General features: G+C 65.5%; 55 protein-coding genes (2 of these 55 running past the window's edge). 20 read left to right on the forward strand and 35 right to left on the reverse strand.

The features are described from left to right. From V2B31_RS01835 to V2B31_RS01850, 4 genes are all read right to left on the reverse strand, one after another. On the reverse strand, positions 1-226 hold the 5' end (the start) of the coding sequence (locus V2B31_RS01835) for a mannose-1-phosphate guanylyltransferase/mannose-6-phosphate isomerase (RefSeq protein WP_328274736.1). 863 nt of this gene lie to the left of the window's left edge; only the first 226 of its 1,089 coding nucleotides appear in the window; it begins with the start codon at positions 224-226; the stop codon falls past the left edge of the window. A gap of 110 nt (positions 227-336) precedes the next feature. Then, a complete protein-coding gene (locus V2B31_RS01840; RefSeq protein ID WP_328275189.1) occupies positions 337-1,554 on the reverse strand; it encodes a polysaccharide biosynthesis/export family protein in 1,218 nt (405 codons plus the stop codon). Positions 1,555-1,556: 2 nt separating this feature from the next. After that, on the reverse strand, positions 1,557-2,858 hold the full coding sequence (locus V2B31_RS01845; protein ID WP_328274738.1) for a glycosyltransferase family 4 protein: 1,302 nt from the start codon (positions 2,856-2,858) through the stop codon (positions 1,557-1,559). A 17-nt stretch (positions 2,859-2,875) separates the two neighbouring features. Continuing rightward, complete coding sequence (locus V2B31_RS01850) at positions 2,876-4,111, reverse strand: glycosyltransferase family 4 protein (protein WP_328274740.1); 1,236 nt, start codon at positions 4,109-4,111, stop codon at positions 2,876-2,878. A gap of 249 nt (positions 4,112-4,360) precedes the next feature. Between V2B31_RS01850 and V2B31_RS01855 the strand changes: the two genes are divergently transcribed. Together V2B31_RS01855 and V2B31_RS01860 are read left to right on the forward strand one after the other, a co-directional pair. Beyond that, a complete protein-coding gene (locus tag V2B31_RS01855) occupies positions 4,361-5,347 on the forward strand; it encodes a polysaccharide pyruvyl transferase family protein (protein ID WP_328274742.1) in 987 nt (328 codons plus the stop codon). Positions 5,348-5,518: 171 nt separating this feature from the next. Then, entirely contained in the window at positions 5,519-8,227 is a 2,709-nt protein-coding gene (locus tag V2B31_RS01860; protein ID WP_328274744.1) for a glycosyltransferase family 4 protein, read from the forward strand. A 54-nt stretch (positions 8,228-8,281) separates the two neighbouring features. Here V2B31_RS01860 and V2B31_RS01865 read toward each other — a convergent pair whose 3' ends face one another. Next, positions 8,282-9,079: an aminoglycoside phosphotransferase family protein gene (locus V2B31_RS01865; protein ID WP_328274746.1), complete on the reverse strand. Its 798-nt coding sequence runs from the start codon at positions 9,077-9,079 to the stop codon at positions 8,282-8,284. 180 nt (positions 9,080-9,259) lie between these two features. Here V2B31_RS01865 and V2B31_RS01870 point away from each other — a divergent pair, with 180 nt between their 5' ends. Continuing rightward, positions 9,260-10,318 carry a polysaccharide pyruvyl transferase family protein gene (locus tag V2B31_RS01870; RefSeq protein WP_328274748.1) on the forward strand — a complete coding sequence of 353 codons (1,059 nt, stop codon included), beginning with the start codon at positions 9,260-9,262 and terminating at the stop codon, positions 10,316-10,318. After that, positions 10,318-11,550 carry a hypothetical protein gene (locus V2B31_RS01875; protein ID WP_328274750.1) on the forward strand — a complete coding sequence of 411 codons (1,233 nt, stop codon included), beginning with the start codon at positions 10,318-10,320 and terminating at the stop codon, positions 11,548-11,550. Before V2B31_RS01870 ends, V2B31_RS01875 begins: the two co-directional genes overlap by 1 nt. A gap of 30 nt (positions 11,551-11,580) precedes the next feature. Here the strand turns inward: V2B31_RS01875 and V2B31_RS01880 are convergent, their stop codons facing one another. From V2B31_RS01880 to V2B31_RS01915, 8 genes are all read right to left on the reverse strand, one after another. Continuing rightward, complete coding sequence (locus tag V2B31_RS01880) at positions 11,581-12,687, reverse strand: WcbI family polysaccharide biosynthesis putative acetyltransferase (RefSeq protein WP_328274752.1); 1,107 nt, start codon at positions 12,685-12,687, stop codon at positions 11,581-11,583. Between the two features lie 209 nt (positions 12,688-12,896). Next, complete coding sequence (locus tag V2B31_RS01885) at positions 12,897-13,601, reverse strand: ABC transporter ATP-binding protein (RefSeq protein ID WP_328274755.1); 705 nt, start codon at positions 13,599-13,601, stop codon at positions 12,897-12,899. Positions 13,602-13,643: 42 nt separating this feature from the next. Continuing rightward, positions 13,644-14,921: a capsule biosynthesis protein gene (locus V2B31_RS01890; RefSeq protein ID WP_328274757.1), complete on the reverse strand. Its 1,278-nt coding sequence runs from the start codon at positions 14,919-14,921 to the stop codon at positions 13,644-13,646. Continuing rightward, positions 14,914-16,404, reverse strand: coding sequence for a capsular polysaccharide export protein, LipB/KpsS family (locus V2B31_RS01895; RefSeq protein ID WP_328274759.1), 1,491 nt, complete (start codon positions 16,402-16,404; stop codon positions 14,914-14,916). The genes V2B31_RS01890 and V2B31_RS01895 overlap by 8 nt, the downstream gene beginning before the upstream one ends. A 97-nt stretch (positions 16,405-16,501) precedes the next feature. Beyond that, positions 16,502-17,797: a glycosyltransferase family 4 protein gene (locus V2B31_RS01900; RefSeq protein ID WP_328274761.1), complete on the reverse strand. Its 1,296-nt coding sequence runs from the start codon at positions 17,795-17,797 to the stop codon at positions 16,502-16,504. A 42-nt stretch (positions 17,798-17,839) separates the two neighbouring features. Beyond that, positions 17,840-18,280 (reverse strand): HIT family protein, encoded by a 441-nt coding sequence (locus V2B31_RS01905; RefSeq protein ID WP_328274763.1) that lies wholly within the window; start codon positions 18,278-18,280, stop codon positions 17,840-17,842. Between the two features lie 11 nt (positions 18,281-18,291). After that, positions 18,292-18,927 carry a CoA transferase subunit B gene (locus V2B31_RS01910; RefSeq protein WP_328274765.1) on the reverse strand — a complete coding sequence of 212 codons (636 nt, stop codon included), beginning with the start codon at positions 18,925-18,927 and terminating at the stop codon, positions 18,292-18,294. A gap of 69 nt (positions 18,928-18,996) precedes the next feature. Beyond that, on the reverse strand, positions 18,997-19,707 hold the full coding sequence (locus tag V2B31_RS01915) for a CoA transferase subunit A (RefSeq protein WP_328274767.1): 711 nt from the start codon (positions 19,705-19,707) through the stop codon (positions 18,997-18,999). 88 nt (positions 19,708-19,795) lie between these two features. Here V2B31_RS01915 and V2B31_RS01920 point away from each other — a divergent pair, with 88 nt between their 5' ends. Then, positions 19,796-20,683 (forward strand): LysR family transcriptional regulator, encoded by an 888-nt coding sequence (locus V2B31_RS01920; RefSeq protein WP_328274769.1) that lies wholly within the window; start codon positions 19,796-19,798, stop codon positions 20,681-20,683. 56 nt (positions 20,684-20,739) lie between these two features. Next, positions 20,740-21,414 carry a glutathione S-transferase family protein gene (locus tag V2B31_RS01925; RefSeq protein WP_328274771.1) on the forward strand — a complete coding sequence of 225 codons (675 nt, stop codon included), beginning with the start codon at positions 20,740-20,742 and terminating at the stop codon, positions 21,412-21,414. Between the two features lie 12 nt (positions 21,415-21,426). On the opposite strand, the gene V2B31_RS01930 is transcribed toward V2B31_RS01925, so the two are convergent. From V2B31_RS01930 to epsC, 3 genes are read right to left on the reverse strand one after another with little or no spacing between them, the layout of a single operon-like run. Beyond that, on the reverse strand, positions 21,427-21,786 hold the full coding sequence (locus V2B31_RS01930) for a YciI family protein (RefSeq protein ID WP_328274773.1): 360 nt from the start codon (positions 21,784-21,786) through the stop codon (positions 21,427-21,429). Positions 21,787-21,806: 20 nt separating this feature from the next. Continuing rightward, on the reverse strand, positions 21,807-22,154 hold the full coding sequence (locus V2B31_RS01935; RefSeq protein WP_328274775.1) for a DUF2794 domain-containing protein: 348 nt from the start codon (positions 22,152-22,154) through the stop codon (positions 21,807-21,809). Further along, positions 22,154-22,867, reverse strand: coding sequence for a serine O-acetyltransferase EpsC (gene epsC, locus V2B31_RS01940; protein WP_328274777.1), 714 nt, complete (start codon positions 22,865-22,867; stop codon positions 22,154-22,156). Before epsC ends, V2B31_RS01935 begins: the two co-directional genes overlap by 1 nt. A 172-nt stretch (positions 22,868-23,039) precedes the next feature. On the opposite strand from epsC, the gene V2B31_RS01945 reads away from it, so the two are divergent. Together V2B31_RS01945 and V2B31_RS01950 are read left to right on the forward strand one after the other, a co-directional pair. Beyond that, on the forward strand, positions 23,040-23,813 hold the full coding sequence (locus V2B31_RS01945) for a sulfite exporter TauE/SafE family protein (protein WP_328274779.1): 774 nt from the start codon (positions 23,040-23,042) through the stop codon (positions 23,811-23,813). A gap of 39 nt (positions 23,814-23,852) precedes the next feature. Continuing rightward, positions 23,853-24,782: a hydrogen peroxide-inducible genes activator gene (locus V2B31_RS01950; protein ID WP_328274781.1), complete on the forward strand. Its 930-nt coding sequence runs from the start codon at positions 23,853-23,855 to the stop codon at positions 24,780-24,782. A 92-nt stretch (positions 24,783-24,874) separates the two neighbouring features. On the opposite strand, the gene V2B31_RS01955 is transcribed toward V2B31_RS01950, so the two are convergent. From V2B31_RS01955 to pgsA, 3 genes are read right to left on the reverse strand one after another with little or no spacing between them, the layout of a single operon-like run. Continuing rightward, the gene (locus V2B31_RS01955; RefSeq protein ID WP_328274783.1) at positions 24,875-25,324 is read right to left on the reverse strand and encodes a molybdenum cofactor biosynthesis protein MoaE; all 450 of its coding nucleotides are present in this window, start codon (positions 25,322-25,324) and stop codon (positions 24,875-24,877) included. Beyond that, positions 25,321-25,578 (reverse strand): molybdopterin converting factor subunit 1, encoded by a 258-nt coding sequence (moaD, locus tag V2B31_RS01960; RefSeq protein ID WP_328274785.1) that lies wholly within the window; start codon positions 25,576-25,578, stop codon positions 25,321-25,323. Before moaD ends, V2B31_RS01955 begins: the two co-directional genes overlap by 4 nt. Positions 25,579-25,593: 15 nt before the next feature. Further along, complete coding sequence (gene pgsA / locus V2B31_RS01965; RefSeq protein WP_328275191.1) at positions 25,594-26,172, reverse strand: CDP-diacylglycerol--glycerol-3-phosphate 3-phosphatidyltransferase; 579 nt, start codon at positions 26,170-26,172, stop codon at positions 25,594-25,596. Between the two features lie 132 nt (positions 26,173-26,304). Between pgsA and V2B31_RS01970 the strand changes: the two genes are divergently transcribed. Beyond that, on the forward strand, positions 26,305-27,600 hold the full coding sequence (locus V2B31_RS01970; RefSeq protein ID WP_328274787.1) for an MFS transporter: 1,296 nt from the start codon (positions 26,305-26,307) through the stop codon (positions 27,598-27,600). An 18-nt stretch (positions 27,601-27,618) separates the two neighbouring features. Here V2B31_RS01970 and V2B31_RS01975 read toward each other — a convergent pair whose 3' ends face one another. Then, positions 27,619-27,816 carry a hypothetical protein gene (locus V2B31_RS01975; protein WP_328274789.1) on the reverse strand — a complete coding sequence of 66 codons (198 nt, stop codon included), beginning with the start codon at positions 27,814-27,816 and terminating at the stop codon, positions 27,619-27,621. Between the two features lie 108 nt (positions 27,817-27,924). Between V2B31_RS01975 and V2B31_RS01980 the strand changes: the two genes are divergently transcribed. The 9 genes from V2B31_RS01980 (at position 27,925) to V2B31_RS02020 (ending at position 39,606) form a co-directional block, all read left to right on the forward strand. Beyond that, the gene (locus tag V2B31_RS01980; RefSeq protein ID WP_328274791.1) at positions 27,925-29,970 is read left to right on the forward strand and encodes a transglycosylase domain-containing protein; all 2,046 of its coding nucleotides are present in this window, start codon (positions 27,925-27,927) and stop codon (positions 29,968-29,970) included. A 203-nt stretch (positions 29,971-30,173) separates the two neighbouring features. Further along, the gene (locus V2B31_RS01985; protein ID WP_328274793.1) at positions 30,174-31,880 is read left to right on the forward strand and encodes an ATP-binding protein; all 1,707 of its coding nucleotides are present in this window, start codon (positions 30,174-30,176) and stop codon (positions 31,878-31,880) included. Positions 31,881-31,922: 42 nt separating this feature from the next. After that, entirely contained in the window at positions 31,923-32,441 is a 519-nt protein-coding gene (locus tag V2B31_RS01990; protein WP_328274795.1) for a dihydrofolate reductase, read from the forward strand. A gap of 8 nt (positions 32,442-32,449) precedes the next feature. Beyond that, on the forward strand, positions 32,450-33,376 hold the full coding sequence (locus V2B31_RS01995; protein ID WP_328274797.1) for a bifunctional riboflavin kinase/FAD synthetase: 927 nt from the start codon (positions 32,450-32,452) through the stop codon (positions 33,374-33,376). Between the two features lie 145 nt (positions 33,377-33,521). Next, the gene (gene ileS / locus V2B31_RS02000; RefSeq protein ID WP_328274799.1) at positions 33,522-36,527 is read left to right on the forward strand and encodes an isoleucine--tRNA ligase; all 3,006 of its coding nucleotides are present in this window, start codon (positions 33,522-33,524) and stop codon (positions 36,525-36,527) included. A gap of 126 nt (positions 36,528-36,653) precedes the next feature. Further along, entirely contained in the window at positions 36,654-37,166 is a 513-nt protein-coding gene (lspA, locus tag V2B31_RS02005) for a signal peptidase II (RefSeq protein WP_328274802.1), read from the forward strand. Further along, entirely contained in the window at positions 37,166-37,576 is a 411-nt protein-coding gene (locus V2B31_RS02010) for a DUF3035 domain-containing protein (RefSeq protein ID WP_328274804.1), read from the forward strand. The genes lspA and V2B31_RS02010 overlap by 1 nt, the downstream gene beginning before the upstream one ends. Positions 37,577-37,729: 153 nt before the next feature. Continuing rightward, entirely contained in the window at positions 37,730-38,065 is a 336-nt protein-coding gene (locus V2B31_RS02015) for a hypothetical protein (protein ID WP_328274806.1), read from the forward strand. A 158-nt stretch (positions 38,066-38,223) separates the two neighbouring features. Further along, on the forward strand, positions 38,224-39,606 hold the full coding sequence (locus tag V2B31_RS02020) for a ShlB/FhaC/HecB family hemolysin secretion/activation protein (RefSeq protein WP_328274808.1): 1,383 nt from the start codon (positions 38,224-38,226) through the stop codon (positions 39,604-39,606). 3 nt (positions 39,607-39,609) lie between these two features. Here the strand turns inward: V2B31_RS02020 and V2B31_RS02025 are convergent, their stop codons facing one another. The 6 genes from V2B31_RS02025 to V2B31_RS02050 form a co-directional block, all read right to left on the reverse strand. Then, a complete protein-coding gene (locus tag V2B31_RS02025; protein ID WP_328274810.1) occupies positions 39,610-40,641 on the reverse strand; it encodes a polysaccharide pyruvyl transferase family protein in 1,032 nt (343 codons plus the stop codon). Positions 40,642-40,661: 20 nt separating this feature from the next. Continuing rightward, entirely contained in the window at positions 40,662-42,596 is a 1,935-nt protein-coding gene (gene dxs / locus V2B31_RS02030) for a 1-deoxy-D-xylulose-5-phosphate synthase (RefSeq protein ID WP_328274811.1), read from the reverse strand. A 49-nt stretch (positions 42,597-42,645) separates the two neighbouring features. Beyond that, entirely contained in the window at positions 42,646-43,113 is a 468-nt protein-coding gene (locus V2B31_RS02035; protein WP_328274813.1) for a Fur family transcriptional regulator, read from the reverse strand. Positions 43,114-43,189: 76 nt separating this feature from the next. Further along, positions 43,190-43,516 (reverse strand): DUF423 domain-containing protein, encoded by a 327-nt coding sequence (locus V2B31_RS02040; protein WP_328274817.1) that lies wholly within the window; start codon positions 43,514-43,516, stop codon positions 43,190-43,192. Next, complete coding sequence (locus V2B31_RS02045; RefSeq protein ID WP_328274819.1) at positions 43,513-45,312, reverse strand: cation:proton antiporter domain-containing protein; 1,800 nt, start codon at positions 45,310-45,312, stop codon at positions 43,513-43,515. The genes V2B31_RS02040 and V2B31_RS02045 overlap by 4 nt, the downstream gene beginning before the upstream one ends. Then, entirely contained in the window at positions 45,312-45,734 is a 423-nt protein-coding gene (locus V2B31_RS02050) for an iron-sulfur cluster assembly scaffold protein (RefSeq protein WP_328274821.1), read from the reverse strand. The genes V2B31_RS02045 and V2B31_RS02050 overlap by 1 nt, the downstream gene beginning before the upstream one ends. 227 nt (positions 45,735-45,961) lie before the next feature. Here V2B31_RS02050 and V2B31_RS02055 point away from each other — a divergent pair, with 227 nt between their 5' ends. Then, positions 45,962-46,417, forward strand: coding sequence for a YaiI/YqxD family protein (locus tag V2B31_RS02055; RefSeq protein ID WP_328274823.1), 456 nt, complete (start codon positions 45,962-45,964; stop codon positions 46,415-46,417). Position 46,418: 1 nt separating this feature from the next. Further along, positions 46,419-47,591 (forward strand): NAD(P)/FAD-dependent oxidoreductase, encoded by a 1,173-nt coding sequence (locus tag V2B31_RS02060; protein ID WP_328274825.1) that lies wholly within the window; start codon positions 46,419-46,421, stop codon positions 47,589-47,591. A 4-nt stretch (positions 47,592-47,595) separates the two neighbouring features. On the opposite strand, the gene V2B31_RS02065 is transcribed toward V2B31_RS02060, so the two are convergent. The 9 genes from V2B31_RS02065 to V2B31_RS02105 form a co-directional block, all read right to left on the reverse strand. Next, positions 47,596-48,666 carry a 5-(carboxyamino)imidazole ribonucleotide synthase gene (locus V2B31_RS02065; RefSeq protein WP_328274828.1) on the reverse strand — a complete coding sequence of 357 codons (1,071 nt, stop codon included), beginning with the start codon at positions 48,664-48,666 and terminating at the stop codon, positions 47,596-47,598. 7 nt (positions 48,667-48,673) lie between these two features. Beyond that, entirely contained in the window at positions 48,674-49,162 is a 489-nt protein-coding gene (purE, locus tag V2B31_RS02070; RefSeq protein WP_328274832.1) for a 5-(carboxyamino)imidazole ribonucleotide mutase, read from the reverse strand. A 309-nt stretch (positions 49,163-49,471) separates the two neighbouring features. Beyond that, positions 49,472-49,894 (reverse strand): nucleoside-diphosphate kinase, encoded by a 423-nt coding sequence (gene ndk / locus V2B31_RS02075; protein WP_007684133.1) that lies wholly within the window; start codon positions 49,892-49,894, stop codon positions 49,472-49,474. A gap of 164 nt (positions 49,895-50,058) precedes the next feature. Next, entirely contained in the window at positions 50,059-50,283 is a 225-nt protein-coding gene (gene rpmE, locus V2B31_RS02080) for a 50S ribosomal protein L31 (protein WP_196224061.1), read from the reverse strand. Between the two features lie 258 nt (positions 50,284-50,541). After that, complete coding sequence (gene fabZ / locus V2B31_RS02085; protein ID WP_328274842.1) at positions 50,542-50,982, reverse strand: 3-hydroxyacyl-ACP dehydratase FabZ; 441 nt, start codon at positions 50,980-50,982, stop codon at positions 50,542-50,544. Between the two features lie 42 nt (positions 50,983-51,024). Beyond that, the gene (locus V2B31_RS02090; RefSeq protein WP_328274845.1) at positions 51,025-51,678 is read right to left on the reverse strand and encodes an OmpH family outer membrane protein; all 654 of its coding nucleotides are present in this window, start codon (positions 51,676-51,678) and stop codon (positions 51,025-51,027) included. Beyond that, positions 51,678-54,350 (reverse strand): outer membrane protein assembly factor BamA, encoded by a 2,673-nt coding sequence (bamA, locus tag V2B31_RS02095; protein WP_328275193.1) that lies wholly within the window; start codon positions 54,348-54,350, stop codon positions 51,678-51,680. The genes V2B31_RS02090 and bamA overlap by 1 nt, the downstream gene beginning before the upstream one ends. Before the next feature lie 90 nt (positions 54,351-54,440). After that, on the reverse strand, positions 54,441-55,574 hold the full coding sequence (rseP, locus tag V2B31_RS02100) for an RIP metalloprotease RseP (protein ID WP_328274847.1): 1,134 nt from the start codon (positions 55,572-55,574) through the stop codon (positions 54,441-54,443). Then, a protein-coding gene (locus tag V2B31_RS02105) for a 1-deoxy-D-xylulose-5-phosphate reductoisomerase (RefSeq protein ID WP_328274849.1) crosses the window boundary here: on the reverse strand, positions 55,571-56,200 show its 3' portion. The gene runs 528 nt beyond the window's last position; 630 of the gene's 1,158 nt are visible here — the last part of the coding sequence; the start codon falls outside the window, past its right edge — the gene reads right to left on this strand; it ends in the stop codon at positions 55,571-55,573. Before V2B31_RS02105 ends, rseP begins: the two co-directional genes overlap by 4 nt.

The following is a 56,200-nucleotide window of genomic DNA, read 5'->3' on the forward strand; positions in this document are numbered from 1 at the left end:
CGAGCGCTTCGGTGACGAGATGGCCCTGGCTCTCGCCGGACACGATGATCGGCGCGGCGAATTCCGGCCGCTCCACCACGCGCAGGATGGTTTCCTGGATCATCGACTGGTCGGTGACCACCGGCACGAACTGCTTGGGCTTGTGCGGCTGCGACAGGGGCCAGAGGCGCGTGCCGGAGCCGCCGGACAGAATGACTGGATAGATGCGCATCTTATGGTCGCTCATATATTTCCCTGAATCGGCGATCGGCCGATGCTGTTATTTTCCGCGCAGTGGCCGCCCCATTTGTCATTCCGATGACGACGCCCCTAGCCCTTGGACGGCGCCCCGCTGCGTCACCGCGTCACTGCCCGCGCCTGGATGAAGGGCGAGGTCAGCAGGTTGAAGATTTCCACCACCTTGCGCGTCTGGTTCGCCCGCGCATTGGCGACATAGATCACATCCTTGTCGTGCATCATGAACCGCTGCGAGAGGAAATAGCTCGACGGCCGCGTCATATCGAGCCGATAGACCGACGGCTTTTCCGCGTTGGGCGCGGTCGGATCCTGCTGATAGCGGAAGATGAAGATATTGGCGGGATCGGCCTGCTGCGCGTCCGGCCCGCCGGCGCGGGCCACCGCGTCGCTCAGCGACAGCCGCGCCTTCTCGAACTTGATTTCGGATACTTTGCCCGCCGCGCCGAAGACGGTGTAGCTGCGGTCGTGCTGGAGAATCTCGATCCGGTCGCCGCCCAGCAGCTGAAGGTCGGCGGCCGATCCCGGCACCAGCTGCGCCAGATAGGTCTCGCTCGTCATGCCGCCGCGCGTGAAGCGGAGGATGGCAGTGGCCTGGGTTGCCGGCTCCTTGATCCCGCCGGCCGCCGCGACCGCATCCAATATCCGCTCCCGCGCGAGCGACAGGCGCTGCCGGCCCGGGTCCGCCACCAGCCCGCCAACCGTCACGGTGTTGGTCACATTTTCGTTGACCGTCACCAGCGCCTGGGGCGCTTGCGACTTGCCCCGCAAGCCGGCGATGATGGCGCGCCGAACGTCTTCGGTGGTCCGGCCGGCGGCACGGATGCGACCGATATAGGGCAGAGTGATATAGCCGGCCTCATCGACCGTCACGCCCTGCATCGCCTGGTCCTTCACCCCGACGCTGCTGGACTGCCCGCTGCTGCCGCCGCTGCCGCTGCCGATCGTCGATGCGCTGCCGAAGAGCGACACGCCGACCTCGTAGATGTTGATCGACAGCACGTCGCCCGGCCCCAGAAGATCGACCCGGCCCGGCCGCGCGAGCTGCTCCAGCCCGGACGTCGCGGACAGTTCGGCAAGCTCGGGCGCGGGCAGCGTGTCGCTCGACACGTCGATGATGCTGAAGCCGATCTTGTCGGCCTCCGCCTTCTCGCTCTTGAACAACTGCCCTGCCGAAGGGCCGCTGCTCGGAACGCTCGAACAGGCGGTGACGAGCAGCGCCAGCAGTGATGCTGCACCGCAACGCAATAGCCCGCTCCGCGTCGCCGCGCCCGCCCGATCCATCGCGCCCATCATGTCCCTGACCTTCGCCTTTTGCATTTTCACCCGAGCGTTTTTCCGTAGAATTCCGCCAGCCGCCGCTCAAATTCCGCGCCGGAGAAGCGCTCCGATCGCGCGAGACCTAATGCACTCAGCCGGTTCCGCAAAGCGGAATCTCCATCCAGCGCCCGGATCGCCTCGGCCATGGCATCCACGTCATAAGGATCGACATGGACCGCCGCCTCGCCCGTCACTTCGGGCAGCGAACTGACGCTGGAGGTCAGCACTGGCGTCCCCAGGCACATCGCCTCCAGCACCGGCAGACCGAACCCCTCGTAAAGCGACGGGAAGAGCATAGCGCGCGCGCCGCGCACCAGCCGCAGCAATTGCGCGCGCGGCAGATAGTCGATCCGCCGGATGCGGGTCGCGCCTTTGAGCTGAGCGCCATTGCCGCCATTCAGCAGCCGCAGTTCCGGCTCCGCGCGCCAGCCTTCGCGGCCGACGACGATCAGCGGCGTGTCCACCCCCGATTGCAGATAGGCTTCGATCAGCCGCCCGACATTCTTCTTGGGCTCGATCGCGCCTGCGAACAGCAGATAGCCCTTAAGGTCGAGGTCGAACAGCCGCGAGAGCCACAGCCGCAGATCCTCGTCCGCTTCCAGGACCGGCCTGCTGCCGAGATCGGCGGCCTGGTAGAGGTTGGTGATCCGGTCCTCGGGCAGCGCGAACATGTCGATCATGTCGCGCCGGGACGCTTCGGACACGGTGCACACGCCCGACGCATGGTCGAATATCCATTGGAGCAGGCTCTTATAATAGCTCTTATCTTCCAGGCTCGCATAGGGCATCACCAGGGGCACGATATCGTGCAACGTGTAGATGTTCCGTGCGCCGACCAGCTCGACCGGCACCGGATAGGTCCAGTGCATGATCGCCGGCGGGTTGGGTAGAGCGATCCGCATGGGCCGGCCGAAGCGACGGAAATGGCGGACCGACCCTTCGAACAGCCCGGATCGCGAAAACAGCCGCGCCGCCTGCGGCACGCGTTCGGCCATGTCGGCCTTTATCACCTTGCCGCTTACAGGAATTTCGACCGGCCGCCGCACTGTCGGCATCATCGTCGCGCGGATGAGACGACGCTTGAACGTCATCTTGAGCTTCTGCCCCATCTCGCCCAGGCGGGAATAGAAGAGCGTTTCGCGCATATGCGCCGGCGTGTCGGCACGCATCGTGACGCCGTAGATCAGGTCAATCTCGCCACCCAGCCCGGTTATGGCGCGGCACAAGGCGCGACCATAGCTCGCTACCCCCGTGCCTGTCGGCAAGGCGAGATTATAGCCGTCCACCCCGATCCGCAACGTCATCCCTGTCCCGCCCTGCCTTATCGCAGTCCGGCCCCGACATCGCTGTAGATACGGTGCAGCCGCGCATAATAGTTGGAGGATTGATAGGCGACCGCCTTCGCCGCGCCAAGCCTTGCCAGCCGTCCGCACAGTTCGTCATCGGCGTCCAACGCCCCGATGGCACGGCTCATCGCGTTTTCGTCGAGAGCATCGACGAACAGCGCTGCGTCGCCTGCGACTTCGCGCAGCGCCGGCAGATCGGACGCCATCACCGGCGTCCCCAGCGCCATCGCTTCGGCGACGGGAAGGCCGAACCCTTCGGCCAGGGACGGGAAGAGAAGCGCCCGCGCCTCCCGCATCAACGCCGTCAACGCCTCGCGCGACTGTAGCGCGACGAAGGTGATGCCGCCCCCATCGCCGATCGCGCGGCGCACCTCGTCCGATCGCCAGCCATTCTGTCCGACGATCAGCAAGGGCCGCTGGCTGCCGCTGCGACGATAGGCATCCGCCAGCCGCACGAGATTCTTGCGCGGTTCGATCGACCCGCAAAACAGGAAATGCCCGTCGCGCCGGGGCATGAGCGAGGGGCTGGTTGCGTCGAGATCGACCGCCTGATGGCAGGTCGTGACATGATCGGGGCTGCAACCGAACCGCGCGATCACCTGATCGCGCACCACATCGCTGATGGCGATGATCCGGTCGGCCTGCGGCATGATCTTTCGCAGCAGGCGCGCCATCCGCCGCGCCTTGACGGGCGACAGATCGGGCCGCTCCATCGGGATGAGGTCGTGCACCGTGTAGATATTGCGCCACCCTTCCATGTAGAGCGGCAGCGGGTAGGTCCAGTGCATCACGCCCGCCGGGCCGGCGCAGCGCAACGGCAGTAGCCGCCCGCGAAACTTGAAGTGAAGATAGGCCTCTCGATAAAGGTCGCGCCCGAGCAGGCGACCGGCAAAGGCCCCGCCAGCATATATCAGCGGCGCTACCGGCCGCGCGCCGCCGCGCGCTGCCCTGGCGTAGCGCGCCAGCTTGCCGCCGACATGGGTCGCTCCCGCCGCCGGCAGGCTTGCGTCCAGCCGCAGCGGCGGCGCCCCATGGCGGGCAAGCGTCTGCGCCAGCCGCGCAGCATAATGGCCAACCCCGGTGAAATTCGCGTCAAGCAGACGGCCGTCGACACAGACCGGAAAGGGGAGCGGGCCGTCTGCGCCCGCCGCCATCTCCGAATATGTCGCAAATGATCGATCCGGATCGCCCTGCGCCGTCGCGTCTGTCATGCACCGATGCTCATCTTGCGCGCAAGACTAGGCGCGCGGCGCGCATTTGTCACGACCGGCAAAGCCGAGGATCGGATACATTCATTTCCTATTGCACAGCAGCGAAAACGCAAAATCGCCACCCCGATCAAATGGATTGCGGCATGAATCGAACTAATTTATGCGTTCGCGACTGGCCCGCGCCAAAAAAACAAACAATAGTTGAAAGCGATAATGCCCAATAATCCCGAGACCGACCGCCTTCTCCGCATGAACCGTACGCGACTGCGCGTGCCCCTGTCCTGGGTCGCCACCACCCCCGAACAACCCTATACCAATTTCGGTGACGGGCTGAGCGCGGTGATGGTCAGTTCGCTTGCCGGCATGCCCGTCGTTCGCGCCAATTTCGATGAAGCCAGCGAACGTGTCGTCGCGGTGGGCACCATCGGCCATGGTCAGAAAAACGGCATATTGCACTTTTGGGGCACGGGGGTGGACGCGCTGCGCAACCCGGTCACGGGCGACGCGCCTTATTTCAAGCCGCCCAATACCGAATTCAACGTCTATGCGACGCGCGGCCCCCGAAGCGCGGCGACCTTCCGCAGCGCGGGAATCGAGGCGCCCGATATTTTCGGCGATCCGGTCTGGCTGCTTCCCCGCATCTGGCCCCTCGACGATGTTGAAAAGACGCACGACCTCGGCGTGATCCTGCACATTTCGGAATTGACCGAGCAGCGCCCCGGCGTCAGCTACCGCCCCGACTATGTGCGCTACGACATTCCCGAAGAATGGGCCGGCCGGATCAAGATCATCAACACCTATTCCGAAGCCACGCCCGAGGCGATGCGTGACAAGGTCGCGGAAATATTATCCTGCCGCAGAATCGTCTCGACCAGTCTCCATGGGCTGGTCATTTGCGAGACCTATGGCATCCCCTGCGCATGGTTCGCCACTTACGGCGTCGGCGACGGGGAAGGCGCGCAGCTGGAGATCGATGACCCGGATTCGAAGATCGACCACCGCATCGCCGACTTCTATTCGGGGCTAGGGCGGACGACGATCAATGCTTATTTGCAGGATCGTCTGCTCAAGTCGGACTGGAACAGCATCATTCGCTTCGTCGATCGGCGCTGGCGCCCGGTGGAGGGATATGATGGCGATGCTCTGCTTCGCGCTTTCCCGCTCCCGCTGGCGGTCGATCCGACCGCCTCGCGCTGGGACATTGATCCTGCCATCTGGTCCGCTATAGATTTCTGATTGCCCGATCTGCCAGATGGCCTTTATGTCGCACTGCAGCAGAATCGCGCCGCGGTCAGTTTGACATGTCTCACATGGGGGTGAACAGTGATTGGTAGGAAAAGATTTGGCGGTCGCGATTTCGAGACCCAAACCCCCACATCGGAGACGAACGCCGGCCCGGACGACAGCGTGTCGCCCTATGGCTTCCTCGACCAGGAACCGGGAGAGGAGGAGAATGAAGAGGCATTCTCGTCCGCCGCGCCCGAGCTGAAGAGCGACTTCGGGGAAGAAACCGGCTTTTTCGGGGACGACACCGACCTTTTCGACGATGAAGAAGCGGAGGAGGACGGCGAGATCGGTGCGCCCAATATCGCGCAGGCCGAAGAAGTCGGCAGCCGGGGGGCGCGTGGACGCGCATCGCGCAAGAAGCCCGTCATGGACAAGGCCGGCGCCTATGACCTCGTCATCGAGCCCCGCGACGAGGAAAGCGCGCTTTCCGATATGTTCACCCTCTCGGGCTGGATCATCAATCGCGACATCGAGACATGGGATCAGCCCCATGCGCTGGGTATCCGTAATTTCCGCGACGCCGCCGGCAACATCATCCCCAATTTCGAATTTCGCGGCCACCTCGCCTTCCGCCCGGTGCGGCCCGGCCAGGAAGTGCCCTTCTCCATAGCGATATCGCCGGCGGACATGCCGTACAACGCCGTCAGCTGCGACATCGACATGGTCAATGAGGGCGCCTTCTGGTATCATGAACGCGGCGCCGCTCCGATTACGGTTCCGCTCTCCGGCTTTCGCAACACCGGCTCCCGCAACGACGCGGTGGTCGAACTGCTGCGCCTGTCGGCCACCGCTACGCCCGCCGAACGCCGCAAGATTTCGGTCCTGACGCAGGTTCTGCGCAATTACGACTTTCTCTATTATGAAGGGATCGCGCGGCTCGGTCGGCTGATCCGGATGCGGCAGAGCGGCAAGGCCTACCGGCAACCCACGGTGTCCTCCTCCTCAATCGCCATTCTGCAAGGCCGCAGCGGCGATGGTCGCCAGGCCGCCTATTTCGAGAGCTTCGCCGCCAAATTCGGCAGCTTCCGTGGTCGCCTGCCCACCAACCCGCTCGAATATGTCGAATTGTTCAAACGCTTCGTCAAGGATAGCAACAGCTTCTTCCGCGGCAGCGCGCCGCCGCTGCCGCCCTATCTGACCCAGTGGTTGGGCGCGCGCGCGCTGCCGGCGCAGCTTGCCACGTCGCCCGTGGCGCGGTCGATGGTGGCGACGCTGGGCGAGAGCATCCCGATCCACTTCAACCGCCAGCATGATTTCATCAACCTGATGTGGCGGTACATCACCTCGGTGATGATCGACAATAATCTGCCGATCAGCCTGGTGCCGGATTCGATCGTGCGCGAATTCGCCACCTCGCCCGAGTCATGGGACGAGCAGGATCCCTTCCCCAAACCGACCGGCTTCATGACCCGGCTGCTGAACGACGATGCCGGCTATCAGCGGCGTTATGGTGGCAACAATGCCGCCGCGCGCTGCGCTTACGCATTCGACCTGCTGCTGTTGGGCCTCGAAAATGAAGCGCGGCGGCTGTTCGTCGGCCAGGCGATATTGGACTGGATGACTCAGCCGATCGGCCCGACCATCGCGATCTCGCCCTTTGAAATCCTCGTAATGGCGAATCTGGGCCAGCGCGAAACGACCTATTTCACGGGGGCTGACGAGCCATTGGCGGCCGACATAGCGGCATTGCGCGAGAGCTTCGACTGGCTGCCGGCCCCTCAACCGCGGGAAAGCTATCCGGTTCGCGTGATCGGTCGCGCCCGGTCCACATCGGGCCTCGGCACCAACATGCGGATGACGATGGCTGCGCTCGACAGCATCGGCGTCGATGTGGAAACCGTCGATAGCGACCTTGACCTGGTGATCCCTCCCATCACCGACGCAGGACGGCGGTTCGGCCGCCCCGTCGAAATCTACCATCTCAATTGCGACGAAATCCCCGCGCTCGTTTCGCGCTACAGCACGCACAGCCGGCCCAACAGCTATCGGATCGGCTTTGCCCTGTGGGAATCGTCCGTCATGCCGGAACAGCATCGCGGCGGCGCGGTGCTGATGGACGAACTATGGGTTCCCACCACCTATTTGCAGGGCGTGTATCGCAACGCCGGCTTCGGCAACGTCCATGTCGTCGGCAAGGGCATCGACCTTGGCCCGGTCGAGCATGTCGATCGGTCGATCTACGGCATCCACAAGGATGATTTCATCTTCGTCACGTCGTTCGATCTCGACAGCTGGGTGGAGCGCAAGAATCCGGCGGCGGTCGTCGAGGCGTTCAGCCGCGCCTTCGTCAACGATCCCAATGTCCGGCTAGTGGTCAAGACCACCGGCATCTTCGCCCATCCGGGCGACAGGACTGGCCAGATATCGAAGGTGCTGGCGGCGGCGGACGCCGATCCGCGCATCCTGCTCATCAATGAGCGTATGCCCTTCCCCAAATATCTGGGCACCATCCAGATGGCGGACGCGCTCATCAGCGCGCACCGTTCGGAAGGGTTTGGCTATCTTCCCGCCTACGCAATGCTGCTGTCGCGGCCGGTCATCACGACCAACCACAGCGGAACGGAGGATTTCTGCACCGAGGAGACGAGCTTCCCGGTCGAATCCAAGCTGGTGCCGATCGCGCCGGGCGACTTCGTCTATGATGCCGTCGGCGCGGCCTGGGCGGATATCGATGTCGATGCGCTGGCGCGGACCATGCAGAAGGTGCGGCAGGATCCGGCCGAAGCGGAGCGCCGCGCGAAGGCGGGCTATGATCTGGTGTCGGCGCGCTACTCGATGGAGGCGCTGGCCCAGCGCTACCAGGACAGGCTCGACGCGATCGCTGGCTGAGAGCACAGGAAGACCACGCAAAGGCGGCGCGCCCGATCGGGCGCGCCGCCATCGTCATTTGTGCGCCATGAGTCCGGCGATCCAGCGCTCCACCCGCGCCTCGATCGGGCCGAGTTGCCCCCTGTGCCACGCCACCGCAACAGGCAGCCGCCACGGATCGATCGCGGCGCTGCGCAGGCTCGAATGGCGCGCATAGCAAAGGCGATACCAGCGCGCCGTAATCGCGCCCGCAAGGACGCCCCCGCCACCACCGCCGCCAAACCGAAGCAGCATGTCGGTGCGCGCCACATCGGCGGCGGCTGTTCCGACTGCCGCCTGCGCCCAATCGATGATCGTCGTTCCCGCGTCCGACAGCAGCAGGTTGCCCGGATGGAAGTCCCCATGGACGAGGCAGGAGCCCGTCTCGAGTCCATCAATCCGCTGCAACGCAGCCTCGATCGCCGCCGCCCCTGCCCTCGACCGGACGATCCGATGCCGCAGCACGTCGATCTGCCATGGCAGCGCAGCATTGCCGGGCTTTTCATGCACCTGCGCGTGCAGACGCGCCAGTTGCCCGACCAGCGCCCACATCCGTCCGGGCACGCGCCGGATGACCGACAGCATGTCCGCGCCGCTGGCCCGCTGGAAGACGATGCCTGCCCGGTCATCCACGACGACACGGGCCAGCGGCCTTGGGACAGGGAGGCCCTGATCCGCCGCCCAGTCGCCCGCCTGATATTCCAGGGCGACGGGAACATCGTTCACGCCGGCCCGAAACAGCTTCAAGACCCGCGCCTCGTCGATCGCCCATACCTCGGCGCTGGCGCCCTCCCCCGCCTTTGTCCACGTCTCGCGCGCCGGAAGTTCCGCCATAGGCCGCTGATGCGCGCGCCGCCGCCGGACGGCAAGCGGATTCCCGACCCAGCGACCCGGCAACCGCTCTAGCTTTGCCCATTTTTCTCGCTTATGGCTGGCGCGGGGCGATCCCCGCCGAAGACGTGCAGTATTCGCGAACGTGGCGCATGGCGTCAGCAAGGGCATGGAGACAAGGTTTTGAACGAACTGCAGCAGGTCGTCGATCAGGAAGGCGCTATTCCTTTGTCCTGGGCGGGAGCCACCACCGATATGGACTATCTGAACTGGGGTGACGCGCTCAGCCCCGTGATGGTCGCTCTCATGTCGGGTCTGCCGATCCGGCGCGTGCCCACCAAATCCCGCTCGGTGCGGCTGGGCGCGGTCGGCACGATCGGCCATGGCTTCGACGATGGCACCATCTTCTTCTGGGGCACCGGCAGCTCCAAATGGAAGAATCCCGGCGCGCCCGAGGCAGACCGAGTGCCCTTCCAATTCTCGCCCGGCACGAAGGTCACGGTGACGGCAACGCGCGGCCGCTGGTCCAAGAAGCTTCTGGGCGGAGGGCCGGAGACGGCGTTCGGCGACCCGGTGTGGCTGCTCCCCCGCTTCTACCGGCCCGAAGTCGAGAAAACGCACGAACTGGGCGTCATCCTCCATCTGTCCGAACTCGATGGTCGTACCCTGGACGCAGGCGCCGCCGAGCATGTGGTACGCGCCGGCATCCCCGAAGCGTATCGCGGCAAGATCCGCATCATCAACACCCTGACCCGGATCGACGCGGAAGGATTGAAGGACAAGACCGACGAAATCCTCTCGTGCAAGCGTATCGTCTCGACCAGCCTTCACGGCATGGTGGTCGCCGAAAGCTACGGCATCCCCTGCCTCTATTTCGCCCCTCAGGGGACGGAGCCGGGCAGCGGCTTTCGCGTCGAGCCGCTTGGCGCGGAATGGCTCGATCTGCGCATTCGCGATCTTTACACGGGCATTGGCCGCACGCGCCTGCCCATGTATGTCCAGCCCCGGAACCAAGAAAGCGACTGGGCCGCAGTCATGGCGGCGATCGACCGCCACTGGAAGCCGGTCACCATCGATGAGGAAGCATTGATGAACGCCTTCCCCGTCAAGGGCACGCCAGTCGTCGCCCGGCCGGGCGAGACGATCTGGCAGCATCCGGCGATTACCGGCATCCAGTTCCAGCACGACGTCGCCGCCCTGCGCCGCGAAGACAGCGAGCGGACCAAAGCGAAGGCGGCGTGATGTCTGCCAACAAGATCATAGCGCAGCAATTGCTTGCCCCCAACCGGTCCGGGAGCAAGGTCAAGATAGCGACGCAGCAGCACAGCCGCTCGATCCTGTTCCAGAATGGATCGAGCCTGATCGAATATATCCGTAGTTCTGCCGAGCAGAGTTCGCGCCTGGCAATTACATTTGCGCCGCCATGGCTGTCCGACGTGAACGGGTTCGGCTATCTGGAGCAGCAGCTCACCGTCGCCGGGTTCGACGTGGTGGCGATCAAGCAGGTCGCGAGCATCGGCTATACGGACCTGAATTCGATCACCCTCGCAAAGATCAGTGACGCTTTACCGGCCTATGCCAGCCGGATCGTGTTGGGATCGGAAGACGCAGCTACGGCGGCGCTTCGCCTCTTCGCGCCGTTCGAGCGCATCAGGATCGTCGCTTTGTCCCCCAACATGGCGCTTGACTGCACTTTGTCGGGGCCAGTGCAAGCCGATATCAGCCTGCTATATGATCCTGCCGATGCGGCGGAGGTGGCTAATCATCATGCTGCTTCCGCGAGATTCCCGCGAGCAAGGACGTTCCGCCTGCCTCATGCCGGCATCCCCACCCGCTTTTCGCTCGAAGAAAGCGGCACGATCCTGGCCTTGATGGCGGCGCTCGCAGAGAATCAGGAATTTGATGCCAATCTTCACTATCGGCAGAACCGGAAACAGTCCCCCACGGCGTTGTACACATTGGGAAATGCTGCGCTTCGGGCTCGGCATTTCCGGACTGCTGAGGCGTTGCTGAAGCGGTCCTATGATCTGGAGAATCGCATTCCGACGGGGATCACCTACTGCCAGGCGGTAAGCGAAGGCGGCAATCCCAAGGCAGCCGCGACCTTTATGGCGACCGTCGTCAATCGCGACCACGCCAACCCCCATGGCTGGGCGGCCCAAGCCTGGTTTGAAGAGATTTCCAACCAGCGCGAGGAAGCCCTTCTGTCGATCCGGCGCGCTATCGAACTGCTTCCCAATTTCGACGCCTTCTACGTTTCCGAACGTCGATTGCTGAGCCATCTTTACGAGAATATGAAGCTCAAGCAGCAAATGACCTCGGCCGCGCTGGACAAGGCGCGTGCGGAACTGGCGCTGCAGCACGGCCATGGCAATTCCAGCTTCAGCTGGGAACGGGCTGCATGGCTGGCGGGCGGCGCAGCGTTGATCCTTGCGGTCGTCGCTGCCGCGGCCGTGATGTTCCGCCTCGTCTGAGCCGAACACCGACCGCGCTGCCGGCCCCTGTCAGATCTTCAGAGTCGCCTGATGGTTGGCCGGCGCCATGTCCCAGAACACGTCGCGGTCGGCCGCGCCATAAATTTTATAGCAGCGCCACACAAATTCCTCGCGTGTCATCACATGCGATGCGCGCCAGTAACGCTGGTCGTCCATGAACGCGCAGCGATGCCGCTCGGCGATCTCGCGATATACCGGCCAGATCACATCGCCTGACAGCGCATTATAGCCGAACAGCGGCGTGCCGAAAGTCTTCAGCCCGAAGTGCTCGCACACCGCGAAGGCCAGTTGCGTGAACATCGTCTGACGCGGGTGGTTCATGGTATGGAAGCAGGGCTCCCTGAGCATAGCCGATTCCAGAAAATCGGCGCAGCGTATGTCGGTGTCTACCTCACGCGCGCGCATTTCCGCTAGCGACTTTTCCGCCTGATCCCAGAAGCCGAGTTCGCCAAAGACATCCTCGTTGAATTCTTGAAGGCAGCGTTCGACCGAATAGCCCTTGAAGAAGGACCGCAAGATGATCTTGGAGTGATAATCGCCGAAGGGAGATTGCACACGATCCTGCCGCAACCCCCAATAGGTCATATCGGGGTGCAGGCCGTCAAAATAGAGCAGCGAATAAGTGACGACATCGTTCGGGCGCCGCGCCAGCAACGCCTGCGTGCCGATGCTGCCCCAATCCTCGCCCAGCCGCGGCGCGACGATCAGGTCCGCGCCGTCTATGGCTTCCTCGAAATAATCGGGATCCTGGGGATAGAGCATCACTTCCACGCCGAAAACAGATGCGTCCGTGGTAGCGCTCAAGGCGCGGGCAAGATTCGGGCCTTGGCAGTTGCCCAGCACCAGGATGCGCTTGGCCCCCGGCCGATACATGGTGAACTTGGCGGCCATCGGCGCGGTGATCGGCCATCTGCGGCGCAACGCTTCGCCATAGAAACGGTCGCGCAAATCCTGGGGCGTTTCGCAATCCGCGAGGAGATCCGGCGAGATGTTCGCATCCTTCAACTCATGCCCAAGATAATAGCGCGACGCCCAGATGATATCGTGGATGGTGAAGGACGGCTCGGCAGTTTCGTCTTCCAAGGAATTTTGTTCTTCGTTCATCACATTCATCATCCATCAGCCATATGTACCCATGCGGCGGCACGCCTCCGTATCCGAAGCGGCCAGCACATCGCGTCGCTGGAATTGATCGACCAACCACCCCGCAAACCAATCCGCACGCCTCACCCTGTCATGGTTTTGACACCTTCCTGAGATGCCCATAGTCCATGCCGGATGGTTCGTCATCCGGAAAACGGGGCTTTACGTCGGCAGGAAAGCCGTCAGGCTTGTTCAGAGTCGCTCATGCCAGCGACCGCGCGATCATGCCGTGAGGCATGTTGATAATAGAGGTGGACGTTGATCGCTTCGTCGATGGTGTCGTAAAATGTCAGCGAACCGTTGAAGAGCACGGCGCCATATTCGCAATAAGCGCGCAGGGTTTCAGGCGCATGGCTGGTCATGATGAGCGTGGATTCAGCCCGCCTTTCCTGCAAAGCGCTTTCCGATTTCACCCTGAACCGCTCGTCGCCTGCCGCCGTGATTTCGTCGATCAGATAGCATTCAAACCGGATCGCCAGCGATATGGCGAACGCCAGCCGGGCGACCATGCCCGCCGAATAGGTATTGATCGGCTGCCGGAAATACGGCCCGAGTTCCGCGAAATCCTGAACGAACTCCTGAAGCTCCTTGACATCCTTCCCATAAATCCGGGCGATGAAGCGCGTATTGTCCGCGCCGCTCAGGCTCGATTGGAAGGCGCTGGTATAGCCGAGCGGCCACGAGGTGGACATGGTGCGTGTCACCCGCCCCGTCGTCGGCGATTCCGCGCCAGCCATCAACCGCATCAGCGTGGACTTGCCCGCGCCGTTGGCGCCGCAAATACCAAGGCTGATCCCCTTGGGGATGGTGAAATTCAGGTCGAACAGGACGAGATTGTGCAGCCCGCGTCCCTCATAGACCTTGCTGACATTTTCGAACCGAATCATCGCCGGCAACCTAGAGCAGCGGTGTTCGTTTGCAAGCAGTGGTCAGGCGGCGTCATGATGCGCCCTCAACCGTGAGGGATCAGGCACCAGCGGCACGACCGACGCAATCGGCCGCAAAGCCAGCAACCGATCCGCCGCGTTCCGAACCAGCATCTCCAGCCCCTCGTCGGACAGCAGCCCGCCCCGGATCAGGCATTTGTCCACCAGCACCCGGCGGAACGCGGAATAAAGCGCCATGTCCGGCGGCGTCGGCGCGGACCAGAAGCGGTCGAGGCCGCCCGTGTCCACGATGCCTGCAACCTTGTAGACGGCGTGCCCCAGCACCTGCACCGCCTTGCCGCTGTTGAGCGCCAGCGTGCCGACCGTGCTGTTGACCGTCACGACGCCCAGCGACTTCGCCACCACCTCGGCAATGTCCCAGTCGGCAAGGTAGATGACCCGATCCTCCACCCCATAATGCCGGGCGAGCCGCCGCGTCAGCCTTTCCCAGGCGACCAGCCCCGGATCGAGCGGGTGCCGCTTTACGACCAGAGCGACCTCGCGCGGCGCGTGGCGCGCGAAGCTCTTGATGACGAAGCGCAGCGCAGCGCGCATATTGCCGAAGGGCGAATGGACGCGAATCTGATAGTCGGAATTGAGCTGGAGCGGCAGCGCGAAAAAGGGCCGCCCCGCGAGCCGGTCCCATTCGGCGAGCGCAAAGCGCAAATCCCGCTGCCGCCGCACCAGCTTCCACATCCAGGCAACCGATTCCATGATGAAACTGTGCGGCCGATGGGTGCGATAGAAAGGGAAAAGCGGCCGCATCAGCGCAGAGGCGAGGCCGTTGCGCATCGTGTTGCGGGCGCGGGCGCGAAAGGTGGAGGGCACCGGCGGCAGCGGCTCGTCCTGATCCGGCAGGCCCGCTGCCTGCTCCCAGTAAAATTGCGGGTTCAACGGCAGCGTGGAATTGCCGTTCACGCCGTCATCCTGCAACGTCAGGAAATCGGGCCTGATATAGCCTTCCTCCATCACATGCACATGCAGGTCGCGCAGCCGCGCCATGCCGTGCGCCGACGTGTGGTAGGGCCGGCAGTCGCCATAGAGGATGAGGTCGGTGACGCCATGGTTGACGATGAAATCGTCGAAGAAGAGCGGCCAGTTGCGGAAGCTGCCGCGATAGTCGGTCGCGCCTTCCCCCGGCCAGTCGAGCTTGTCGCCGCCATTGATGTTGATCCGCAGCGCCCGGTGCCCACGCGCCCGCAGGGCATCAGCCAGCATCGCGAAATAGGGACCATGCGGTCCCTGAAGGAACAGGAATGTCTTGGCAGGCGCGTCAGCCATGCAGATACTCGGCGGCCAGGGTCATCAAACGGCGTAGCTTCCCTTGCAGCATCCGCAACCGGATGAGCCATGTCACCGGCGGCGTCGATCCTGCTGCCATGCGGTCCACCATCAGTTCCGGGCCGCAGGGCAGCCGCGTCACCGGATCGATATAGCGAGGATAGAGAATGAGCGCGCCCGCTACAAGCTGATCCAGGGTTAATGCACGGCCACGCCGTCCGGTCGTCGCAGCCAGGTCTCGGGTCAACCCCCAGTCGGCATAGAAAGGCATGCCATGGACGGTCACCGGCCGATCGCGCATCAGCGCCTCGAAGCCGGTGAGCGAGGACAGGACATGCACCTCGTCCACCGCCTGCACCAGCGCCATCAGCGGCGATCCGCTGTCGATCGCGTCGGCATGGGCCAGCACCGTCGCGTCGGGCAGATGCCCCTTGCGGTGGCCCGCCTGCACGTCGGGATGCGGGCGATAGACGATCCAGGCGTCCGGCTCGGCCCGCCGCACGCGCGTCAGGAAATCGAGGTTGCCGGCGACGCCCGCGCCGCCCATCAGCACCGACAGATCATCCTCGACTTGGCCCACTGCAAGCACAGTGCGCCGCCCCTGCGGCAGACCGATCATCCGCCCGGCCTCGCGCCCATATTTGGTGACCCCCGTGGCGCAGAGGCGCGCCCGCAACCGGCGCGCCCGCTCGACCAGTTCCGCCGGGAAGTCCGCTGTCGCGAGCAACGTTTCCAGGTCGCTCGGGCTGCGCGCGTCATAATAGATGCCGCTGCGGTCCACCACCACCGAACCCGGCGGATGGAGCGCTGCCCCCAGCCCCTGGGAGCGGATGAAGCCGTCCTCGACCCGCGTGATCGGCACGCCCCGCTCGGCGGCTTCCTGTGTCAGATCGGCGGGCACGCGCGAGGGCCAGATGGCGAGCGCGCCGGCCGATTGCGCTGCCTGCCGCAGGCCACGCGCCGCTGGACCAAAGGGCGGGCTCCGCCGCCCGTCCCACAGGAAATGGCGCATCGCCTCCCGCTTCCAGAAGGCCATGCCGCTTGCCGCCGCAATGCCGCGATTCCCGTCCAGATGTCGCCGCCACTCGGCCAGCTGCGCCACCGCCTGCGCCGCATCGACCGGCGCGCTAGTGAAGCAATCGCGATAGCGCGCCACCGCGAGCCGTGCGCGCAGCCCGTCGCGCAACAATGCGGGATCGATCGGCGCATCGTCAGGGCCGATGACCGGCACGCCCATGAGCGCCGCCACCCACGCCAGTTCCTCGTCAGCCCCAGCCCGCACGCTTGGCGCGCCGGCCGCAATCGTCCACGGATCGGTCTCAGCCCAGAAAGCGCCCCCCACCCGCTCGCGCGCGATCCGGTCGATCAGCGCGTCGTCGACAGCGGCGGGGTCGGCCCCGTCCTCCAGCGGCAGGCTGATCGCCGCGACCGCCGGGGCGATACCGGGAAAGGGCGGAGACCGCAGGAAAGGCAGCGGGGCCATGGTCAACCCGCCGCCCCGACCTTTTCGCGCTGGACATCACCAGCCATTGTCACGTCCTCCGCTGCCCCTTTTCCCTTGTGGCGATCGTGCAGGCAGGTCAAGGAACAGACGCTGTCACTTCTTCAATCAAATCGGTGACGATATCGAAATAATCGCGCCAAGTCGGCGCGCGCCAGCCGGCGATCCGCCGGATCTGCGCTGCCCGCTCCGGCCCATCGGGCCGGCTATAGGCTTCGATCAGTCGCATCCAGCCAAGCCCGTCGAGCGGATCGAGATAATCGGGCGCATCGCCGCCGACCTCTCGATGGGCGGAAATGTCGCTGCAAATCACCGGCACGCCCGCCGCCAGCGCCTCCACCACGGGCATCCCGAAACCCTCGGCGAAGGAGGGCATCAGCATCGCGCGCGCATGGGCGACCAGCGCCTGCATCCGGTTGTCGGATACTTCGCCTGCCTCAATCACATGGCCGCGCAGCGCCTCCGCCCGGTCGAGCATGTCGATGACATTCTCATTCTCCCAGCCGCGCCGCCCGATCAGCACCAGCACCGGCGCGGCATCGCCCAGCCGCTCGACCAGCCGCCGCCACAGATTGAGCAACAGCAGATGGTTCTTCCGCGGTTCGATGGTCGAAATATAGACGAAATAGGGGCGTTCGGGGATGTCCTCCCCCTTTGTGCCGAAAATGTCGGGCGCGTCCGCTCCGAAATGCGCGACCCGGACCGCCCGGCCCTCCAGCCCGCGCCGCAAATGCGGCGCCAGCGCGTCGATCGTGGTCTGGCTGTTGCCGATGATCCCCTGCGCGAAACTGTCGATCGTCCGCACCCGCTGGCGATGCTCCGCCGCGCCTTGCGGCCGCGCATATTCAGGGTGGCTCAAGGGGATGACGTCGTGCACCAGCGTCACGAACCGCGCGCCCTCCGCCCGCAATATCGCGCCGACCTGCTCATGATTGTCGAGATGGTGGGGCGACACCTGAAGATAGACGCGCGGCCGCGTCGCGCGCGGAACCGGGCGCGGGCGCGTGGCGAACATATGGCGGATCACCGCCGCCTTTCCCTCCCCCGCCTGGGTCGTCTGTGCGCTGCGCCATTTGGCGGCGGTGAAGGCCAGGAACTGGCGGACGGCGGCAGTGCTCAGCCGCCCATAATAGCCGCCTGCCGGATGCACCGCCGCGAAGCAGAGCCGGTCGGGCATCCGCTCCAGCAGTTCGCGGGCATAGATATATTCGACCCGGTCGATCCCGGTCGGAGCGGGATGGAAGCTGCGCGACAGCAGCCTCGACACGTCCAATATGACTTCGCTTTCGCCCCGGTCGCCCTGAAATTGCGGGCTTGCGCGCTTGGTTTTCAGCGCCAGCCGCGCGCCGGGTGCTTGGAAGGGACGCAAAGCCATTTCAACCCCTGTCCCACAGCCCGGCGGCAAAGGAAAGGGGCATCAGAAATGCGCGCGTATCTCGTCGGCCAGCGCCTGGAGCGCGGCGGCATCGGCCATGCCGCCCTGCCCATGCGCGACGAACCCCTTGGGGTCACCCTCCCAGCGCGGAAGGATATGGACATGCAGATGGAAGATCGTCTGCCCGGCCGGTGCGCCATTATACTGCGCGATCTGGATGCCGTCGGGGTTCAGCGCCCGCCGGATCGCGGTGGCGACCTTCCTGGTCGTCGCCATCACCTGCGCCAGCGCCTCGTCCTCGATCTCCAGCAGGTTGCGCGCCTTCGACCATTTGGAAATGACGAGCGCATGCCCCCGCGTCTGCGGCATGATGTCGAGGAAGGAGAGCGTGTGGGCATCCTCATAGAGCCGGGTCGAGGGAATCTTGCCAGCCAGAATGAGGGCGAAGACATTGCCCTCGTCATATGTGCCGTCGAGGCTCATGCACCGCCCTTTTAGCTCAGATAATGGGCGGTCGTCTTAGCAGCCACTTCGTCGGCCGTCACGCCCGGAGCGGTCTCGATCAGCCGGAACGGGCTGGCATGGTCGGGTCGCTGGAACACGGCGATGTCGGTGACGATCATGTCGACCACATTCTTGCCCGTCAGCGGCAGGGTGCAGGCCGGGATGAACTTGGGGCTGCCATCCTTGGCATTATGCTCCATCACGACGATGATCTTCTTGACGCCGGCGACCAGGTCCATCGCGCCGCCCATGCCCTTGATCATCTTGCCGGGGATCATCCAGTTGGCGATGTCGCCATTTTCCGCCACTTCCATCGCGCCCAGCACGGTGAGGTCGATATGCCCGCCGCGGATCATCGCGAAGCTGTCGGCCGAGCTGAAATAGGCCGATTGCGGCAGTTCGCTGATCGTCTGCTTGCCCGCGTTGATAAGGTCGGGGTCTTCCTCCCCCTCATAGGGGAAAGGCCCGATGCCCAGCATCCCGTTCTCCGACTGGAGCGTCACCTCGACCCCAGCGGGGATATGGTTCGCCACCAGCGTCGGGATGCCGATGCCGAGGTTCACATAGAAGCCATCCTGCAATTCCTTCGCCGCCCGCGCGGCCATCTCGTCACGAGTCCAGGGCATGTCACTTCTCTCCTTGCGCGGGCGCCGCCCGGCTTTTGTCCGTCGGAAACAGATCGTTGAAGCCGCGCTTCACGCCGCTTCCCGCTGCCTCACGGTGCGGAACTCGATCTTCTTCTCATAAGGCGCGCCGACGATCATCCGCTGCACATAGACGCCCGGCAGATGGATCGCATCGGGATCGAGCGTGCCCACCGGCACTACTTCCTCCACCTCGACCACGCAGATCTTGCCGCAGGTCGCGGCCGGCACGTTGAAGTTCCGCGCGGTCTTGCGGAAGACGATATTGCCGCTCTCGTCCGCCTTCCACGCCTTGACCAGGCTCAGGTCCGCGAAGATGCCCCGCTCCAATATATAATCCTGCCCGTCGAACGTCTTGACTTCCTTGCCCTCTGCCACCTGCGTGCCGACTCCGGTCTTGGTGTAGAAGCCTGGGATCCCCGCCCCGCCGGCCCGCATCCTCTCGGCCAGCGTCCCTTGCGGACAAAACTCTACTTCCAGCTCGCCCGCCAGATATTGTCGCTCGAACTCTTTGTTTTCGCCGACATAGGAGGAGATCATCTTGCGCACCTGCCGGGTCCGCAGCAGCTTGCCGATGCCTTCATTGTCGATACCGGCATTGTTGGAGGCGAAGGTCAGATCCTTGACCCCGCTGTCGCGCACCGCGTCGAGCAGCCGCTCAGGGATGCCGCACAGGCCAAAGCCGCCTGCCGCGATCAGCATCCCGTCCTTCAATATGCCATCGAGCGCCGCCTGCGCATCGGGGTAGAGCTTGTTCGCCATCCGCGTCTCTCCTTCTTGGCCCCACGCTAAAGCCGAAATAGGATCAGGAATAGCGATTGTTTTTTATCATTTATGATAAGCATCTCCTATGAAACGCATCGCCCTCTATCATTTCGAAACGCTGACCTGGATCGCCCGGCTCGGCACCTTCCAGGCGGCGGCCGAGCGGCTCAACACCACGCAGCCCGCCATTTCCGCCCGCGTCCGCGAAGTCGAGGATCAACTGGGCGTCAGCCTGTTCCGCCGCGAAGGCCGCCGCATGGTGCTGACGGCGCGGGGTCGCCTGCTGATCGAGGCGTGCGAGCCGCTCTGGACCGGCCTTGAGCAGACATTGCTCGAAGTCAGCGACTTTGCAGGCGCGAGCGGCATGATCCGCATCGGATCGGGCGAGATCGCCGCCGCCAGCTGCCTCCCCGCCTTCATCCAGGCGGTCGAGCGCGACCTGCCCGGCGTATCGATGGAGGTGGAGCTGGACCTCACCGCCCGGATGCTCCAGCAATTGCTCGGCGGCGCGCGCGACCTCGTCTTTCTCGCCGGCCCGGTCGCCAGTCCCAATATCCGCACCCAGCCGATCGGTTCGGTCAGCCTCGCGTGGGTCGCGGGGCGGCGAGTGGCGGCGGCCGGCGGCTTCGCGCACCCCCTTCCGGTCTGGTCGTTGCCCGACCCCTCACCCATCCATGCCGCGATGCGCGACGATCTGGCGCGGCAAGGCGTCGCCCCGCGATCGATCAACAGCTGCAACAATGTGCGGACGTTGATCGGCATCGTCGCGGATGGCGGCGGCGCCGCGCTGCTGCCCGAAACCATGGTCCGCGCGGCGATCGCCTCGGGGCGCCTCGTCGAAATCCTGCCCCGCCCGGAACGGGTGCTCCATTTCGAGGCCGCGATCCGCGCCCGCGAGCAGGAGCCGCTGGTGCTCGAACTGTTCCGCCGCACCGCCGACCTCCAGATCGATCCAGGACAGTCACCCGACTGAATTTTGCCCGCCGCGCCTCTCGACTTGCCCCGGCGGCCCCGTTTACAAGGCGCGCCATGATGAAGCTTTTTATCGGCAACAAGGCCTATTCCAGCTGGTCGCTGCGCGGCTGGCTGGCGTGCAAGCTCTCGGGCTTGCCCTTCGAGGAGGTCGTCGTCCCCCTTTATGATGAGGCATGGGAGAAACGGCGCGAGGGCGACGAGTTCGCCCCGTCCTCGGGCAAGGTGCCGATCCTGTGGGATGGCGACGATATCGTCGTGTGGGACAGCCTCGCCATCGTCGAATATCTCCATGAGAAAAGCGGCGGCAGCCTTTTCTGGCCCGCCGATCCGGCAGCGCGCGCCATGGCCCGGTCGATGGCGGCGGAGATGCACAGCAGCTTCGCCGCGCTTCGCCGCGAGCATAGCATGAACATCCGGCAAATCTTCCCGGCCGTCCCGCCGTCCGAAGCGGCGGCGCAGGATATCGGACGGATCATGGTGCTCTGGGCGCAGGCCCGCGCCCGCTACGGCAGCGGCGGCGAATTTCTGTTCGGGGAGTTCGGCGCGGCCGACATCATGTTCGCGCCGGTCGTCACCCGCTTCATCACCTATCAGCTTCCCGTTGCTCGCTTCGCCGAAGCCTATATGCGCGCGATCATCGCCCATCCCTGGATGCAGGAATGGATCGGCGGCGCGCAGGCGGAGGATTGGGTGATCGACCGTTTCGAGGGACCGCCGCAGACGGTCTGAAACGCCGCCGGCTCAGCCAAAATCGTAAAAGGGCCGTATCTCGATCTCGCTTGGCCCCGGCATCGGATTGGGACAGCGCTTCGCCCAGGCGACCGCCTCTGCCATGTCCCTGACCTCCCATATCCAGAAGCCCGCGACCAGCTCGTTCGGGTGGTCGAACGGCCCGTCGATCACGCTGCGCGCCTCACCATCAAACGCGATCCGTTTGCCCGCCGACGATGGCTGGAGCCCGTCCGCCATCACGAAGATGCCGGCGTCCCGCAGGGCGTCATTATAGCGGCCCATCGCCGCCATCATCGCTTCGCTTTCGGGCGACGGCGCAAAGCCGGCTTCGCTGTCTCTCGTCGCCTTCACCAGCACCATCACGCGCATGACCCGGCTCCCTTGCCGCCCTAATCCTCGACGATCCGCAGCAGCTTGCGCTCGACCGGGGCGAGCACTCCCTGCAATTCCTGTCCGCGCTTCAGCACCTGTCCGCTCTCGCCGACCAGCGCCCACATGCCCTGGCGGTGGCGCAGCGCCGGGCGCTTCTCGATCCGATATTCCGGCCGCTCGGCCGACCGGCGGAAGGCGCTGAAAATCGCGGCCTCCCGCCCTATGTCCATCGCATAGTCGCGCCAGTGCCCAGCCGACACCATCCGGCCATAGAGGTCCATGATCTTCTGCAATTCCAGCCGGTCGAAGCCGACCTGGCCGGCGCCAGCCGCCGCCGAATGCGGAAACGGCGTCACATTGGTCATCAGGCCCGGCCGCGCTCCTGAACCAGAGCGAGTTCAGGCTGCGCCGGCATCTGCTCGCGTTCGGCCAGCAGCGCCGCCAGCCGCCGCTGCAATTGCTCGACCTCGGCCTGCAACTGTTCGATCTTGTGCTTTTCGGGATCGAAGCAATCGGTGCATGGCGTGCCATAGGGCATGAAGTCGCGCTGATAGGCGGTCACATCGACCAGCATCGGCCGCGCCGGGATGCCGACCATCGTCGCGCCCTCCGCCACATCCTTGGTCACCACGGCATTCGCGCCGACCCGCGCGCGCGCGCCGACCTCGATCGGCCCCAGCACCTGCGCGCCCGACCCGACGATCACCCCGTCGCGCAGGGTCGGATGCCGCTTGCCCGCAATGCCATTGGCCGGATCGGTCCCGCCCAAAGTCACATTCTGATAAAGCGTCACATCGTCACCGATCTCGGCGGTCTCGCCGATCACGGTAAAACCATGGTCGATGAAGAAGCGCTTGCCGATCTTCGCGCCCGGATGAATGTCGTTGCCGGTCAGGAAGCGCGAGACATGATTGACTGCCCGCGCGAGGAAGAACAACTGCGCGCGATATAGCCGATGCGCCACGCGATGAAAAGCGAGTGACCAGACGCCAGGGTAAAGCAGGACTTCCGCGCGCGACCGCGGCGCCGGATCGCGCGCCTTGATCGAATCCAGATAGGCAATGAGGCTGCGCACCATCCCGACGTCCCTGACCAACGGATATTCTCTTGTGTGCGCCCGCATATAGTGGGAACGCTCCGCATTTTCCAGACGGCGGGCTAATTGCGCTTCGCGGGGCGAAACAGAAACTTGCTTGGCGACCTCAGTTATTCCAATCATGGCGCTAGACAATGCACATGAAGGGTATCGCATGATCGACACGCTCGTCGCCCATTTCGGCGACATCTGGCCCTTCATCCTGATCGGTTTCGGCGCGCAGATGATCGATGGCGCGCTCGGCATGGCCTATGGCGTGATCTCCAGCACGCTGCTGCTGACGATGGGCGTTCCCCCCAGTCGCGCTTCGGCCAGCGTCCATCTGGCCGAAACCTGCACGACCGGCGTCTCGGCCATCAGCCATATCCTGCACCGCAATGTCGACTGGCGGCTGTTCGCCAAGCTCATCATCCCCGGCGTCATCGGCGGCGTCACTGGCGCTTACCTCTTGTCCAACATCGACAGCAGCGTCCTCAAACCCTTCATCCTCACCTATCTCGCGCTGATCGGCATTTACCTCATCTGGCGCGGCTTTCATCTGCCGCCCAAGCAGCGCGATCCCAAATGGGTCGCGCCGCTCGGCCTGGTCGGCGGTTTCATGGACGCGACCGGCGGCGGCGGCTGGGGACCGATCGTCACCTCCAACCTGCTGCTCCAGGGGTCGAGCCCGCGCCACACCATTGGCACGGTCAACACGGTCGAATTCGTGCTGACCAGCGCCGTCAGCCTGACCTTCCTCATTCATCTTGGGTGGCAGAATTTCACCACCTACACGATCGGGCTGCTGATCGGCGGCGTGATCGCCGCGCCGCTCGGGGCGATGCTCGCGCGGCATGTCGCACCGCGCATCCTCTTCTCAGCGGTGGGCGTGATCCTGACCGTGACCTCCGTCTTCGGCGTCGCCAAATATCTTGGATATATTGGCTAAGGCGCTTATATTCGGCTTTCTGATCGAGGAAGCCGATAAATGTCCAGCTATTTGCCGACGCTCAAGCAGCTCCAATATCTGGTGGCGCTAAAGGAGCAGGGCCATTTCGGCAAGGCGGCGGATAGCTGTTTCGTCACACAGTCGACTCTGTCCGCCGGCATCCGCGAACTGGAATCGCTGATCGGCGTCACTCTGGTCGAGCGCACCCGGCGCGTCGTCCGCTTCACCGCTCTCGGCGACCGAATCGTGGAAAAGGCGCATCGCGTCCTGCGCGAGGCGGAGGAACTCGCCGCCATCGCCGAAGCCTCCAACAAGCCGCTGACCGGCGAGTTGCGGATGAGCGTGATCCCGACCATCGCCCCCTTCCTCCTGCCCCGCTTGCTCCCCCGGCTGCGCGCCGAGCGGCCCGAACTCAAACTCTATCTGCGTGAGGAAACCAGCCAGGCCGCCATCGAATCGCTGCGCCACGGCCATGTCGACTGCGTGCTGCTGGCTTTGCCCTTCCCCATGGGCGAACTGGACAGCGAAATCCTGTTCCAGGACCGGCTCTACGTCGCCTTCCCCCGCGACGAACCCAGCAACCCGCCCGACTGGATCGAACCCGGCATGATCGACGAAAGCAAGCTGCTCCTGCTGGAGGACGGCCATTGCCTCAAGGATCATGCGCTCGCCGCCTGCAACCGCCCCGATCTGCGCGCCAGCACGACGATGATGGGCACCTCGCTCCACACGCTCGTGCAGATGGTCGACAATGGCCTTGGGGTCACCATGATCCCCGAAATGGCGATCGCCGGCGGCATATTGGAACATACCAGCATTACCGCCCGCCCGGTCGAATCCGACCGCGCCTCCCGCGAGATCGCCCTCGTCTGGCGCCGCAACAGCCCGCGCGAAAAGGAATTCCGCCTGCTCGCCGGCATCTTGCGCGACGCGGCGGAAACCAGTTGCCGATTGCCCGAAGCGGCCTAACTGCCCTTCCCCTTGATGGGAGAGGGATGCGCAGACTTGGCAGCGCGCTGCCTAGTCGAAGCTGGGTGAGGGTGAAAGCGACCTCGCGAAAATCAGCAAACGTCGCCCCAGCCCCGCGCCCTCGCCTCATCCTCGGCCCGCGCCTCGACCCAGGCTGTCGCGCCGTCCCCGAAATATTCCTTCTTCCAGAAGGGCGCTTGCGATTTCAGCCAGTCGATCAGGAAAGCGCAGCTTTCCAGCGCCGCCGTGCGATGGCGCGACGCTGTGCCGACGAACACGATCCGCGCGCCCGGCTCCAGCCGTCCGAAGCGGTGGATCACGCTGACACCCAGCAGCGGCCAGCGACCCCACGCCTCCTCGACGATCCGCTCGACCTGCGCCTGCGTCATCGCCGGATATTGCTCCAGCTCCAGCGCGATGAGCCCGCCTTCGCCCCTCACCACGCCGGTGAAGCTCGCCACCCCGCCGCCGCCCAGCGCCTCCAGCGCCGCCAGTTCGGCCGCGACATCGAAATCCTCCGCCTGGATCGAAACCCGCCTCATCCGCCCGTCACCGGCGGAAAGATCGCGACTTCGCGCGCGTTGCCGATCGCCGTGTCGAGCGGCACGAAATGCTGGTCGATCGCCGCGCGCAGCCGCGCCGGATCGCCCAGCGCTTCGGCATAGCCCCCGCCCCGCGCCGCCAGCATGGCGATCAAGTCCGCGACTGTCGCGCCCGCCGCCGGTCGCTCGACCTGCTCCTCGTCGCGGCCAACGCCTTCGCGGACCCAGGCGAAATAGACGACCGTCAGCCCCATCCCGTTCAAACCCCGTCAGTCCATATGCTTGATGCCGACGCGCAGATAATCCCAGCCGGTCACCAGCGTCAGGATCGCTGCCGCCCAGAGCGTCACAATCCCTACCATCTGCACGAAGGGAAATTGCGGCACCGCGCCGGCCAGGATCAGCGCGCCGAGCGCGATCAGCTGGAACGTCGTCTTCCACTTGGCCAGCCGCGACACCGGCACCGACACCTGCAATCCGGCCAGAAACTCGCGCAGCCCCGATACCGCGATCTCGCGCAGCAGGATAATCATCGCAGCGATCACATGCGGCCCGGCAATGTCGCGCGTCGCCGCCAGCATCAGGATCACCGCGCCGACCATTATCTTGTCGGCAATGGGATCAAGGAACACGCCGAGCTTCGACACCGTCCCCTGCGCCCGCGCCAGATAGCCGTCGAAATAATCGGTCACGCCCATCAGGCAGTAGAGGCCGAACGCCAGCGCATAGCCGGTGGTCCAGCGCGCCCCCTGCCCCCCGCTCGCCATCTCCTCTGGCCACAGCAACGCGACCAACAGCGGCACCGTCAGGATGCGCGAAAGCGTCAGCACATTGGGCAGCGTCAGCATGGCCGGCAAGTGCCACAGTCGGGCACGCGGCACAAGCAAGCCCTGCATGCGGTGCGCTTGGCATTGGACAGCAACCGCCCCAGGCGCTAGACCGCGCCACGATCGGCAACGGGAAAGAAGATCCCCCTTCACATGCAAGCCTCTCTCAGGCTCTTGAACAAGCGCCGTTTTCTGCCCTTGTTCATCACCCAGCTGCTGGGCGCGTTCAACGACAATCTGTTCAAGAATGCGATGGTCCTGTTCGTCGTCTATCAGGTCTATAATGACGAAAAGTCGGAAACCTGGTTCTCGGCGCTGGCGACCGGCCTCTTCATCCTGCCCTTCTTCCTGCTATCCGCTCTGTCGGGGCAGCTGGCAGACCAGCGCGACAAAGCGGTCATCATCCGCTGGGTGAAAGCCGCCGAAATCGCGATCATGGCCGTGGGCGCGCTCGGCCTTGCCCTCATCTGGAGCGGTATCGCCGTCCACACGCTGGCGATCCCGCTGCTGCTTGCCGCGCTGTTCGCCATGGGCATCCATTCCACCTTCTTCGGCCCGATCAAATATGCGATCCTGCCCCAGCATCTGCATGACGATGAAGTGCTGGGCGGCACCGGCCTCGTGGAAGCCGGCACCTATATCGCGATCCTCGCCGGCACCATCCTCGCCGGGTTGATCCCGATAGAGGCGGCGGCGGTCTGCATCATCGTCACCGCGTTGATCGGCTATGCCGCCGGGCGAAAAGTGCCGCCCGCCCCTTCGCTGCTGGAAGCCCAGCCGATCGACTTCCACATCATCCGCTCCTCGATCGCGCTGGTGCGCGGCACGATGCACATCCGCCGGCTGTTCCTCGCGATCATGTCGATCAGCCTGTTCTGGGCGGTCGGCTCGATCCTCTTCATCCAGTTTCCGCCCTTGGTGAAAAATGTGCTGACCGCCGACAAGCCAGTCGCGAGCCTTTTCCTTGCCATCTTCTCGATCGGCATCGCCATCGGGTCGATCGCGATCAATCGCCTGCTTCAGGGGCATGTCTCGGCCAAATATGCGCCCGCCTCGGTGATCGGCATGGGCCTGTGCATCGTCGCCTTCCACATCGTCTGCGATCTCTGGACCCCGGCGCCCAATGGGCAGATGCTCTCGCTCGCCGGCTTCCTCGCGCATCCGCTCGCCTGGCCGCTCTCGCTCTGCCTGCTCGGCGTCGCGACCTTCGGCGGCATGTTCGTCGTGCCGCTCTACGCCTTCCTCACCACCACGGTCGAGAAATGCGAGGCGGCGCGCACCGTCGCCGCCAACAATATCGTGAATTCCGGCGCGATGGTGGCAGGATCGCTTTGCGCGATCGGGCTCAGCCTCGCGGGCATGTCGGTGGTGATGCAGTTACTGCTGGTCGCTTTCCTGTCGCTCCCCTGCGCGGCGCTCGCGTGGAAGCTGCACAAGGCGTGCGACTGAGCCGTGACGGCGCGCCGATCAGAAGATGAAGCTGTAGAAGGCCGTGAAGAAAGCGCAGAAGCTCAGCGCAAACAGCTTCCAGTCGCTGTCGTCGTCGCGCACCCGGCGCGTCCGCTCCGCCTTCTCGTCGGCAATACGCAGCACATGCGCGGGCAGCCGCTGCCGGAAAGGATGGCGGGCCGATTCGGTCGTAAGGACGAGGGGACGGGTTCGCATAGCAATGCGTTAACGCAAAATTTACCATGCGGACCACTGCCGAAACTGGTTAAAATTCCGCTGTCCCGCACCGGGACAGGCTTGACTGTATCATATGAATAATACAGCATGATCGAACCGATGAGCGACTCCGCCCCCGCCGATCCCGCCGCCCTGCCGCCGCGCGACTTCGGCGCAGGCCCGCCCAGCGCCTTCGCCCCGCCCACCCCCTGGCGCAGGCGCATGCAGATTTTCGGCTGGATCGTCGCTGCGGGTCTCGCCCTGCTGATGATCCTCATCGCCTGGCTGGCGGTGACGGCCCCGCTCTCCCGGTCCTTGAAGCCCATCGCGCCGCCCAGCATCAGCCTCATGTCAGCGGACGGGCATCTGATCGCCCGGCGCGGGGCTGTGATCGACCGGCCCGTCACCATGGCCGAACTGCCCGCCCATGTTCCGCAAGCCTTCATGGCGATCGAGGATCGCCGCTTCCCGAGCCACTGGGGCGTCGATCCGCGCGGCATCGCGCGCGCCATGTGGCACAATCTCTGGTCCGATGGCGCGTCGCAGGGCGGCAGCACCATCACCCAGCAGCTGGCGAAAGGCGTGTTCCTCTCCAGCGACCGCACCTTCGGCCGCAAGGCGCGCGAGGCGCTGATCGCGGTCTGGCTGGAGGTCTGGCTGACCAAGGACCAGATCATGGAGCGCTACCTCTCCAACGTCTATTTCGGCGACAATGTCTACGGCCTGCGCGCCGCCGCTCGCCATTATTTCAACCGCTCGCCCGATCGCCTCACCATTCCGCAGGCGGCGATGCTGGCGGGGCTGCTCAAAGCGCCCTCCCGCCTTGCGCCCACCACCAACCTCAAGGGCGCGCGCGCCCGCGCCGCCTTGGTCACCCAGGCGATGGTGGATTCAGGCTATATCAGCCAGGCGGAGCGCAACGCTCTGCCGCCAGCTCGGCTCAACGTGCATGAGGAGGCTGATCCCACCAGCGGCACCTATTTCGCCGACTGGGTGCTGCCCCAAGCGCGCGACCGGGCCGGCGCGGTCTATGGCGAGCAGAATATCGATACCACGCTCGACTGGCGCATCCAGCGCCTGGCCGAAGCCGCGATCCGCCGCGCACCACTCGGGAGCGCGCAGGCCGCGCTGGTGGCGATGAAGCCCGACGGCAGCATCGTTGCCATGGTCGGCGGCAAGAGTTACGCGAAGAGCAGCTTCAACCGCGCAGTCCAGGCCAAGCGCCAGCCTGGCTCCACCTTCAAACTGTTCGTCTATCTCGCCGCCTTCCGCGCCGGCATGACCCCCGACGACATGGTGGACGACACGCCGATCACGACCGTCACCTATCGGCCCGCCAACCATGGCGGCAAATATCGCGGCCGCATCACCCTGCGCCAGGCGTTCGCCGCGTCGAGCAACGTCGCCGCCGTGCGCCTGACCCAGAAGGTCGGGGTCGACGCTGTCATCAAGGTCGCCCGCGACCTCGGCGTCACCGCGCCGCTGACCGAGGATCTCAGCCTCGCGCTCGGCACGTCGGAAATCCCGCTCATTGAACTGGCCGAAGCCTATGCGGCGGTCGCGGCGGGCGCTTATCCCGTCGTCGCCCATGGCCTGCCGCCCGAGGAACAGGGCTGGTTCGAGCGGCTGATGCAGCGGCAGCGCCGCTTTGGCGAGGACCAGTTGGAAATGATCCGCGATCTCCTCTCCTCCGCCGCCAATCGCGGCACCGGCAGCGCGGCGGCGCTGCGCACCAGCACTTTCGGCAAGACCGGCACGACGCAGGACAGCCGAGACGCGATCTTCGTCGGCTATGCCGGCGGCCTCGTCACCGCCGTGTGGATCGGCAATGACGACAATGCCCCGCTGCCCGGCGGCGCGGCCGGCGGCGGCGTGCCCGCGCGCATCTGGCGCAATTTCATGAGCGGCGCGATCAACGAGCCGGTCGAGGATACGTCCGATGCCGAGCAGGATCCCGATCTGGTCAACGCCATCGCCAATGTCGCGGTCGAAACCGGCATCGGCAATGTCGGCGTCGATGTCGATGAGGACGGGCTGACCGTCAATATCGGCCCCAACCAGATTCGCGTTCCCGTCGATGGGGCACCGGCCTCAGACGCGCCGCCGCCGCGAGTCGCGCCGACCCTGCCCGAGGAAGAAGAGTCCGAACCCTGACCTCCCGATATGGTTAACGACGTCTCGTCCGCGCCGCCGGCAACTGCCGCAATGGGCGCATCGACAAGGTTAACGGCGGCCATCCGGGCTAATCTGGATCAATTTCTCAGTCCCGGCGATCAAGCCGTTGGCTGGAAAGGATTTTACCTGGCTTGCCGATCGATGATATGGATAGCGCAGTTCCCATAGGGCAGGGCCGCGCCATGGATGATCGATCGGACACTGAAACGCGCTCCGAGAAGGCGCTCGCCGCCCGCTGGAGCCTGACCGCAGAAGCCATGGAGGCGCTCGCCGGCGCGCGCTCGCTCGACGCTGTCACCTCGGTCCTGCGCGCCTTCGCCCGCCGCGCCGTGGGGGCGGACGGCATCGCGATCGTCCTGCGCGACGAGGACAAATGCCATTATGTCGCCGAGGATGCGATGGCCCCGCTGTGGGCCGGGCAGCGCTTCCCGATGCAGCGCTGCGTGTCCGGCTGGGCGATGCAGAACCAGCAGACCGCCGTTATCCCAGACGTGTTCCTCGACCCGCGCGTGCCGGTGGACGCCTACCGCGAAACCTTCGTCCGCAGCATGATAATGGTGCCGATCGGCCGAACCGACCCGATCGCGGCGGTCGGGGCCTATTGGTCCGAAACCGGCGCACCGACCGACAACCAGATCGCGCTACTGGAAGCGCTGGCCCGCGCCGCCTCCACCGCGCTCGAAAATGGCCGCCTCTTCGCCGCGCTGGAGGGGTTGAACGCTGAGCTGGAGCAGCGCGTGCGCGACCGGACCCGCGATCTCGAACGCTCGCAGGACACGCTGCGCCAGGTCCAGAAGATGGAGATGCTGGGCCAGCTGACCGGCCATGTCGCGCATGATTTCAACAATCTGCTCACCCCCATCATGGGCGGCCTCGACCGCATATTGTCGGGGCAGCTTTCGCCCGACCAGCTCGCCCGCACCGCCGGCGTGGGGATGCAGGCGGCCGAAACCGCGCAAACGCTGGTGCAGCGCCTGCTCGCTTTCGCCCGCCGCCAGCCGCTGGTGCCCACTGCCGTTCACCTGCCCGATCTGCTGGCGGGCATGACGGCGCTGCTCGAAAGCACGCTCGGACCGCGTATCACGATCGGCATGGACGTGCCGGCGCATCTTCCGCCGGTCCATGCCGACGGGCATCAGCTTGAGCTCGCGATCCTCAACCTCGTCGTCAACAGCCGCGACGCCATGCCCGACGGTGGCAGCCTCCACATCCACGCCGACCTGCACGAGGACGGCCTGCCCGCCCCGCTTGGCCCCCGCCCCTATGTCTGCCTGACGATCGCCGACACCGGCATCGGCATGAGCCCGTCGGTCAAGGCGTCGGCGATGGAGCCCTTCTTCACCACCAAACCGACCGGCCATGGCACCGGCCTTGGCCTCTCCATGGCGCATGGCCTTGCCGCCCAGCTCGGCGGCGCGCTGGAGATCGACAGCGACGTGGGCATGGGCACGCGGGTCCAGTTCTGGCTGCCGGTCGAGCGCGCGAAACCGCGCGCGGAGGAGGCCGACCCGCTTCATCTGCCCCCCGGCCGCTCGAAAGGCAGCATCCTGCTGGTCGACGACAATGCGCTGGTGCGCGCCAGCACGCGCGGGATGCTGGAGGATATGGGCTATGACGTGGTCGATATCGACCAGGCAGAACTCGCCATCGGCATGATCGAGGCGGGGCACCGGCCCGACATCGTCATCACCGATCATGTCATGCCCGGCATGACCGGCGCGGAGCTGGCGCTGCGGCTGCGGTCGGAACATCCCGCCATCGCCCTGCTCATCATCTCGGGCTATCAGGGCATAGACCTGATCGCGCCCGACGTGGTCCGCCTCTCCAAACCCTTCCGCCGCGCCCATCTCCAGGCGAGCATCGGCGCCGCCCGCGCCCAGGTGGCGTAAAGCCCGCTTGGCGGGAGTGCACAGGGCCGCTACGAACCCGGCGTGACATATCCCACCGACATCGTCCTCGTCCTCGCACGCGCCGATAATGGCGTGATCGGCAAGGATGGCGACCTGCCTTGGCGCTTGCCCGCCGACCTCAAACATTTCAAGGCGCTGACCGCCGGCCATCCGATGCTGATGGGGCGGCGGACCTTCGACAGCCTGCCCGGCCTGCTGCCCGGCCGCCGCCATATCGTGCTGACCCGCGATCCCGACTGGGCCGCGCCGGGGGCGGAAGCCGTGCATGATATCGATCAGGCGCTCGCCCTTGCCGCCGCGCCGACGCTGATGGTGATCGGCGGCGCGGAAATCTACCGCCTGTTCCTGCCGCTCGCTACCCGCATCGAACTCACCGAAGTCCATATCGAGGCCGATGGCGACGCCGCCATCGCCTACCCTGATCCCGCGCTATGGCGCGAGACCGCGCGCGCCGATTATCCCGCCACGGACGGCCGCCCTGCCTACAGCTTCGTCACCTTTGGGCGAGCGGATTGCCACACCCCTGACCTCCCCCTATAGGCGCGCGCATGGAGCGGCTTTCCAGCAGCGCCCCCGTCCCCGCCGCTCTGCGCGGGAGCGTCATGGCGCTCGGCAATTTCGACGGCTTTCACGCCGGCCACCAGGCGGTGGTCGGCCGCGCCATTGAGCGCGCGCGGGCCGAGGGCCGTCCCGCGATCGTCGCCACTTTCGATCCGCACCCGATGCGGCTGTTCCGGCCCGACACCCCGCCCTTCCGCCTCACCACGCTCGACCAGCGCGAAGCCCTGTTCGCGCGCGCCGGTGCGGACGCGATGCTGGTGTTCGATTTCACCGCCGCTCTCGCCGCCCTCTCGCCGCGGGCCTATGTCGATCTGCTGACCAGCCAACTCGGCGTCGCGGCGGTGGTCACAGGGGAGGATTTCACCTTCGGCAAGGACCGCAGCGGCACGGTGGAGAGCTTCGCCGCGCTCGGCCTGCCTGCGCAAGCCGTCGCGCCCGTGTCCGACGAAGCGGGCATCATCTCCTCCAGCCGCATCCGCACAGCGCTGAAGGCCGGCGATTGCGACACCGCCGCCCGCCTGCTCACCCGCCCCTTTGCGATCCGCGGCATGGTGCAGCATGGCGACAAGCTCGGCCGCACCATCGGCTTCCCCACCGCCAATATCGACATGGGCGCCTATCTCCGCCCCGCCTACGGCATCTATGCGGTGCGCGGGCTGCTCGCTGATGGCCGGGTGCTGGACGGCGCGGCCAACCTTGGCATCCGCCCCAGCTTCGATCCGCCCAAGGAATTGCTGGAGCCGCATTTCTTCGATTTCGCCGAGAGCCTCTACGACCAGAGCATCGAGGTCCAACTCATCCGTTACCTCCACGCCGAGCGCAAATATGACGGCCTCGACGCGCTGATCGCCGGCATCGCGCAGGACTGCGCCGACGCACGGCAAATCCTTGCGGGAACGCCCACGCTCGCGTAGGGCGACGCTTCACCATTTCCCGTTCGTGTCGAGCGAAGTCGAGACACACGGCCGAGCGAAGTCGAGGCTTCGCACAGCCCTCCTTCGTCGGGCCGGCCCTTCGACTTCGCTCAGGGCGAACGGCGTTTCGACTGACCGGACCCGCATGACCGACGCACCCGACTATAAAACCACCGTCTTCCTGCCCCAGACCGACTTCCCGATGAAGGCTGGCCTTGCGCAAAAGGAACCGGCCATCGCGGCGAAGTGGGAGGCGATGGACCTCTACGGGCGTCTGCGCGAAAGGCGCGCCGGCCGCGACCGCTTCATCCTCCATGACGGCCCGCCTTACGCCAACGGCGACATCCATATGGGCCATGCGATGAACAAGGTGCTCAAGGACATCATCGTCCGCTCGCAATCCCTGCTCGGCAAGGATGCGCCCTATGTACCCGGCTGGGACTGCCACGGCCTCCCCATCGAATGGAAGATCGAGGAGGAATATCGCAAGAAGAAGCTGAACAAGGATGAGGTGCCCCCGTCCGAATTCCGTGCCCAGTGCCGCGCCTATGCCGACAAATGGGTCGGCGTGCAGCGCGAGCAGTTCAAGCGGCTCGGCATCATGGGCGATTGGGAAGACCCCTATCTCACCATGAAGTTCGACGCCGAGGCGACGATCGTCGGCGAACTGCTGAAATTTGCCGAGAGCGGCCAGCTCTACCGCGGCGCGAAGCCGGTGATGTGGTCGCCGGTGGAAAAGACCGCGCTGGCCGAGGCCGAGGTGGAGTATGAGGACATCACCTCGACCCAGATCGACGTGGCGTTCGAGATCGTGGAAGCGCCGAACGCGCCCGAACTGGTCGGCGCCCATGCGGTCATCTGGACGACGACGCCCTGGACGATCCCGGTGAACCAGGCGCTCGCTTATGGGCCGGAGATTGAGTATGTTTTGCTTGAGACGTACCGAGGCGATGCCTCGTGGTATGTGCCTGGCAAGCCAATACCGCAGGTCCAAAGCTACAAGTATGTGATCGCTAAAGAACTGGTGGAGCAATTCCACAAGCGCGTAGAATTTGGGCTTCCGTCTTTTCCGCCTGGCGAAATCCTTAAGGTGTTTAAAGGCTCCCAACTCGCCGGAGCCATAGCCCGCCACCCAATCTACAACCTCCTCCGTCATCCCGGCGAAAGCCGGGATCCCGCTTCTTCTTTCAACGCCACCCAAGGCAGCGAGACCCCGCATCAAGTCCGGGGTGACGATTGGGAGCGGCAGCTCGCCTTCTTCGCCAAGCCCCGCCCCTTCCTCCCCGGCGATTTCGTCACGACCGACGCGGGCACCGGCCTCGTCCACATGGCCCCCGACCATGGCGAGGACGACTTTGCGCTGTGCAAGGCGCACGGCATCAACCCCGTCTTCGCGGTCGAGGGCGACGGCAAATATCGCGCCGACTGGGTCTGGCTCGGCGGCCAGGGCAGCGTCATCAATCCCAAATTCGTCAGCAAAGACGGCCCGATCTGCTCGGACCTCCGCGCCGCCGGCGCATTGCTCGCCGCGTCGGACGACTTCCGCCACAGCTACCCACATAGCTGGCGCTCCAAGGCGAAGATCATCTTCCGCGCCACCCCGCAATGGTTCATTCCGATGGACCAGCCCCAGCAGGGCGAAGTCGCGGATAGCGACGGCGGCGTCCTGCCGACGCCGATCATCGCTACCAACGGCCCCACCCTGCGCGAGATCGCCCTCGACGCCATCGCCCACACACGCTGGGTGCCCGAGCGCTCGACCAACCGCATCCGTTCGATGGTGGAGGGCCGCCCCGACTGGGTCATCTCCCGCCAGCGCGCCTGGGGCGTGCCGATCGCCCTCTATGTCCATCGCAAGAGCGGCAACTATCTAGTTGATCCGGCGGTCAACGCCCGCATCGTCGAGGCGTTCGAGGCCGGCGGCGCGGACGCCTGGTTCGGCGCGGACCATCAGGCGCTGCTCGGCCCAGATTACGACCTTGCCGACTATGAAGTCGTCAACGACATCCTCGACGTCTGGTTCGACAGCGGCTCGACCCACAGCTTCGTGGTCGAAGGGCGCTATGGCGAAGGCGTGCGCGCCGACCTCTATATCGAGGGGTCGGACCAGCATCGCGGCTGGTTCCAGTCATCGCTGCTCGAAAGCTGCGGCACGCGCGGCCAGGCACCCTACAAGGCCGTCCTCACCCACGGCTTCGCGCTCGACGGATCGGGCAAGAAAATGTCCAAGAGCCTCGGCAACGTCGTCGATCCGCTCAAGATCATGGCCGAAAGCGGCGCAGACATCTTGCGCGTCTGGGTCGCCAGCACCGACTATTTCGATGACGTCCGCATCGGCAAGGAAGTGCTGGCCGGCGCGTCCGACGCTTACCGCAAATTGCGCAACACATTCCGCTACATGCTCGGCGCTCTGTCCGACTATGATGAAGAGGTGGAAGCCGTCGCCTACGCCGACATGCCCGAGCTGGAGCGCTACATGCTTCACCGCCTCGCCCAACTCGACGCGGAACTGCGCGCCGTGGTGGACAAGAGCGCCGACAGCGAAAGCTGGCTCGAATTTTCCCGCTACACCCGCGCCATCTTCGACTTCGCCAACAGCGACCTCAGCGCCTTCTTCTTCGACATCCGCAAGGATTGCCTCTATTGCGACGCGAAGTCGGACCCCAAGCGCCGCGCCTATCGCACCCTTCTCGACACGCTCTTCCACGCGCTCGTCCGCTATGTCGCGCCGATCATCCCCTTCACCGCCGAGGAAATCTGGCAAAGCCGCTTCCCAAGCGACGAGGACAGCGTCCATTTCCTCGAATGGCCGGAGGTCGACGCGCGCTGGATCGACAATCATCTCGCCGACAAATGGACCGAACTGCGTTACCAGCGCGATCAAGTGAACGAGGCGATCGAGCCCTTCCGCCGCGAAAAGCTGATCCGCTCCAGCCTGGAGGCCGACGTCACCATGGGCGAAGTTTTGCCCAGCGACGGTGTGAACTTCGCCGAAATCGCTATCGTCGCCCGGGTCGAAATGGGCGTCGGCGACGGCATCGTCGTGAAACCGAGCGACTGGCATAAATGCGGCCGCTGCTGGCGCTTGCTCCCCGAAGTCGAGGAAGACGGCGCTCTCTGTAACCGCTGCGACGCGGTGCTGGCGCAATGATCCTGCGTCTCATAGCGCAGTGCTCCGGCGAAAGCCGGAGCCCAGGGTCGGCGGGCGCGACCTTCACCCTAGGCTCCGGCTTTCGCCGGAGCACATCGCACTTCCCCTTCAGGTCGCACCCATAACATGCCCAACCTCAACCACCGCCCGCTCGGCCTCACCGTCGCGATCACTACCCTCGCGCTCGATCAGCTCGTCAAATATAGCGTCACCTACCCGCTCGCGCTCAAAAGCCGGGCGGAGGAAGGGATCGACATCCTCCCCATCTTCCGCCTGCGCTGGCTGGAGAATAGGGGCGTGTCGATGGGCTTCTTCCATGCCGATACCGATGCGATGCGCTGGGCGCTGGTGGGCATGACCTTCTTGATCGCCGGCTTCGTCGCGGTGTGGATGTGGCGGGAAAAGGCGCGGCAGGATGTCGCGGCATTGGGTCTGGTGCTGGGCGGCGCGATCGGCAACATAGTCGACCGGGTGCGGCTCGGCTATGTCGTTGATTATGCGGACCTGCATTTTGGCGAATGGCGGCCCTTCCTGATTTTCAACCTGGCGGACGCGGCCATCACCATCGGCGTGCTGATCCTGCTTGCACGGGCGCTACTGCTGCGCGACAAGGGCGCAAAGACGGAGACTTCTCACTGATGCGTAAACTGATCCTCGCCACCGGCCTGATCGCCTCCCTGTCCGCCTGTGGCGGCGGCGGTGGCCTGTTCAACCGTGACCGGCCCGACGAGTTCGCCGTCTCGCGCGCCGCGCCTTTGGTGATCCCGCCCGATTTCGCGCTCGTCCCCCCCGCCCCCGGCACACCATCGGCGGCGGCGGTCGATTCGCGCGCCGAAGCGATGCAGGCGATGTTCGGCGGCCCGGCCCAGCGCAGCGCGGGCGAGAGCGCCGCGCTGAACGCAGCCGGCCGCGCCAATGCAGCGCCCGGCATCCGCTCCGCGGTCGGCGATCCCGGCACCGAGGTGGTCGACAAGGGGGCCACCACCCGCGACGTCATCGCCGCGCCCGAAGGCGACGGGCAGGAAGCCCGCGCCGCCGTCCCGCAATAAGGGGGCAGCGCCCCGGGGCTCCCCGCACCCGGTCAGCATCTCGTCGCACAAGATAGAGTTAAGGGAATTTTAGGGTTTAATTTCAGGAACTTGACTGGAATGCTCGAATTTCTTCCTGGTGCGGGGTGACCTGACCCAAGGAGGGAATAGAAGATGTACGGTTCTACCAAGATCCTTATTGCCGCCGGTCTGCTGACGGGCCTCGCCGCTGCGCCCGCGCAAGCGCAACTGCTGGGCTCGAGCCCGGTTCGCGTTCAGGTGGGCAACGGCCCCGCGCTCATCGGGTCGAACAGCCCGACCGGCGCGGTCGGCCTGTCGGTGCTGTCCAATCAGGTCGGCACCGACGACGGCACCAGCATCCGCCTGCTCGGCGATGACAAGACCGCCGGAATCTACACCCGGCTCATCAAGTCGAACGGCAGCAACGGCACTCGGCTACTCTATCTGCGGACGCCGCTGGAGCAGGCAACCGCGCCGATCACCAAATAAGAAGGATGGAGCCGGAGGGGTCGAACGATCCCCCGGCTCCGCTCATGACCCGCTGGATGCTTCTCCTCGGGGCGGCCCTCGCCGTTCCAGACGCGCTCGCTCAATCGGCCGCTGATCCCGCCGCTCCGATCGACAGGATCATGATAGTGGGCAGTTCCATGGCCCTTCGGGTCGAAGCCGCCGCCGCCCCCTATCGCGGCCGCCCGACATCCGAGGCGGTGCTGCGCGATCTCGCCGAGCGCCTCGCCTCGATATACGCGCGCAGCGACATCGCTATCTACACCATCTCCGCCGAAAGCGCCGGTCCGGGCATGGTTGAAATCGCCGTGGCGGAGGGGCGGATCGAACGGCTCCAGCTGGAGGGCGACGCTCCCCCTCTCGCCCATGCGCGCGCCCGCCGCATCGCCGCGCCGCTCCTGGCGCAGCAACCGTTGCGCAAAACCGCACTCCGCCGGGCGGTGCGCTTGATCGGCGATCTGACAGGCGTGGCGGCGCAGGCGGATCTGATCGCCGGCGCGGCCCCAGATGCACTGGTGCTGCGGCTACGCTTGACGCGCCGCCCCACCCAGTTCGTCGCGCGCATCGACAATGGTGGCGCATCCGCTTTGGGCCGCACCCATGGCCAGCTCTCCGCCCGCTTCGCCAATCTGCTGACCGGCGGCGATCAGGCGGAACTGCTCTACGATCATGCGCTCGACGGCGATTCGTCCGCTGCGGGGATCAGCTATGCCCTACCCGTCGGGACGAAAGGCCTGGCGCTCGCTCTTTCCGCCAGCAAGGCGCAAGGCAGCTTCTACCAGGCTCTGTTCCGCGTCAGGACGCAGGCGCTGTCGCTCGGCATGAGCTACCCGCTGGTCGCGGGCGAGCAGAGCCTGCTCGTCGCCAGCGCCAGCCTCGACGCGCAGCAGAGCGACACCTTCCTGCTCGATTATCCGCTCATCATCGAGCGCACCCGCATCGCCCGCGCCGGGCTTGGCTGGTCACGCGCGACGGCGCGCACCAGCGCCTTCGCCTCGGCGGCGCTGGCCGTTGCGCTCGACCTGCCCGGCGCGCGCGTCACCGGGGAAATCGCCGATACGCGCTTTGCCAAGCTGCGGGTCAATCTCGGCTATGACCGGATGATCGCCCGCGATGCGGCGCTGCGTGCCCGGCTTGTCGCGCAACTCAGCCGCGACCGACTGACCAGCGCCGAAATGCTGCAGCTGGGCGGGGCGGACTTTGGCCGGGCGTTCGAACCGGGCTGGGTCGGGGGCGACAGCGGCGCGGCCGCCAGCGTCGAACTGGGCTGGGCGCCGCAGCGGCTTCAGGGCCGCCGGCAGGTCGAACTGATCGGCTATCTGGACGGCGGGCAGGTCCATTATCGGGACCGCACGCTCTTCCCCGCGCGCACCTATCGCTTGGCGTCGGCGGGCGCGGGCGCCCGGATCAGCGAAGGGGGGCTCCAGTGCGACCTCATGATGAGCCGCGCTTTGCACGATCCGTTCGCCCAAACCAATCGCCCCTGGCGGCTGACCGTTCGGGTAAGCCTGCGCTTCCCCTGAAGATCAGGCCCGCGTGCGCTCCCCGCCTATCAGCGGCATCCCGGCAATCAGCGGATGGTCGAAGATGGTGCCGCCTTCGGGCGCACTGATCGGGTTGGCGGGCACCGGGCAGGCGTCGATCATCGGCTGCGCGTCGAAGCTGACCGGCTCCCAGCCGGTATCGACCGCGCGCATCACATCGGCCCAGTCGGTCGGCTTCTTGCGGTCCTGCACATAGATGGGCAGGTCCGGCTTGCCGAGGCCGAGATACAGATCGGTGAAGCGCGTATCGATCTGCTTCACATCGTCCACGTCCAGATGGACAGTCGCAAGCCCCGGCTTCGGCCCCCGCACGCCGAAATAGAGGCAGGGTATGCCATAGCTTTCAGCAAAGACCATGCCGTGCAGGCTGGTCGACACGATCCGGCGACAGGAGAGGATATCGTCCAGCCGCTGCTTCAACCCCTCGACCGACTTGGGCGTCACCGTGTTCAGCAGCTTGACCGATCCGGCAAACTCCTCCGGCACGACATAGCGCGCATAATCCTTGGGATGCGCCTCATAATCGCGGTCGGCGAGATCGACGAGGTGGATGAGGACGCCTAGATCCCATTTCTTCTCGACCGGCCCCGGATAGTAATCGGGCAGTATCCAGACCGGATCGCCATAGACCGAGTCCGCCGCGACCGGCGCGCCGTCATTCAGCACCTTGCGCGAAAACGGCCCGCGCGTGGCGCAGATATGGACATCGGTGCCGGGCGGGCGGGTATAGAGTTGCTTGCCGCCGCCCGTTCCCGCCGCATAATGGGAGGAACCGGTGCCCCAAAACCAGACTTCGCCGCCTGAATAGCCCTGTCCGATCGATCCCACCGCCGCCATCCGCAGCCGGTCGGACGCCATCGGCTCATGCTGGATCGGCACGCCGGTCAGCATCGAGACCATGGCGGGGCTGAGCGCGTCGCCCAGGTTCAGATAGTCCGCCCCGCCCGTCCCGGCGGCCCAGCTCAGGGGAATGGCTCCATGTTCTTCGACATGGCGCAGGATGCTGTTGGTCACTCGGCCCCCTTTTGGCAGTCTCAGGCGCGTGCTTCCGCCCCGATGGTTGCGCTATTATGACGCAGCGCCGTCAGAACCGTAGCAACGATCGCGTCGGCGTCCAGCCCTGCAACCGCATATTGTTTTTCGGGCTTGTCCTGGTCCTGAAAAATGTCGGGCAGGCGCATCGTCCGGAGCTTCAGGCCATTGTCGATCAGGCCAAGGTCGCTCGCCAGCGTCAGCACATGCGCGCCCAGACCGCCGACCGCGCCTTCCTCGATCGTGACGGCGACCTCATGCGTGGTCAGCAGCCTGCGGATCAGCGCCTCGTCCAATGGCTTGGCGAAGCGCAGGTCGGCGACGGTGGTCGAAAGCCCCCTCGCCTCCAGCGCCTCGGCCGCCTTCAGCGCCTCTTCCAGCCGGGTGCCAAGCGAGAGAATGGCGACCTGCCGCCCCTCCCGCACGATCCGCCCCTTGCCGATCTCAAGCCGCTCGGGCACATCCGGCATGCCGACGCCGGTGCCGTTGCCGCGCGGGTAGCGCACCGCGATCGGCCCGCTGTCATGCACGGCGCAGGTATGGACCATATGGACCAGCTCCGCCTCGTCCGCCGCCGCCATCACTACCATGTTGGGCAGGGTAGCGAGGTAGGTGACATCGAAGCTGCCGGCATGGGTGGAGCCATCCGCGCCCACCAGCCCCGCGCGGTCGATCGCGAAGCGCACCGGCAGATTCTGGATCGCCACATCATGCACCACCTGGTCATAGGCGCGCTGGAGGAATGTCGAATAAATGGCGCAGAAGGGCCGCATCCCTTGCGCTGCAAGACCTGCCGCAAAGGTGACGGCATGCTGCTCGGCAATCCCCACGTCGAAGGTCCGCTCAGGAAAAGCCTGCTGGAACTTGTCGAGCCCCGTGCCCGAAGGCATGGCGGCGGTGATCGCGCACACCGTGGAATCGCGCCGCGCCTCGGCGATCAGCGCCTGCGCGAAGACATTGGTGTAGCTGGGCGGCCCCGGCGGCGCCTTGTCCTGCGTGCCGGTGATGACATCGAATTTCTGCACGCCATGATATTTGTCCGCCGCCGCTTCGGCGGGGCCATAGCCCTTGCCCTTCTGCGTCACGACATGGACAAGGCACGGCCCTTCGGCGGCGTCGCGCACATTCTCCAGCACGGGGATCAGCTGGTCGAGATTATGCCCGTCGACCGGCCCGACATAATAAAAGCCCAGCTCCTCGAACAGGGTGCCGCCCATCGCCATGCCGCGCGCATATTCGTCGGTCTTCTTCGCCGCCTTGTGCAACGGCCGGGGCAGCTTGCGCGCCAGCCGCTTGGCAAGATCGCGCAGGCCGAGGAATTCGCGGCTCGACACGAGGCGAGCGAGATAGGCGGAAAGTCCGCCCACCGGCGGCGCGATCGACATGTCATTGTCGTTCAGGATCACGATCAGACGGTTGCCCGCGTCGCGCGCGTTGTTCATCGCCTCATAGGCCATGCCGGCCGACATCGCCCCGTCGCCGATCACGGCGATCGCCTTGCCCGGCCTGTCCTGCATCTTGTTGGCGATGGCAAAGCCCAGCGCCGCGCTGATCGAAGTCGAGCTATGCGCCGCGCCGAACGGATCATAGTCGCTCTCGGCCCGCTTGGTGAAGCCGCTGAGCCCACCGCCCTGCCGCAGCGTGCGGATGCGGTCGCGCCGGCCGGTCAATATCTTGTGCGGATAGCATTGGTGGCCGACGTCCCAGATCAGCTTGTCGGCCGGCGTGTCGAACACATAATGGATCGCCGTGGTCAGCTCGACCACGCCGAGGCCCGATCCCAGATGCCCGCCGGTCACGCCCACCGCCGCGATGGTTTCGGCGCGCAGCTCGTCGGCCAGCTGCCGCAGCTGCTCGGGGTCCAGCTTGCGCAGGTCTGACGGCCAGACCACCTGGTCGAGCAGCGGCGTTTCGGGGCGATCATTCATCTGGGTCATAGGCTCCGCAGGGCGCTAGGCTGTTCCGGGGCGCGGCGCAACGCCGGCGTCACGCCGCGCACTTCGCGCAGGTGCCCAATATCTCGATCACCGGCCGCTCGGCATGGAAGCCTTCATGGCTCGCGACCGCGCGCACGTCGCCCGTCACCTTGTCGTCATCGACATGGGTCGCCTGCTTGCAGTTGCGGCACACCAGGAAGATGCAGTCATGGTGGCAGCCGGGATGCGCATTGGCGATATAGGCGTTGGCGCTCTCCACCCGCATCGCGATATTGTTGGTCACGAACAGGTCGAGGATGCGATAGACGCTGTTGGGCGCGACCCGTTTGCCGCGCGCCTTCGACACCGTATCTGCGATATCATAGGCGGACGCGGGCCTCTCCTCGGCCGCCAGCGCGTCGAAGATGGCGGCGCGCATCGGCGTCCATTGCTCGCTCTGCGCTTCCAGCGTGCGGCGCGCGGCGTCGGCGAGCTTCTCGCCGGTCGGCTCCAGATGATCGTGATGATGGTCGGCCATGATCCTAATCTATGCTGCCCCGCACCGGGGGGCAAGGGCAGCGCATCGGCGCTGCCCGAAGAGTCATCGGCGGGCTTCAGCGCTGCCCAAACAGCCACGCCGCCCATAGCCAGCCCACGATCATCAGCGTGCCGCCCACCGGCGTCACCGCGCCCAGCCATTTGGGACCGCCCAGCGCCATGACATAGAGCGATCCGGCAAAGATCGCCGCGCCGGCCAGCAGCAGCGCCGCGGCCCCGCGCGCCACCCCCATCACCGCCAGCGCGGCGACGGCATGGATCAGCTGATAGAGGCCGCCGGTCCGCAGCCATTCCGCCGCCTTGGCGTCAGCAGCACCATGCGCGCCAAACGCCCCCGCGCTGATGGCGAGCGCCGCCGACAGGCAAGCGAGGACAGCGATCACGCCCCCTCTCCGTCGCCCCGGCTGACGAGGCGCATCGCGCGCCCCGGCCGATACATGAGATCCTTCGCCGCAAGCAGCGTGCCATGCTCGATCTGCACGGCCATGCGCTGCTCGTCATTGGCGCGATATTGCCGCTCCACCTCGTCAATCTCCTCGTCCGGCACGCCCAGCGCCTGCATCGCCTTCACTCCCATGCAGATCGCCGATTCATAAACTTCGCGCACCACGCCGGCCAGATCCACGCCTTCCAGCGCCAGCACCTGCCGCCGGTCGAAGGCGCGAACCATCAGCGCCGCCTGCGGAAAGGCTTCCCCCACCGGCTCCAGCACCCGCCGATCGAGCGAGGGATCATCGATGCAGAAGGCGATCAGCCTTGCCTCCTCCCCGCCCGCCCGGCGCAGCAGGTCGATGCGGGTGCCGTCGCCATAATAGACCTTCATATCGAACCGGCTCGACACCTCGATCTGCGCGGGCTTCTTGTCGATCAGCACGACGCCGAAGCCATGCCCCATCAGCATCTGCGCGACGGTCTGGCCGAAGCGGCCATAGCCCACGATGATCGCGGTGCCGCGCGGCGCTTCGTCAGGCGTGCTCAGGTCGGGCCGGTCCTTGGGCGATGCGAACTCGAACCGGCGGGCGAACAGCATCAGGAAGGGCGTGGTCGCCATCGAGAAGGTGACGATCGCGCTGAACAGGCTCGCTGCTTCCGGCGCGATCAGATAGGCGCCCTGCGCCTGCGCGAACAGCACGAAACCGAACTCGCCGCCCTGGCTCAGCAGCAGCCCCGCACCCAGCGCCTGTTTCCAGTCCATGCCGAACAGCCGGGCAAGCCCCGTGATGATCGCGGTCTTGGTCGCGACCAGGATGGCCGCCATGGCGACAACGAACACCGGATTGGCCGCCACCGCGCGCAGGTCCAGCACCATGCCGACCGCCAGGAAGAACAGGCCGAGCAGGATCGAGCGGAACGGCTCGACATCGGCCTCGATTTCGTGGCGATAGGGCGAATCGGCCAGCATCACGCCCGCCACGAACGCGCCCAATGCAGTCGACAGATGGAGCATATGCATCAGCGCCGCCGCCGCCAGCACGGTGAACAGCCCCACCGCGACGAACAACTCCCGCTCGCCCAGCCGCCCCACCAGTCCCAGCAGCGGCCGCAGCACGAACCGCCCGGCAAGCACCAGCCCCATGATCGCTGCGACGGTATAGCCGGCAAGCACCCATCCGGGCGGTCCGGCGGCGTCGGCGGGGTTGCGCGACAAGGCAGCGATGATGGTGATGAGCGGGACGATCGAGAGATCCTGGAACAGCAGGATCGAAAACACCTTTTCCCCGAAGGGCGAGTTGATCCGGCCGCTCGACTTGAGGCTCGGCAACACCTGCGCGGTCGAGGAGAGCGCGAGCGGCATCCCGAGCGCGATCGCCGCGCCCCAGCTGAACCCTGTCGTGAAGAAGATGATCGCGATCAGCACGCAGCCGCAGGTGACCACTTGCGCCAGACCAAGCGCGAAAATGTCGCGCTTCAGCCGCCATAGGCGCGCGGGGTGAAGTTCGAGACCGACGAGGAACAGCAGCAGGACGATGCCGATCTCGGCGATGGCGAGCTTCGATTCGGCCCCGCCGACCAGCTTCAGCCCCTGCGGCCCGACCAGCGCGCCCGCGACGAGGTAGCCGAGCACCGCGCCAAGGCCGAAGCGGCGGAACAGCATGACGAACGCCACCGCCGCGCCCAGCAGGACGACGCCTTCGCTCAGCAATATGTCGGTTGCGCCGGTGGGTGCAGGCGCGGACATCAGGCGTCGGCCATGCGGGCGGCTTCGGCGATCGCCTCGAACCCAAGCCGGATCGACGCATGGCGGGCGGGGTAACCCCGCGCCGGCGCGAGCACGGAAAGCCCCGGCCAGAAATCCAGATCCTCGCTTGTCCCCGCCAGATAGGCAGTCAGCCGGTCGCGCGCGTCGGCCAGTTCCTGCGCGCTCATGCCGATCGCGTGGCCCGCCATCAGCGACGCCGACGCCTGCCCCAGCGCGCACGCTTTCACGTCCAGCCCCATGTCCGCCACGCGGCCATTGGCCATCCTGACATCCACCGTCACCCGCGATCCGCAGGTCGGCGATCGCTTCTCGACGCTCGCCTGCGGATCGGTCAGGCGCTGATGATGCGGGATGCTGGCGGCGAGCCGCAATATATCTTTGTTATACAGGGGAGCGCTCATGCCGTCCCATGTAGGGCAGGAAGGGCACGGGGAGAAGGCGGCAAGCGAATTTAGCCTGCCCCTCACCTCCTTGCACCGTCATCCCCGCGTAGGCGGGGATCCATCTCCCGCCCCATCCCCTGACGCAACGTCAGGAGATGGATTCCCGCCTACGCGGGAATGACACAAGGGAAGCACCCCACCCATCCGCCATTGTCTCCACCCCCATCCCCCCCTATCGCCGCACCATGAAGATACTCGTCGATGCCGACGCCTGCCCGGTGAAGGAGGAAGTCTACAAGGTCGCCTGGCGGCATGGCGTTCCCGTCACGATCGTCAGCAACAGCCCGATCCGCGTGCCCGCCCATCCGCTGGTCGACCGCGTCGTGGTGAGCGACGGGTTCGACGCCGCCGACGACTGGATCGCCGAGCGGGCGGACGCCGCCAGCATTTGCGTCACCGCGGACATATTGCTCGCCGACCGCTGCCTCAAGGCCGGCGCGGTCGTGATCGCCCCCAACGGCAAGCCCTTCACCGCCAGCTCGATCGGCGCGGCGGTCGCGACCCGTGCGATCATGGCCGACCTGCGGGCCGGCGCGATGGGCGATCCCGTCGGCGGCCCGGCGCCCTTCGCGAAAACCGACCGCTCCCGCTTCCTCTCGGCGCTGGACGAAGCGCTGGTGCGCCTGAAGCGCGGCCGCTGACATGGCCGATTATGACGCGATTGTGCTTGGTGCCGGCGCGGCGGGCATGATGTGCGCGGCCGTCGCCGGACAGCGCGGCCGGCGCGTCCTGCTGGTCGACCATGCCGACGCGCCGGGCAAGAAGATCCTGATCTCGGGCGGCGGACGGTGCAACTTCACCAACATCCACACGGCCGCCGACCGATATCTCTCCGCCAACCCGCACTTCGCCAAATCGGCGCTCGGCCGCTACACGCCCGCCGATTTCATTTCGTTGGTGGAACGATATGGCATCGCCTGGCATGAAAAGACGCTGGGCCAGCTTTTCTGCGACGGGTCCGCCCACCAGATCGTCGCCATGCTGGAGCAGGAATGCGCCACGGGCGGCGTCACCATGGCGCTCGGCCAGCCGGTCTCAGGCATCGATCATGGCGACGGCCTGTTCCGTGTGGGCGTCGGCGACCAGGAGCATCGCGCCCCCGCGCTGGTGCTGGCGACCGGCGGCCCCTCCATCCCGAAACTGGGCGCGACCGGCTTTGCCTATGACGTCGCCCGGCGCTTTGGCCTGTCGGTCGTCCAGCCCCGCCCCGCCCTTGTTCCGCTCACCCTCGGAACCGCTGAACAGCTGTTCCACTCGCTGTCCGGTTTGTCGGCGCAAGTCGTTGTCCGCTCGGGAAAAATCCGCTTCCGCGAGGCCGCTCTCTTCACCCATCGCGGCTTGTCCGGCCCGGCCATGCTCCAGATCAGCAGCTATTGGCAGCATCGCACCCCGATCCATGTCGATTTCCTGCCCGATCGCCCGGCCGACTGGCTCCTTGCCGAAAAGCGCGAACGCCCCCGCCTCCCCATCCGTCGCCTGCTGGCGCAGGCGCTGCCCGAACGGCTGGCCGACGCTCTGCTGGAACGTATTGGTGTTGAGGGCGAACTCGGTTCGCTGTCCGACAAGGCGCTGCGGCAGACGGCCGCGCGGCTCTCCGACTGGGCTTTCCTGCCCAACGGCACGGAAGGCTATGCCAAGGCCGAAGTGACCGCCGGCGGCATCGCCACGGCGGGCCTATCCTCCCGCACCATGGAAGCGACCAAGGTGCCGGGCCTCTACGCCATCGGCGAGGCGGTGGACGTAACCGGATGGCTCGGCGGCTATAATTTCCAATGGGCCTGGGCCAGCGGCTGGGCGGCGGGCCAGGCGCTCTGATCGATCAGAAGGTCAGCCGCGTGACATGCCCCATCTTGCGGCCCGGCCGCGCCTCATGCTTGCCATAGAGGTGAAGATGATTGGCCGGATCGCTCAAGATCGCCGGCCAGTCATGCCCCTCGTTCCCGATCAGGTTGCGCATCGCGACATGCGGCGCGGCAAGGCCGGTATCCCCCAAAGGCAGGCCGCAGATCGCGCGGACATGATTCTCGAACTGGCTCGTCACCGCGCCTTCGATGGTCCAGTGGCCGCTATTGTGAACGCGCGGCGCCATCTCGTTGAACACCGGCCCGTCGGCGCTGGCGAAAAACTCCAGCGTCAGCACCCCGACATAGTCGAGCGCGTCAGCCACCTGCTTGGCGAGGCGGCGCGCCTGTTCCACCTGCCCGCCGATCAGCGGCCCGGCCGGCAGGGTGGAGGTCGAAAGGATGCCATCGACATGCACGTTCGCGGGTGCATCCCAAAAGCGGACTTCCCCATCCGCGCCGCGCACCAAGAGGATCGAAAACTCCTCGGCAAAGGTGACGAACCCCTCCAGAATCGCGCTCTGCCGCCCGATGGCGTTCCATGCGCCCACCGCATCGCCCGGCTCCGACAGCCGCGCCTGCCCCTTGCCGTCATAGCCCATGCGGTTGGTCTTGAGGACCGCGCGGCTCCCGATTTCGTCTATCGCCTCTTCCAGATCGTCGAGGCTCTCGACCGCAGCGAAAGGCGCGGTCAGCCCACCCAGGTCGCACACGAAGCGCTTTTCGGCCAGCCGGTCCTGCGCCACCTTCAGCGCCTGCGCGCCGGGGCGCACGAGGCCGTGATGGCTAAGCGTCTCGACCGCCGCCGGGTCGATATTCTCAAACTCATAGGTAACGACATCCACGTCCTCGGCAAAGGCGGCGAGCGCGGCGGCATCGACATATTCGCCCCGCGTCCAGCGCGGCGACACGTCGGCCGCCGGGCCGCTCTCCTCCGGCGCGAAGATATGGGTGCGGTATCCAAGCTGCGCCGCTGCGATGGCGATCATGCGGCCAAGCTGGCCGCCGCCCAGGATGCCGATGGTCGCGCCGGGAGCAATGAGGGTCATGGGCAGCTCAGTCCTCGACCGTCTCGGCTACGCTGTCGGTCTGCTTGGCCCGCCAGGCGTCCAGCCGTTCGGCGAGCGCCGGATCGGCGGTGGCGAGGATCGCGGCGGCCAGCAGCCCCGCATTGATCGCGCCCGCCTTGCCGATCGCCAGCGTGCCTACCGGAATGCCGCCCGGCATCTGGACGATGGACAGCAGCGAATCCATGCCCTTCAACGCCTTCGATTCCACCGGCACCCCCAGCACCGGCAGCCGCGTCATCGACGCCGCCATGCCCGGCAGATGCGCCGCGCCGCCAGCGCCCGCGATGATGACCTTCAGGCCCCGCCCCGCCGCGCCGGTGGCATAATCGTAGAGGCGCTGCGGCGTGCGGTGGGCCGATACGACCTTGCATTCATGCGGCACGCCCAGCGCGTCGAGCGTTTCGGCGGCATGGCGCATCGTCTCCCAATCGGATCGCGACCCCATGATGATGCCGACTGCCACCGCCCCGCTCATTGCCCGCTTCCCCTGCCTTCACGGCGATCACGCCGCCCGGAAAGCAAAGCCCCTTAACGCCCGCGACGACAATGGGCAAATCGCAAAAATGGGGTGGCGGATTTGGAAGTGAAGTCCTCATCCTCCCCTGTAAGGGGAGGGGGACCGTTTGCGAAGCAAATGGTGGAGGGGTGTCGCCCCCTCGATAGCGGGACACCCCTCCGTCAACCCTGCGGGTTGCCACCTCCCCTGCGAGGGGAGGATTAGAAAGCAAAAAGGGCCGGCGGGCTATCCGCCCCCAGCCCTTCACACTATCCTGGTCGTCCCCGATCAGCCGACAATCTCGTCCGGCTTGAAGAAATAGGCGATCTCGATCGCGGCATTTTCCTCGCTGTCGGAGCCATGGACCGAATTTGCCTCGATCGATTCCGCATATTCCTTGCGGATCGTGCCTTCGTCGGCATTGGCGGGGTTGGTCGCGCCCATGATGTCGCGGTTGCGCTTCACCGCATCCTCGCCTTCCAGCACCTGGACGACGACCGGTCCGGAAATCATGAAAGCGACGAGGTCGGCGAAGAAGGGGCGCTCCTTGTGGACGGCGTAAAAGCCCTCGGCCTGCTCGCGGCTCATGCGGATGCGCTTGGAGGCGACGACGCGCAAGCCCGCTTCCTCCAGCTTCTTGGTGACAGCGCCGGTGAGGTTGCGACGGGTGGCGTCGGGCTTGATGATCGAAAAGGTGCGCGTGACGGCCATGGCCCTCGTTACTCCGAATTGTTGGGAATGCTGGGCGCGCCTTTAGACGCGGGATGCGCGGGCTGCAAGGGGCAGAGCCCGATAGGCGGCAATTGCGCCGCCTGACATGAAGAGGGCGCCCCGTTCCCGGCGCGCCCTTTCCTCATCAACCCTTAAACGGCCGATTACTTCTTCAGCGTGAGGCCGCCGAAGCGCTTGTTGAAGCGCGCCACCTGACCGCCGGTGTCGAGCTGGCGGTTGCCGCCGGTCCAGGCCGGGTGCGACTTGGGATCGATGTCGAGCGCCAGCGTGTCGCCTTCCTTGCCCCAGGTCGATCGGGTCTGGAAGGTGGTGCCGTCGGTCATCTGGACCGTAATCAGGTGGTAATCGGGGTGGGTATCGGCCTTCATGGCGGGGATGCTCCTCATGTGGCCGGTTTCCGACCGGCCGGATGCGAAAAAATGCGAAGGCGCGCCGTTAGCGGTTCGCGCGGCGGTTGGCAAGGAATAAGAAAGTCTGACCTAACGCCTTCCTCCCCTGCAAGGGGAGGGGGACCACGAAGTGGTGGAGGGGTGTCACCCTATCGATAGCGGGACACCCCTCCGTCAGGGCTTCGCCCTGCCACCTCCCCTTACAGCGGAGGATGACAGGCTTTTCCCGTCTACCCTTCAATCCTTGGGCGGATCGGTGATCATCGCGACGAACTGCGCTTCCGACGCGAGCTTGTCCCCCATCATCGCCTTGCCGCTGAACTTGCAGATCGCGCCGCGATTCTGCGTCACCTCGACATACAGGTCGAGCAGGCAGCCCGGCTCGACCGGCGCGCGGAACTTCGCGCCGTCGATGCTCATGAAATAGACGAGCTTGCCCGAATCGGCGAGGTTCATGGATTCGACCGCCAGCACGCCCGCCGCCTGCGCCATCGCTTCCACGATCAGCACGCCGGGCATGATCGGACGGGTCGGGAAATGCCCCTGAAAGAACGGCTCGTTCACCGACACCGCCTTGATCGCGTGGATCGACTGGCTCGGCACCAGCGACACCACGCGGTCGATCAGCAGCATCGGATAGCGATGCGGCAGCGCCGCCATGACCCGACGGACATCCATCGGGCCAAGCGCGGCGGTTTCCCCCTCTCCACTCATATTATTTCAGCGCGACTTGGGCGCCTGCGCCGGCGCGGCGGGAGCCGGCGCAGCGGCGGCGCCCTGCTGGCGACCCGGCTGCCATCCGGCGGGCGGCGTGATGCCGACGCTGGGAACCAGCGTGTTCAGTTCGGTCACGACCGCGGCGGTGATATCGGCGCCCGCGCCGAAGCTCTCGGTTGCCGCCTTCTTGAAGACGATCTCCGCCTTGGTCTTGGCGGTCGCGGCCTTGACGGCATCGTCCAGCTTGTCGACGATCTGCTGCTCGACATAGGCGCGGGCGAGCTGCACCGGCTGGCTGAGGCGCTGCAATTCGGCCTGGCCGTTCTGCTGCGCCTGCTGAAGCGCCTGGAACTGGGTTTCGATCGCCGGAGTCGACTTGTTGCCGGCGGCCTTGTAGGCGGCCTGGAGCGCGTCGTTCTTGGTCTTGAGGTCGGCTTCGATCGCGGTGCGGCGCGTGTTGATCTGGTCGAGCTGCGGCTTGTAGGTCGTCTGCATCTGCGTCATCGCGGTGGTGAAGGCCGCGCTTTTAACGACAGCCTCCTCCAGATCGACCACTGCGATGCCCGACTTGGTCTGGGCGACGGCGGGCGCGGCAGTGATCGCGATGGCAGTCATGGACGTCAGCGCAAGCGCGGTCGCCTGAAAAATCGTCTTCATCAGAATTGAGTCCCTACGTTGAAGGTGATGAGTTTGGTGTCGTCGCCCGGCTCTTTCAGCAGGGCACGGGCAATGTCGATGCGGAACGGGCCGAATGGCGAGTTCCAGTTGACGCCGAAGCCCACCGACAAACGGGGTTTCAGCGTATCGCCGAGATATTCTTCCTCGAAATTGCCGCCCGCGAAGCTGTAGTTCGTGCCGCACATCGGCGAACGCGCAGTCCCCGTCGCCCGCACCCGCGTCGATCCGGTCGGTGCGGCATCGGTGGGATCGCAATAACCGGCAAAGCTTCCCGTGCCATTCGTCAGCACCGGATCCTTGATTCCAGCGACCGCGCCTGCATCCACGAATACCGAAGGCCGCAACCCCATTTCGCGCGCCCCCGACCCCAGCGGGATTTCAACCTCAGCGCGCGACATATAATAGATGCGACCGCCCAGTGCGTCGTCGGAGACGTTGTTCCGCCCGGTCACGCGCTCATAGGTGGTAGTCCCATTCTCGGTCGTGCCTTCAAGGAAATAGCGCTTCACGCGCGGGCCGACGCCGCGGATGTTGAAGCCGCGGAACTGCGGTTCGCCGAGGAAGAAGCGATCGACCAGCCGGATCTTCTCGGTCGGGAAGCCGTCGGGATCGAGCCGCTGGCTTTCGAGCGAGTGGATATAGCCCGCCTCGGCCGTCAGCGAGAAGATGAAGCCGGCGCCCAGCGGCACATATTGCGCGGCGTTGAGGCGGGTGCGAATATATTTGACGCTGCCGCCCAGGCCCGCAAAATCCTGGCTCAGGGTCGCGCTGCGCCCGCGCGTCGCCCGGATGCGGTTGTCGCGCGTGTCGTAGATCAATGAATAGCCGAGCGAGGAGGTCGTGCGCTTGCCGATGGCGTCGCAGAGGTAACGGCCGGCGAGCAGCGGGTCGCAGCGCTCGACCAGCGGGCCAGTGCCGTCCGGGTCCGAATAATAAGTGTCGCGGTCGAGCGTCACATCGTCGAAGTTCAGGCTGTAGCGCAGCGCCAGCGAGATATATTCGGTGATCGGCACGCCCGCGCGAATCTGGAAGCCGGTCGTGGTCTGCTCATAAGTGGTATCGCGGTTGTTGGTGCCGCTGCCGAGGAACCGGAAGCTGTTGAGGTCGCGCCGATAGATGTCACCGCCCAGCGCGATATTCTTGTCCATGAAATAGGGCTCGGTAAAGCCCACTTCCACCGACTTGCTATAGGCCGAATAGTTGACCGAGGTGCGCAGTTCCTGGCCCTTGCCGCGGAAATTGCGCTGCGTGATCGACGCCGCGATGATGAAGCGCTCCAGCGAGGAATAGCCCGCCGAGAGCGACAATTCGCCGGTCGATTTTTCCTGGACGTTGGTTTCCAGAACGATGCGATCGGGCGCGGAGCCGGGCTTCTGCTCGACGTCCAGCTTCTCCTGGAAGAAGCCGAGCGAATTGATCCGGTCCTTCGACCGCTTGACGAGGAAGCTGTTGAAGGCGTCGCCTTCGGCCAGGCGGAACTCGCGGCGGACCACCTTGTCCTGGGTCAGCGTGTTGCCGTTGATGTCGACCCGCTCGACATAGACGCGCGGCGCATTGGCGATGCGGAAGTTGATCCCCATCGTCAGGTCTTCCTTCGACCGGTTGAAGTCCGGCGACACGTCGGCAAAGGCATAGCCGAACAGGCCGGCGGTCTCGCTCAGCGTGTCGACCGTGTCCTCGACCTGCTTGGCGTTGTACCAGTCGCCCTTCTTCATCGGCAGCCGGCGGGTCAGCAGGTCGCCGGACAGGTCGCGAATGTCCGATTCGACCTTCACGTCGCCGAACTTGTAGCGGTCCCCTTCCTCCACCACATAGGTGATGATGAAGTCCTGCTTGTCGGGCGTCAGTTCCGCCACGGCGGAGATCACGCGGAAGTCGGCATAGCCTTCGGTCAGATAGAATTGGCGCAGCTTCTGCTGGTCATAGGCGAGGCGATCGGGATCGTAGCTGGTGCCTGACGAGAAGATACGGAACCAGCGCGACTGCTTGGTGACCATCTGGCTGCGCAGTTCGCCGTCCTTGAACTTCTCATTGCCGATGATGTTGATCTGGCGGACCTTGGACTTGGGGCCTTCGCTGATCTCGAACACGATATCGACGCGGTTCTGGTCGAGCTGCACCAATTTCGGCTCGATCGTTGCGGCGAAGCGACCCTGCCGGCGATAGAGTTCGACGATGCGGGCCACATCGGCACGGACTTTGGAGCGCGTATAGATCTGGCGCGGGGCGAGCTTGATCTCGGGCCGAATCTTGTCTTCCTTCAACCGCTTATTGCCTTCCAGCACGATGCGGTTGATGACCGGATTTTCCTTCACCTCGATCGTCAGCGCGCCATTGTCGTTGCGTATCTGGACGTCGGCGAACAGCTCGGTCTCATAAAGGTCGCGCAGACCCTGGTCGAGGCTTTCCTGGGTAAAGGACTGACCGATGCGGAGCTTGGTGTAGGAGAGGACGGTGTCGGGCTCCAGCCGCTGCGTGCCGGTGACCGCGATCGAGCGGATCGTGCCGAGCGTCGCTACGGTCGAGACCGGGGCGGCGACGGTGGATGCAGGCGCGTCCTGCGCCATCGCGGGAAGCACCGGCAGGCCCGCGATCATGGTCGTGGCCAACAGGACCGCGACGATCGGGCGCTGCTTCATGCTGCTGTTCATCGCTGTCACCCGTTCCACCTTAGAAAATCGCAAAAAACTGTTTCTGCCGCAACAGACGCCGCCGACCGGCGCTTCCCTGCCCGAAGCGCGTCAGCCGATCAAGCCGGACAGGCTCTTCCACAGCCCGAAAGACGACAAATCGTTGAACGTCACCAGCAGCATCATCGCCATCAACAGCGCCAGGCCGGACCTGTAGGCCCATTCCTGCGCCTGTGGACTGACGGGGCGCCGCTGCACTGCCTCGATCCCGTAAAAAAGCAGATGCCCACCATCCAGCATCGGGATTGGCAACAGGTTGATGAACCCCAAGTTAATCGAGATGAGCGCGGCGAAGAAGATGAAGCTTTCGAGGCCCAGCGTGGCGGCCTGACCCGAAACCTGCGCGATCTTCAAAGGCCCGCCCAGTTCCTTGACCGATCGCGATCCGCTGACGATCTGGCCCAGCGTTTCGACCATGGTGCGGACGATCTGCCCGGTCCGCTCGATCGCTACCACCGGCGCGCGGGCAAGGCTGACCGGCACCACCACCGGATCGCCCGGCGCTATGCCCAGCCGTCCGATGTTGAATGTGTTGCCCAGACCATCATCCTCGGCAACGCTGCCGATCCGCCCCTGCTTGACGATGCGCGCGCCGTTCCGCTCGATCACCATCTCGACCGGCTCGCCGGGACGGATTTGCGCATAGAGGCGGATGTCGTCGAACGTCTCCATCGCCCGCCCGCCCAGCGACACGATGCGGTCTCCCGGAACGATACCCGCAGCAGCAGCCGCGCTGCCCGGCTGCACTTGCCCAGCAACGGCCGGGGTGCGGCTCTCACCATGGAGGAATGCGAAAGCAGCGAGGATCAGAATGGCGAAGAGGAAATTGATCGCCGGCCCCGCCGCCACGATCGCCGCGCGCTGCCACAACGGCTTGGCGGGGAAGCTCTCCGCGCGGTCCTTGGCCGACATTTCCAGCCAGGCGGGATCGGTCATGCTCGCCGCGTTCATGTCGCCCTTGAAGCGGACATAGCCGCCGAGCGGCAGCGCCGCGACGCGCCAGCGGGTGCCGCGCTTGTCCACCCAGGCGAACAACTCCGGCCCGAAGCCGATGGAGAACGCCTCCGCCTTCACCCCGCACCAGCGGCCGACGAGATAATGGCCGAGTTCATGCACGAAGACGAGCGGCCCAATCACCGCCACGAAGGCGAGCACGGTCATCAGGAAACCGGGATTGTGGATCAAGCCGTCAATCTTTCCATCACTTGGCCCGCCTGCCGCCGCGCGCCGGCGTCCGCCGCCAGCACATCGTCCAGGCCCGTCGGCGCCGCTGCGCTATAGCGACCCAGAACATCCTCCACAATCATGGCGATATCAAGGAAGCCGATCCGCCCGGCCAGGAAAGCGGCGACCGCCACCTCATTGGCGGCGTTAAGGATGGCGGGGGCAGTGCCCCCTTCCTGCGCCGCCGCGCGGGTGATGCGTAGCGCCGGAAAGCGTTGCTCATCAGGCGCTTCGAAGTCGAGCCTGCCGATCGCTGCGAGGTCCAGCGGCTTGCAGGGCGTAGCTATGCGCCGCGGCCAGGCCAGCGCATGGGCGATGGGAATCCGCATGTCGGGCGAGCCAAGCTGCGCCAAAGTCGAACAGTCGCGATATTCGACCATCGAATGGATGACCGATTGGGGATGGACCAATATCTCGATCCGGTCGAGACCCACCGGGAAAAGGTGCGCCGCCTCGATCAGTTCCAGCCCCTTGTTCATCATCGTCGCGCTGTCGACGCTGATCTTCGCGCCCATCGACCAGTTGGGATGGGCGACCGCCTGAGCGGGGGTGATGCCCACCATCTCGGCGCGGCTGCGGGTGCGAAA

This window comes from Sphingobium sp. (genome assembly GCF_036170395.1).
GTDB lineage: Bacteria > Pseudomonadota > Alphaproteobacteria > Sphingomonadales > Sphingomonadaceae > Sphingobium.

Excerpts from the sequence above, each read along its gene's own strand:
- V2B31_RS01840 (WP_328275189.1), bottom strand. The coding sequence starts at position 1,554 with ATGCAAAAGGCGAAGGTCAGGGACATGATGGGCGCGATGGATCGGGCG.
- V2B31_RS01845 (WP_328274738.1), bottom strand. The coding sequence starts at position 2,858 with ATGACGTTGCGGATCGGGGTGGACGGCTATAATCTCGCCTTGCCGACA.
- V2B31_RS01850 (WP_328274740.1), bottom strand. The coding sequence starts at position 4,111 with ATGACAGACGCGACGGCGCAGGGCGATCCGGATCGATCATTTGCGACA.
- V2B31_RS01855 (WP_328274742.1), top strand. The coding sequence starts at position 4,361 with ATGAACCGTACGCGACTGCGCGTGCCCCTGTCCTGGGTCGCCACCACC.
- V2B31_RS01865 (WP_328274746.1), bottom strand. The coding sequence starts at position 9,079 with ATGGCGGAACTTCCGGCGCGCGAGACGTGGACAAAGGCGGGGGAGGGC.
- V2B31_RS01875 (WP_328274750.1), top strand. The coding sequence starts at position 10,318 with ATGTCTGCCAACAAGATCATAGCGCAGCAATTGCTTGCCCCCAACCGG.
- V2B31_RS01880 (WP_328274752.1), bottom strand. The coding sequence starts at position 12,687 with ATGATGAATGTGATGAACGAAGAACAAAATTCCTTGGAAGACGAAACT.
- V2B31_RS01885 (WP_328274755.1), bottom strand. The coding sequence starts at position 13,601 with ATGATTCGGTTCGAAAATGTCAGCAAGGTCTATGAGGGACGCGGGCTG.
- V2B31_RS01890 (WP_328274757.1), bottom strand. The coding sequence starts at position 14,921 with ATGGCTGACGCGCCTGCCAAGACATTCCTGTTCCTTCAGGGACCGCAT.
- V2B31_RS01895 (WP_328274759.1), bottom strand. The coding sequence starts at position 16,404 with ATGGCCCCGCTGCCTTTCCTGCGGTCTCCGCCCTTTCCCGGTATCGCC.
- V2B31_RS01900 (WP_328274761.1), bottom strand. The coding sequence starts at position 17,797 with ATGGCTTTGCGTCCCTTCCAAGCACCCGGCGCGCGGCTGGCGCTGAAA.
- V2B31_RS01905 (WP_328274763.1), bottom strand. The coding sequence starts at position 18,280 with ATGAGCCTCGACGGCACATATGACGAGGGCAATGTCTTCGCCCTCATT.
- V2B31_RS01910 (WP_328274765.1), bottom strand. The coding sequence starts at position 18,927 with ATGCCCTGGACTCGTGACGAGATGGCCGCGCGGGCGGCGAAGGAATTG.
- V2B31_RS01915 (WP_328274767.1), bottom strand. The coding sequence starts at position 19,707 with ATGGCGAACAAGCTCTACCCCGATGCGCAGGCGGCGCTCGATGGCATA.
- V2B31_RS01920 (WP_328274769.1), top strand. The coding sequence starts at position 19,796 with ATGAAACGCATCGCCCTCTATCATTTCGAAACGCTGACCTGGATCGCC.
- V2B31_RS01925 (WP_328274771.1), top strand. The coding sequence starts at position 20,740 with ATGATGAAGCTTTTTATCGGCAACAAGGCCTATTCCAGCTGGTCGCTG.
- V2B31_RS01930 (WP_328274773.1), bottom strand. The coding sequence starts at position 21,786 with ATGCGCGTGATGGTGCTGGTGAAGGCGACGAGAGACAGCGAAGCCGGC.
- V2B31_RS01935 (WP_328274775.1), bottom strand. The coding sequence starts at position 22,154 with ATGACCAATGTGACGCCGTTTCCGCATTCGGCGGCGGCTGGCGCCGGC.
- epsC (WP_328274777.1), bottom strand. The coding sequence starts at position 22,867 with ATGGTGCGCAGCCTCATTGCCTATCTGGATTCGATCAAGGCGCGCGAT.
- V2B31_RS01945 (WP_328274779.1), top strand. The coding sequence starts at position 23,040 with ATGATCGACACGCTCGTCGCCCATTTCGGCGACATCTGGCCCTTCATC.
- V2B31_RS01950 (WP_328274781.1), top strand. The coding sequence starts at position 23,853 with ATGTCCAGCTATTTGCCGACGCTCAAGCAGCTCCAATATCTGGTGGCG.
- V2B31_RS01955 (WP_328274783.1), bottom strand. The coding sequence starts at position 25,324 with ATGAGGCGGGTTTCGATCCAGGCGGAGGATTTCGATGTCGCGGCCGAA.
- moaD (WP_328274785.1), bottom strand. The coding sequence starts at position 25,578 with ATGGGGCTGACGGTCGTCTATTTCGCCTGGGTCCGCGAAGGCGTTGGC.
- pgsA (WP_328275191.1), bottom strand. The coding sequence starts at position 26,172 with ATGCTGACGCTGCCCAATGTGCTGACGCTTTCGCGCATCCTGACGGTG.
- V2B31_RS01970 (WP_328274787.1), top strand. The coding sequence starts at position 26,305 with ATGCAAGCCTCTCTCAGGCTCTTGAACAAGCGCCGTTTTCTGCCCTTG.
- V2B31_RS01975 (WP_328274789.1), bottom strand. The coding sequence starts at position 27,816 with ATGCGAACCCGTCCCCTCGTCCTTACGACCGAATCGGCCCGCCATCCT.
- V2B31_RS01980 (WP_328274791.1), top strand. The coding sequence starts at position 27,925 with ATGATCGAACCGATGAGCGACTCCGCCCCCGCCGATCCCGCCGCCCTG.
- V2B31_RS01985 (WP_328274793.1), top strand. The coding sequence starts at position 30,174 with ATGGATGATCGATCGGACACTGAAACGCGCTCCGAGAAGGCGCTCGCC.
- V2B31_RS01995 (WP_328274797.1), top strand. The coding sequence starts at position 32,450 with ATGGAGCGGCTTTCCAGCAGCGCCCCCGTCCCCGCCGCTCTGCGCGGG.
- ileS (WP_328274799.1), top strand. The coding sequence starts at position 33,522 with ATGACCGACGCACCCGACTATAAAACCACCGTCTTCCTGCCCCAGACC.
- lspA (WP_328274802.1), top strand. The coding sequence starts at position 36,654 with ATGCCCAACCTCAACCACCGCCCGCTCGGCCTCACCGTCGCGATCACT.
- V2B31_RS02010 (WP_328274804.1), top strand. The coding sequence starts at position 37,166 with ATGCGTAAACTGATCCTCGCCACCGGCCTGATCGCCTCCCTGTCCGCC.
- V2B31_RS02015 (WP_328274806.1), top strand. The coding sequence starts at position 37,730 with ATGTACGGTTCTACCAAGATCCTTATTGCCGCCGGTCTGCTGACGGGC.
- V2B31_RS02020 (WP_328274808.1), top strand. The coding sequence starts at position 38,224 with ATGGCCCTTCGGGTCGAAGCCGCCGCCGCCCCCTATCGCGGCCGCCCG.
- dxs (WP_328274811.1), bottom strand. The coding sequence starts at position 42,596 with ATGACCCAGATGAATGATCGCCCCGAAACGCCGCTGCTCGACCAGGTG.
- V2B31_RS02035 (WP_328274813.1), bottom strand. The coding sequence starts at position 43,113 with ATGGCCGACCATCATCACGATCATCTGGAGCCGACCGGCGAGAAGCTC.
- V2B31_RS02045 (WP_328274819.1), bottom strand. The coding sequence starts at position 45,312 with ATGTCCGCGCCTGCACCCACCGGCGCAACCGACATATTGCTGAGCGAA.
- V2B31_RS02050 (WP_328274821.1), bottom strand. The coding sequence starts at position 45,734 with ATGAGCGCTCCCCTGTATAACAAAGATATATTGCGGCTCGCCGCCAGC.
- V2B31_RS02055 (WP_328274823.1), top strand. The coding sequence starts at position 45,962 with ATGAAGATACTCGTCGATGCCGACGCCTGCCCGGTGAAGGAGGAAGTC.
- V2B31_RS02060 (WP_328274825.1), top strand. The coding sequence starts at position 46,419 with ATGGCCGATTATGACGCGATTGTGCTTGGTGCCGGCGCGGCGGGCATG.
- V2B31_RS02065 (WP_328274828.1), bottom strand. The coding sequence starts at position 48,666 with ATGACCCTCATTGCTCCCGGCGCGACCATCGGCATCCTGGGCGGCGGC.
- purE (WP_328274832.1), bottom strand. The coding sequence starts at position 49,162 with ATGAGCGGGGCGGTGGCAGTCGGCATCATCATGGGGTCGCGATCCGAT.
- ndk (WP_007684133.1), bottom strand. The coding sequence starts at position 49,894 with ATGGCCGTCACGCGCACCTTTTCGATCATCAAGCCCGACGCCACCCGT.
- rpmE (WP_196224061.1), bottom strand. The coding sequence starts at position 50,283 with ATGAAGGCCGATACCCACCCCGATTACCACCTGATTACGGTCCAGATG.
- fabZ (WP_328274842.1), bottom strand. The coding sequence starts at position 50,982 with ATGGATGTCCGTCGGGTCATGGCGGCGCTGCCGCATCGCTATCCGATG.
- V2B31_RS02090 (WP_328274845.1), bottom strand. The coding sequence starts at position 51,678 with ATGAAGACGATTTTTCAGGCGACCGCGCTTGCGCTGACGTCCATGACT.
- bamA (WP_328275193.1), bottom strand. The coding sequence starts at position 54,350 with ATGAACAGCAGCATGAAGCAGCGCCCGATCGTCGCGGTCCTGTTGGCC.